The sequence below is a fragment of the Flavobacterium bizetiae genome (assembly GCF_024271895.1).
GTDB classification, from domain to species: domain Bacteria; phylum Bacteroidota; class Bacteroidia; order Flavobacteriales; family Flavobacteriaceae; genus Flavobacterium; species Flavobacterium bizetiae.
The window spans coordinates 4,057,472-4,115,142 of record NZ_CP091861.1; the positions used below are offsets into that span (position 1 = coordinate 4,057,472).

At 34.3% G+C, this 57,671-nt stretch carries 44 protein-coding genes, 4 tRNA genes and 3 rRNA genes (2 of these 51 running past the window's edge); 19 read left to right on the forward strand and 32 right to left on the reverse strand.

Annotated elements, in window-relative coordinates:
- Positions 1 to 303 carry the 3' end of an EamA family transporter gene (locus tag L0669_RS17280; protein WP_263759030.1) on the forward strand. It extends 543 nt beyond the left edge of the window, so 303 of the gene's 846 nt are visible here — the last part of the coding sequence; its start codon lies beyond the left edge, outside the window; it ends in the stop codon at positions 301 to 303.
- A 93-nt stretch (positions 304 to 396) separates the two neighbouring features.
- On the opposite strand, the gene L0669_RS17285 is transcribed toward L0669_RS17280, so the two are convergent.
- On the reverse strand, positions 397 to 951 hold the full coding sequence (locus L0669_RS17285; protein ID WP_173973127.1) for a fasciclin domain-containing protein: 555 nt from the start codon (positions 949 to 951) through the stop codon (positions 397 to 399).
- A 211-nt stretch (positions 952 to 1,162) separates the two neighbouring features.
- Here L0669_RS17285 and L0669_RS17290 point away from each other — a divergent pair, with 211 nt between their 5' ends.
- Both L0669_RS17290 and L0669_RS17295 read left to right on the forward strand, forming a co-directional pair.
- Positions 1,163 to 1,696, forward strand: coding sequence for an ExbD/TolR family protein (locus L0669_RS17290; RefSeq protein ID WP_263759031.1), 534 nt, complete (start codon positions 1,163 to 1,165; stop codon positions 1,694 to 1,696).
- A gap of 16 nt (positions 1,697 to 1,712) precedes the next feature.
- On the forward strand, positions 1,713 to 2,243 hold the full coding sequence (locus tag L0669_RS17295) for an ExbD/TolR family protein (protein ID WP_263759032.1): 531 nt from the start codon (positions 1,713 to 1,715) through the stop codon (positions 2,241 to 2,243).
- Between the two features lie 353 nt (positions 2,244 to 2,596).
- On the opposite strand, the gene L0669_RS17300 is transcribed toward L0669_RS17295, so the two are convergent.
- From L0669_RS17300 to L0669_RS17310, 3 genes are all read right to left on the reverse strand, one after another.
- Positions 2,597 to 4,933, reverse strand: a complete 2,337-nt coding sequence (locus L0669_RS17300) for a DUF7619 domain-containing protein (RefSeq protein WP_263759033.1) — start codon at positions 4,931 to 4,933, stop codon at positions 2,597 to 2,599.
- A gap of 139 nt (positions 4,934 to 5,072) precedes the next feature.
- The gene (gene rpsA, locus L0669_RS17305; RefSeq protein ID WP_056253708.1) at positions 5,073 to 6,851 is read right to left on the reverse strand and encodes a 30S ribosomal protein S1; all 1,779 of its coding nucleotides are present in this window, start codon (positions 6,849 to 6,851) and stop codon (positions 5,073 to 5,075) included.
- Positions 6,852 to 7,335: 484 nt separating this feature from the next.
- A complete protein-coding gene (locus tag L0669_RS17310) occupies positions 7,336 to 8,172 on the reverse strand; it encodes a hypothetical protein (protein ID WP_263759035.1) in 837 nt (278 codons plus the stop codon).
- A 124-nt stretch (positions 8,173 to 8,296) separates the two neighbouring features.
- Between L0669_RS17310 and L0669_RS17315 the strand changes: the two genes are divergently transcribed.
- Positions 8,297 to 8,806, forward strand: coding sequence for a hypothetical protein (locus L0669_RS17315; RefSeq protein WP_263759037.1), 510 nt, complete (start codon positions 8,297 to 8,299; stop codon positions 8,804 to 8,806).
- A gap of 81 nt (positions 8,807 to 8,887) precedes the next feature.
- Here the strand turns inward: L0669_RS17315 and L0669_RS17320 are convergent, their stop codons facing one another.
- From L0669_RS17320 to L0669_RS17345, 6 genes are all read right to left on the reverse strand, one after another.
- Positions 8,888 to 10,264: a nucleoside permease gene (locus L0669_RS17320; protein ID WP_263759038.1), complete on the reverse strand. Its 1,377-nt coding sequence runs from the start codon at positions 10,262 to 10,264 to the stop codon at positions 8,888 to 8,890.
- Positions 10,265 to 10,333: 69 nt separating this feature from the next.
- Entirely contained in the window at positions 10,334 to 11,026 is a 693-nt protein-coding gene (gene cmk, locus L0669_RS17325) for a (d)CMP kinase (RefSeq protein ID WP_173973134.1), read from the reverse strand.
- A gap of 261 nt (positions 11,027 to 11,287) precedes the next feature.
- Positions 11,288 to 11,887 carry a murein L,D-transpeptidase catalytic domain-containing protein gene (locus L0669_RS17330; protein WP_173973135.1) on the reverse strand — a complete coding sequence of 200 codons (600 nt, stop codon included), beginning with the start codon at positions 11,885 to 11,887 and terminating at the stop codon, positions 11,288 to 11,290.
- Positions 11,888 to 11,891: 4 nt separating this feature from the next.
- Complete coding sequence (gene porQ / locus L0669_RS17335; RefSeq protein ID WP_263759040.1) at positions 11,892 to 12,911, reverse strand: type IX secretion system protein PorQ; 1,020 nt, start codon at positions 12,909 to 12,911, stop codon at positions 11,892 to 11,894.
- 279 nt (positions 12,912 to 13,190) lie between these two features.
- On the reverse strand, positions 13,191 to 15,644 hold the full coding sequence (lon, locus tag L0669_RS17340) for an endopeptidase La (protein WP_263759041.1): 2,454 nt from the start codon (positions 15,642 to 15,644) through the stop codon (positions 13,191 to 13,193).
- A gap of 247 nt (positions 15,645 to 15,891) precedes the next feature.
- The gene (locus tag L0669_RS17345; RefSeq protein ID WP_263759042.1) at positions 15,892 to 16,893 is read right to left on the reverse strand and encodes a DUF6252 domain-containing protein; all 1,002 of its coding nucleotides are present in this window, start codon (positions 16,891 to 16,893) and stop codon (positions 15,892 to 15,894) included.
- Positions 16,894 to 17,082: 189 nt separating this feature from the next.
- Here L0669_RS17345 and L0669_RS17350 point away from each other — a divergent pair, with 189 nt between their 5' ends.
- From L0669_RS17350 to L0669_RS17365, 4 genes are all read left to right on the forward strand, one after another.
- The gene (locus L0669_RS17350; protein WP_263759043.1) at positions 17,083 to 17,637 is read left to right on the forward strand and encodes an RNA polymerase sigma factor; all 555 of its coding nucleotides are present in this window, start codon (positions 17,083 to 17,085) and stop codon (positions 17,635 to 17,637) included.
- 78 nt (positions 17,638 to 17,715) lie between these two features.
- Positions 17,716 to 18,252: an anti-sigma factor gene (locus L0669_RS17355; RefSeq protein ID WP_173973140.1), complete on the forward strand. Its 537-nt coding sequence runs from the start codon at positions 17,716 to 17,718 to the stop codon at positions 18,250 to 18,252.
- Complete coding sequence (locus tag L0669_RS17360; RefSeq protein WP_263759044.1) at positions 18,236 to 19,294, forward strand: DUF4097 family beta strand repeat-containing protein; 1,059 nt, start codon at positions 18,236 to 18,238, stop codon at positions 19,292 to 19,294. The genes L0669_RS17355 and L0669_RS17360 overlap by 17 nt, the downstream gene beginning before the upstream one ends.
- A 45-nt stretch (positions 19,295 to 19,339) precedes the next feature.
- Positions 19,340 to 20,071, forward strand: a complete 732-nt coding sequence (locus L0669_RS17365; RefSeq protein WP_263759046.1) for a head GIN domain-containing protein — start codon at positions 19,340 to 19,342, stop codon at positions 20,069 to 20,071.
- Between the two features lie 93 nt (positions 20,072 to 20,164).
- On the opposite strand, the gene L0669_RS17370 is transcribed toward L0669_RS17365, so the two are convergent.
- From L0669_RS17370 to L0669_RS17395, 6 genes are all read right to left on the reverse strand, one after another.
- Positions 20,165 to 21,484: an MFS transporter gene (locus L0669_RS17370; RefSeq protein WP_263759047.1), complete on the reverse strand. Its 1,320-nt coding sequence runs from the start codon at positions 21,482 to 21,484 to the stop codon at positions 20,165 to 20,167.
- A 173-nt stretch (positions 21,485 to 21,657) separates the two neighbouring features.
- Positions 21,658 to 22,470 carry a M48 family metallopeptidase gene (locus tag L0669_RS17375; RefSeq protein WP_263759049.1) on the reverse strand — a complete coding sequence of 271 codons (813 nt, stop codon included), beginning with the start codon at positions 22,468 to 22,470 and terminating at the stop codon, positions 21,658 to 21,660.
- A gap of 86 nt (positions 22,471 to 22,556) precedes the next feature.
- Positions 22,557 to 24,956 (reverse strand): glycoside hydrolase family 31 protein, encoded by a 2,400-nt coding sequence (locus L0669_RS17380; RefSeq protein WP_263759050.1) that lies wholly within the window; start codon positions 24,954 to 24,956, stop codon positions 22,557 to 22,559.
- Positions 24,957 to 25,159: 203 nt separating this feature from the next.
- On the reverse strand, positions 25,160 to 27,064 hold the full coding sequence (gene glgB / locus L0669_RS17385; RefSeq protein WP_263759051.1) for a 1,4-alpha-glucan branching protein GlgB: 1,905 nt from the start codon (positions 27,062 to 27,064) through the stop codon (positions 25,160 to 25,162).
- 85 nt (positions 27,065 to 27,149) lie between these two features.
- Positions 27,150 to 28,430 (reverse strand): glucose-1-phosphate adenylyltransferase, encoded by a 1,281-nt coding sequence (locus L0669_RS17390; protein WP_173973147.1) that lies wholly within the window; start codon positions 28,428 to 28,430, stop codon positions 27,150 to 27,152.
- A complete protein-coding gene (locus L0669_RS17395; protein WP_263759052.1) occupies positions 28,420 to 29,847 on the reverse strand; it encodes a glycogen synthase in 1,428 nt (475 codons plus the stop codon). The genes L0669_RS17390 and L0669_RS17395 overlap by 11 nt, the downstream gene beginning before the upstream one ends.
- A gap of 124 nt (positions 29,848 to 29,971) precedes the next feature.
- On the opposite strand from L0669_RS17395, the gene L0669_RS17400 reads away from it, so the two are divergent.
- Positions 29,972 to 30,838, forward strand: coding sequence for an alpha/beta hydrolase (locus L0669_RS17400; protein WP_263759053.1), 867 nt, complete (start codon positions 29,972 to 29,974; stop codon positions 30,836 to 30,838).
- Positions 30,839 to 30,885: 47 nt separating this feature from the next.
- A complete protein-coding gene (locus L0669_RS17405) occupies positions 30,886 to 31,530 on the forward strand; it encodes an endonuclease III domain-containing protein (RefSeq protein ID WP_263759054.1) in 645 nt (214 codons plus the stop codon).
- Between the two features lie 6 nt (positions 31,531 to 31,536).
- Here L0669_RS17405 and L0669_RS17410 read toward each other — a convergent pair whose 3' ends face one another.
- From L0669_RS17410 to L0669_RS17455, 10 genes are all read right to left on the reverse strand, one after another.
- Positions 31,537 to 31,971, reverse strand: coding sequence for a nuclear transport factor 2 family protein (locus L0669_RS17410; protein WP_263759056.1), 435 nt, complete (start codon positions 31,969 to 31,971; stop codon positions 31,537 to 31,539).
- Between the two features lie 455 nt (positions 31,972 to 32,426).
- Positions 32,427 to 32,512 (reverse strand) — tRNA-Leu (locus L0669_RS17415).
- Between the two features lie 6 nt (positions 32,513 to 32,518).
- Positions 32,519 to 32,591: transfer RNA gene (locus tag L0669_RS17420), tRNA-Phe, on the reverse strand.
- A 72-nt stretch (positions 32,592 to 32,663) separates the two neighbouring features.
- A 5S ribosomal RNA gene (gene rrf, locus L0669_RS17425) occupies positions 32,664 to 32,773 on the reverse strand.
- 156 nt (positions 32,774 to 32,929) lie between these two features.
- Positions 32,930 to 35,813, reverse strand: a 23S ribosomal RNA gene (locus tag L0669_RS17430).
- A gap of 134 nt (positions 35,814 to 35,947) precedes the next feature.
- Positions 35,948 to 36,021 (reverse strand) — tRNA-Ala (locus L0669_RS17435).
- A 181-nt stretch (positions 36,022 to 36,202) separates the two neighbouring features.
- A tRNA-Ile gene (locus L0669_RS17440) sits at positions 36,203 to 36,276 on the reverse strand.
- A gap of 128 nt (positions 36,277 to 36,404) precedes the next feature.
- A 16S ribosomal RNA gene (locus L0669_RS17445) occupies positions 36,405 to 37,918 on the reverse strand.
- The 16S, 23S and 5S rRNA genes sit together here with 4 tRNA genes alongside, the layout of an rRNA operon.
- Positions 37,919 to 38,326: 408 nt before the next feature.
- Complete coding sequence (locus tag L0669_RS17450) at positions 38,327 to 38,647, reverse strand: hypothetical protein (protein ID WP_263759058.1); 321 nt, start codon at positions 38,645 to 38,647, stop codon at positions 38,327 to 38,329.
- A gap of 198 nt (positions 38,648 to 38,845) precedes the next feature.
- Positions 38,846 to 39,526 (reverse strand): DUF4294 domain-containing protein, encoded by a 681-nt coding sequence (locus tag L0669_RS17455; protein ID WP_173972982.1) that lies wholly within the window; start codon positions 39,524 to 39,526, stop codon positions 38,846 to 38,848.
- A gap of 81 nt (positions 39,527 to 39,607) precedes the next feature.
- Between L0669_RS17455 and L0669_RS17460 the strand changes: the two genes are divergently transcribed.
- From L0669_RS17460 to L0669_RS17495, 8 genes are all read left to right on the forward strand, one after another.
- A complete protein-coding gene (locus tag L0669_RS17460; RefSeq protein ID WP_263759059.1) occupies positions 39,608 to 40,696 on the forward strand; it encodes a M42 family metallopeptidase in 1,089 nt (362 codons plus the stop codon).
- 64 nt (positions 40,697 to 40,760) lie between these two features.
- The gene (locus L0669_RS17465) at positions 40,761 to 41,441 is read left to right on the forward strand and encodes a response regulator transcription factor (RefSeq protein WP_263759060.1); all 681 of its coding nucleotides are present in this window, start codon (positions 40,761 to 40,763) and stop codon (positions 41,439 to 41,441) included.
- Positions 41,438 to 42,799 carry a HAMP domain-containing sensor histidine kinase gene (locus L0669_RS17470; RefSeq protein ID WP_263759062.1) on the forward strand — a complete coding sequence of 454 codons (1,362 nt, stop codon included), beginning with the start codon at positions 41,438 to 41,440 and terminating at the stop codon, positions 42,797 to 42,799. The genes L0669_RS17465 and L0669_RS17470 overlap by 4 nt, the downstream gene beginning before the upstream one ends.
- Before the next feature lie 83 nt (positions 42,800 to 42,882).
- Positions 42,883 to 44,127 (forward strand): TolC family protein, encoded by a 1,245-nt coding sequence (locus tag L0669_RS17475; RefSeq protein WP_263759064.1) that lies wholly within the window; start codon positions 42,883 to 42,885, stop codon positions 44,125 to 44,127.
- An 11-nt stretch (positions 44,128 to 44,138) separates the two neighbouring features.
- Positions 44,139 to 45,224: an efflux RND transporter periplasmic adaptor subunit gene (locus L0669_RS17480; RefSeq protein ID WP_263759065.1), complete on the forward strand. Its 1,086-nt coding sequence runs from the start codon at positions 44,139 to 44,141 to the stop codon at positions 45,222 to 45,224.
- A gap of 4 nt (positions 45,225 to 45,228) precedes the next feature.
- Positions 45,229 to 46,494 (forward strand): carbohydrate porin, encoded by a 1,266-nt coding sequence (locus tag L0669_RS17485; protein WP_263759067.1) that lies wholly within the window; start codon positions 45,229 to 45,231, stop codon positions 46,492 to 46,494.
- Between the two features lie 59 nt (positions 46,495 to 46,553).
- Positions 46,554 to 49,652, forward strand: coding sequence for an efflux RND transporter permease subunit (locus tag L0669_RS17490; RefSeq protein ID WP_263759069.1), 3,099 nt, complete (start codon positions 46,554 to 46,556; stop codon positions 49,650 to 49,652).
- Positions 49,653 to 49,798: 146 nt separating this feature from the next.
- Positions 49,799 to 50,401 (forward strand): DUF2238 domain-containing protein, encoded by a 603-nt coding sequence (locus tag L0669_RS17495; RefSeq protein WP_263759070.1) that lies wholly within the window; start codon positions 49,799 to 49,801, stop codon positions 50,399 to 50,401.
- A gap of 177 nt (positions 50,402 to 50,578) precedes the next feature.
- Here the strand turns inward: L0669_RS17495 and L0669_RS17500 are convergent, their stop codons facing one another.
- Positions 50,579 to 50,959 (reverse strand): ankyrin repeat domain-containing protein, encoded by a 381-nt coding sequence (locus L0669_RS17500; RefSeq protein ID WP_173972991.1) that lies wholly within the window; start codon positions 50,957 to 50,959, stop codon positions 50,579 to 50,581.
- Between the two features lie 361 nt (positions 50,960 to 51,320).
- On the opposite strand from L0669_RS17500, the gene L0669_RS17505 reads away from it, so the two are divergent.
- Positions 51,321 to 51,860, forward strand: a complete 540-nt coding sequence (locus tag L0669_RS17505) for an SRPBCC family protein (RefSeq protein WP_173972992.1) — start codon at positions 51,321 to 51,323, stop codon at positions 51,858 to 51,860.
- A gap of 58 nt (positions 51,861 to 51,918) precedes the next feature.
- On the opposite strand, the gene L0669_RS17510 is transcribed toward L0669_RS17505, so the two are convergent.
- The 5 genes from L0669_RS17510 to L0669_RS17530 all read right to left on the reverse strand — a co-directional run.
- Complete coding sequence (locus tag L0669_RS17510) at positions 51,919 to 52,299, reverse strand: ankyrin repeat domain-containing protein (RefSeq protein WP_263759072.1); 381 nt, start codon at positions 52,297 to 52,299, stop codon at positions 51,919 to 51,921.
- 295 nt (positions 52,300 to 52,594) lie between these two features.
- The gene (locus L0669_RS17515; RefSeq protein WP_263759074.1) at positions 52,595 to 53,551 is read right to left on the reverse strand and encodes a phosphoribosylaminoimidazolesuccinocarboxamide synthase; all 957 of its coding nucleotides are present in this window, start codon (positions 53,549 to 53,551) and stop codon (positions 52,595 to 52,597) included.
- 313 nt (positions 53,552 to 53,864) lie between these two features.
- Positions 53,865 to 56,210 (reverse strand): S9 family peptidase, encoded by a 2,346-nt coding sequence (locus tag L0669_RS17520; RefSeq protein ID WP_263759075.1) that lies wholly within the window; start codon positions 56,208 to 56,210, stop codon positions 53,865 to 53,867.
- A gap of 207 nt (positions 56,211 to 56,417) precedes the next feature.
- Positions 56,418 to 57,248, reverse strand: coding sequence for a Cof-type HAD-IIB family hydrolase (locus L0669_RS17525; RefSeq protein WP_173972996.1), 831 nt, complete (start codon positions 57,246 to 57,248; stop codon positions 56,418 to 56,420).
- 138 nt (positions 57,249 to 57,386) lie between these two features.
- Positions 57,387 to 57,671, reverse strand: partial view of a DUF1801 domain-containing protein gene (locus L0669_RS17530; RefSeq protein WP_263759076.1) — the 3' portion only. It continues 78 nt past the right edge of the window; 285 of the gene's 363 nt are visible here — the last part of the coding sequence; its start codon lies beyond the right edge, outside the window; it ends in the stop codon at positions 57,387 to 57,389.

A 57,671-nucleotide genomic window follows, 5' to 3' on the forward strand; every position in this document is an offset into this window, starting at 1 on the left:
GCTGCTATTTTAATTTTGCCTTTCGGTTTCTACGAAAACGGTCTGGCAAATCTTACTCCTAAACTTTTTGGTATGGGTGTTGCCTTGGCTCTTTTATCAAGCGCGATTCCGTTTACACTCGAAATGAAAGCTTTAGGTCAGCTTCCTCCGCGAACATTTAGTATTTTAATGAGTTTAGAGCCAGCAGCGGCTTCTATATGTGCCTTTATATTCTTGCAGGAAAAACTCAATTTATATGAAATTCTGGCGGTATTTTGTGTTGTTATTGCTTCAGCCGGATCAACCTTGACAGCGAAAAGATAAACTGTAAAAATTATAAAATTAAAAATTCCAAATCCCAACATATAAAGTGGAATTTGGAATTTTTAATTTAATCTCCTTTTATTGAAACAGTGATTATTGTTTAGGTAATAATACTGTATCTACAACGTGAATTACACCATTAGATTGGTTTACATCTGCAATTGTAACTTTAGCTTTGTTTCCGCTTTCGTCACTGATGTATAAATCTTTTCCTTTCATCCATGCAGTTAGAGTACCACCGCTAACAGTTTTAAGAGTCGCTTTTCCTTTTCCTGCTTTAATTGCTTTAGCGATATCAGAAGCATTCATTTTTCCTGCAACAACATGATAGGTCAAGATCGTTTGCAACATTTTTTTGTTTTCTGGTTTCAATAAAGTTTCAACAGTTCCTTTTGGTAACTTATCAAACGCGGCATTTGTTGGGGCAAAAACGGTGAATGGTCCTTTACCTTCTAGTGTTTCAACTAATCCGGCAGCTTTTACAGCAGCTACTAATGTCGTATGATCTTTTGAGTTTACGGCATTTTCAATAATATTTTTGTTTGGGTACATTGCAGCTCCTCCAACCATTACAGTTTTTTGTGCAAATGATGTAAATCCAAATCCTAATGCTAAGATTGCTACGGCTAAAAATTTTCTAGTTTTCATAATTAATATTTTAAGTTATAAGCTCATTTACGCGGTAATAATTGTTTTGGTTTTATTAAATCTTTAAAAAAGTTTAAAAAACATTGAAACATCCTCAAAGATGACTGTAAAACAAGCGTTTAATACTTAAATTTATTTTTGATTATTTTTAAAAGCACATTGATCAATATGTTAAATTTATTGTTAACTTTAGTAAATCAATTTATCATTTATGGAAAATTTACCCAAAAAAGTTAGAAGTAAAAAGTTAAGTACAAGAGTTGATTTGACCGCAATGGTAAGTGTTTCTTTCTTGTTGATTATTTTTTTTATGGTTACGATTGAATTGGCGAAACCTAAAGCTATCGATTTTAATTTGCCTGATAATGAATGGACTTATAGGGGGACTTACATTAGCTGTGGTCCGGATGTAACTCGTATTGTAACCATTTTACTGGACGATAATAATAAAATCATTACGTATTCAGGACTTTTATTTACTCCTATAGTAGATCCAAAAGTATTAAATTATGGAAAAAATGGAATTCGTCAGGAACTTTTTGATAGAAGAAAAAATATAACAGAATATTCTACAGCAATTGGAAAGCCAAAAAACGGCCCTATTGTAATTATAAAACCAAGTAAAAAGTCAAATTTTAAAAACCTTGTAGATATTCTTGACGAAATGGCTATTGCTAATATTGACACTTATGCGATTATCAATGATTTTACTCCAGAGGAATCAAAATTATTAGCTTTAAAATAATTAATTCATAAAATCTATGCAAAACCTACCTAAAAAAATTAGAAGTAAAAAGTTAAGTGCAAGAGTTGATTTGACCGCAATGGTAAGTGTTTCTTTCTTGTTGATTATCTTTTTTATGGTTACGATTGAGTTGGCGAAACCAAAAGTTTTAGAATATGGAATGTCGGGTTGTGATGATTGCGGTGAGTATTTTGGCTGTAGACACATAGATGAAAACCGTATATTGACAATATTACTAGACGATAATGACGAAATGATTATTTATTCGGGACTAATTGATTATCCTACTGAAACTCCTAAAAAAATCAATTACAGTAAAAACGGAATTCGAAAAGAATTAATTCAAAAAAGTAAAATTGTGCTTGAATATTCTAAAAATATTGGAAAACCTAAAAATGGAATAATTGTAATTATTAAACCCTCTCAAAAATCTAATTACGGAAATCTAGTTAATATTTTAGATGAAATGAAGATACTAAACATTCAGAATTACAGCATTCTAAATGAATTTACTGCTGAAGAAGAAAAATTATTGGCAGTAAGATAAATATCTTTTAAAAACGACTGCCCTAGCCCTGATTGAAGTGGAAATCCTTTTTATTTTTTTCTTTAAAAAATAAAAAGATTGAAGCGGAAAGCAGGAAATAGCTCCTGAGAAAAAATAAAATTCAATGGTGAAATTCCAAATTTCAATTCATGAAAAGTTCTCGACTTCGCTCGAACTGACAACTGAGTAAAATCATTCCTCCTCGTAGCTACAAAATTAAAAAATCCGTTTTATATGCTTGTTTTCGCTTGCGAATCTGCATCATCCGCTTATTATATATCGCAAAGAGTAAAAAATACAAAGCAAAAAAAAGTCCCGCATTGCTGTGGGACTTCCTATTTAGAATTAAATTGTTATTTCTTGATAAATTTCATATTTGAACTTCCTTTATCCGATTTTACTTTTATAAAGTAATTACCTGTTCTAAGCTTTGAAACATCGATATTTGAGACTGTTTTTGCATTTGGAACCGCGATGACCAATTGCCCTAAAATGTCATAAATAGCAAACGATTGTATTTCTATATCTTGTTTAATAGTAATATTTAAAATGTCATTTGCAGGGTTTGGATATAACGTAAAATAATTAGAGAAATCAAAATCCTGAGTTGTTAATGATTTAAAAGTCGAAGTTGCTTTATTGGTTAAGATTGGAAAATTGTAATCGAAATAGATATTCGCATCATTTGTAAAAGAATCTCCGACTTTTAATGTTGGTTTTGTTTTAATTTTAAAAGCGACATAACCGTCATTATTGGCATCATCATAGGGAAGATTAATGTTTTCGAAAATAAATTCCACCTTATTCGTTTCTGAAATTTTAGTAATAAAAGAGTGGCTTGAACTTGTGGGAATTAAGGTAGAAATATCAAATTTAGATAAATCGATCATATCTTTTACTACAATATTTTGAGCCTTGTAAGTTCCTGTATTTTCAAAACGAATCATATAATGAACGTATTCTCCAATTAAACCAGGGGTAATTACTTCACCTTCAAGACAGGTTTTGTCGTTCGGATCATAAGATCCTACAGCGATTTGGCTTAAATTAAATATGTTATCTATTGGAGTTTCATCTGTATTCTCGGATGTTATTACAGCTATAAATTTCAAACCGTCACCATTCTTGACTGGTGGAGTTTCCATAGGTGAGTTTACATTTAAAGTAAATATAATTTCACGCGTTTCGAATGGTTTTAAATTAGAAAAATTCCATGATAAATTGTTTTCGGCTCTTGTAGTAGTTGCAGGATTTGCTGAAACAAAGTCTATAACTGCATCATCAAAAGTTAGATTTACTGAACCTGATTGTGTATTGTTTCCTTTATTTCTATAAACTATTTTATATACTACATCGAAACCTGGTCTTGTAGGTTGCAATGGCAGTAAAGAGATTTCTAAATCTGAATGAATACCATTGGCTTTGATACAAAAATCTTGTTGAATCGGACTAGTTTGCGCTGGGAAAGTGACAGTTGTATTTGCTGGAGATATATTAAAATACGTTTCATTCTCCAAAATTGGTGTAATAGTATAAGATCCTTTTTGTACTGAAATTGAATAATTTCCCAAATTATTAGATATTAAACTTCCTGTGGTCGCCCCGTTGGTAGTTTTAAATTTTACATTTGGAACACTTATATCTAAAGCGTCACAGCCATCATTGTTATTGTCTAATTTTAGATTTCCCTGAATCGAATAGAAAGTTCCGCCAGGTGAAAATGAACAATAAGCGTTTACATGACAATTGGTATAACCATATAACTCGATTGAACCTTGAAGACTGCTAAGTTGTAATTCATCTGCGCAAATGTATTTTAAGTTGGGATTGTCATAAAATGTGAAGCTTTTTTCATCGCTTCCATTTTTTACAAACAAACTTGTTAATTCATTTTTTTCACACCATAACGTGGTTAATACACTATTTTTACTCACATCCAGACTTGTAAGCTTATTGTCTTCGCAAAACAACTTTGTTAATTTGACATTATTACTAACATCTATACTCGTTAATTTATTTGAACTAATATCTAATTCCTGTAACAATACATTTTTACTTACATTTAAGTTTGTCAAATAATTACCATCACAAGATAAAACGGTTAATGCAGTATTTTTATTAACGTTTAAGCTCGTCAATTGAATCATATCACAACGTAAAGTAGTTAATGAGGTATTATTACTTATATCTAAACTTTTTAAAGGATTGCTTCCGCATAATAAAGTAATTAAAGCTTTATTATTAGTTAAATTCAGAATTGCTAATTTATTGTTACCACAAGATAATCGTTCAAGTGCAATGTTGTTAATTACATTTAAACTAGTCAATTTATTTTGAATACAATTCAGATAGGTTAAAGCAACATTCTTGGTGATATTTAAATTAGTTATTTCATTATAGTAGCAATTTAAATATGTTAGATTGATAAAAAACTCAATTCCACTTAAATTAGCAATTTTTGAAAGTGAAACATCCAATTCTTTAACGGCTAGAACTTCATTTTCCTCAATTTCACCATTGTTATTATTGTCAATCTTAAAATAATTACCCTCTAAATTTTTGGCAATTTTGTTAGCATCACTAGCCTCTAGTAACTTAGTTTTAAAATTCGCGTCAGCAAAATTAATAACCTGCCCATTCAAACCATTAAAAAAAAATAAAGCCGAAACTAAAAAGTAGATTTTTTTCATAAAGTGGTATTTTGAAACAAAAATAACTTTTTATGATTATAACACAACTTTATTTGTTAAAATATCTTAAAATCAAAACTATAAAGCAAAAAAAAGTCCCACATTGCTGTGGGACTTTCTATTTAGAGGAAACTAAGAATTATTTTTTCTCAGTTTTTTCCATTTTAGCTTTTAATGCAGCTAATACATCATTGTTATCTCCTAAAGTTGCAGCTGGTGCATTTGTAGAAGAGTTAGATGAAGTATTTTCAGTTGCAGCTTTCACGTTTTTCTCTTCTTCTTCACGGAAGATAGCGGTGTGAGAAGCAACTACTCTTTTGAATTCTTTGTTGAATTCGATTACTTTGAAATCAGCAGTATCACCTTTTTTCAATTTCTTTCCGTCTTCTTTTTCAAGGTGACGAGTAGGAATGAAAGCAACGATATCATCTCCGAATTCTACAGTAGCTCCTTTGTCAACTATTTCAGAAATCTCACCATTGTGGATAGTTCCTACAGCGAAAGAATCTTCGTATTGATCCCAAGGATTAGCAGTAGTTTGTTTGTGACCTAAAGATAATTTACGTCCTTCAACATCTAATTCTAATACAACTACATCAAGTTTTTCACCAACATTTACAAATTCAGATGGGTGTTTGATTTTCTTAGTCCAAGAAAGGTCAGAAATATAGATTAATCCATCAATTCCTTCTTCTAATTCTACGAAAATACCAAAGTTTGTAAAGTTTCTAACGATACCTGTATGTTTAGAACCTACTGGGTATTTAGAAGTAATATCAGTCCATGGATCTTGAGTCAATTGTTTGATACCTAATGACATCTTACGATCGTCTCTATCTAAAGTTAAGATAACAGCTTCAACAACATCTCCAACTTTTACGAAATCTTGTGCAGAACGTAAGTGAGTTGACCATGACATTTCAGAAACGTGGATTAAACCTTCAACACCTTCTGCAACTTCGATAAATGCACCGTAATCAGCGATTACAACTACTTTACCTTTTACTTTATCACCAATAGTTAAATTAGCATCTAAAGCATCCCATGGGTGAGCGTTTAATTGTTTCAATCCTAATTGAATTCTTGTTTTCTCATCATCGAAATCAAGGATTACAACGTTTAATTTTTGGTCTAATTCAAGAACTTCACTTGGGTGGTTGATTCTACTCCAAGAAAGGTCAGTAATGTGAATTAATCCGTCAACACCACCTAAGTCAATAAACACACCATAAGAAGTAATGTTTTTAACAACACCTTCTAATACTTGTCCTTTTTGTAATTGACCGATGATTTCTTTTTTCTGTACTTCAATATCAGCCTCGATAAGAGCTTTGTGAGATACAACAACGTTTTTGAATTCGTGGTTAATTTTTACCACTTTGAATTCCATCATTTTGTTTACGTATACATCGTAGTCTCTAATTGGCTTAACGTCAATTTGAGATCCTGGTAAGAAAGCTTCAATTCCGAAAACGTCAACGATCATACCGCCTTTAGTTCTGCATTTTACAAAACCATTAACGATTTCTCCAGTTTCGTTTGCAGAAATAACTCTATCCCATGATTTAATAGTACGTGCTTTTCTGTGAGATAATACTAATTGACCTGTTTTGTCCTCACGGATGTCGATTAATACTTCTACTTTGTCACCAACTTTTAAGTTTGGGTTGTAACGGAATTCGTTTAAAGAAATAACACCTTCCGATTTTGCATTGATATCAACGATAACGTCTCTATCTGTAATTCTAACAACTACACCTTCAACTACTTCTTCTTGATCTGTAGCGATGAAAGTTTTTGATACTAAGTCTTCGAATTCTTGTAAGTTTTTCTCATCTACTGCATCGATACCTTCTTCGAAGTTATGCCAGTTAAAATTTGCTAAAAACTCTTCTTGTGATTTTAATTGTTCAGACATGCTGATAAAAAATTTGTATTCTGCTTTTCTCGAGTTTCATAAAGCGATAGAAAAAACAGAAGTTGTTTTACATAAATAGTTGATACCTAATGGAAACTCTTCTCTGCCAAAAGGTTTGCAAAATTACTACATTTATTTGTAATAGCAAAACAATTCTATATGATAATCAGCTTATTGATCAGGAGCAGCAAATTTAAGGGTTTTCAGTGCGTAATGTCCCGCTTTCGCTCCTATCTTTTATGGCGAACACCGCCATAAAAGGATAACCACTCTATCGGGGCTAGATTAGAAGTTTTACCGTTTTCAACAACCCTACTTGTCAGGCTGAGCGAAGTCGAAGCCCTTTGCTGCTAAAGTTTACGATGCTCAGCTATCTTTGTCAAAGTTTCAAACTTTGACAAAGATTTGATCCGTAATCAGAACAAACCCGACAGGTTTTAAAAACCTGTCGGGTTTAACCTTAGATTTCCAACACTTATAATCTTTAAAAACCTATTAAACTTTTAAGTTTTACAAATAAATCATGAATCATTCTCCGCACATTTTCTTGTTCTAACGGAGTTGAACTTTCGTATAACAAAAACGTAATAAACAACACCAACAATACATAAAACAGTACTAAAAGCACGTCAAAAAATACTGACTTAGGATAAAAAGTATAATCCTTATTATTGATTGAGTTTGCAATAAAGATCCAGGGATTTATGGTGAGATCAGGCCTGTAATGCGCTAAACCCAATAAAAATGCTCGAATCAACTCTCCTCTATTAGTATAAATACCACCAAAAAGATGACTCGAAGTAAAATATTCGCTATGGATAATTTCCTTTTCATTTACTTTAATCCTCCAAAAAAGTTTCGTTATACTACCTCCTTCTGACCTTACTCCTCTTGAATTATAGCTCAAACAATCAATATCAAATTTTGCAATATAAATTCCTTTTTGTTTCCCTAAAGGCCTTTCTGTAAATTGACTCCACAGCAACTCATTAACAATCGTATTATTGAATCTGTTAAAATAATGAACTCCTTTTTCATCTATTATAGTAGTGGTATATCGTTTCCCTCTTTCGTAGACTACCTTATATATAAAAAAGCCTATTGCGCCGGCAATGGATAGCACCAAAATAATTATACCTAAAATCTCTTTTCCGGACATTAAAGGTTCTGTAAATAATTCCACTATCAAGTAAGCGATAAGACAAGCCCCTGCTAATGCAAGCGCCAGAACAAAAACACCAGTAGTAAAGTCCCAAAATGTATTAGAAACCGAACGAACATTACGAAACGGAGGAAGAGAATTCTTGTATTGAGATAGCATATTGCAATTTTACAGGCAAATGTACAACCTTTAAATTGTAAATAAAAACCTATAAAAAATATCAATTTAAAATATAAATGTAAATTTATATAGAACTTTAATCCCTTATTATAATCTTACGACCATGACACTTGATGAAATAAAACTAAAAATAAACACTTTCCATAAAAACGGACAAGTTATCAATGCTATTTATTGGTTATTAAAAAAGTACAATCTCAAAAATGCTAAATTAAAAGGATTTGAGTTTAGAGAAATTGCTAAACCCGATTTTATCCTCATGACAACTGAAGGTGATTTTGGCGAACCTCAAATCATTCGTATTCCTGAAAACACTTTCGAATTTCCGCTAGAATTAATGCTTGTTTTAATCGCTCACGAATTGGTTCACGTCAATCAGAAAACAATAAAACCTTATGTTTTAGATAAAAATGAACGAGAATGGCAGGCTTATTACGAAATAAACTTTCATGTTCAGTTTCCGCAAATTCCCGAAATATCCAACTTTCACAAAAAATTCTTCGCTAATAAAGGTCTTGAATACTACAACCGAATGGGAGAAGGCTCTGAACTTCAGCAAAAATACGCCCAACAAAAAAAACAAGTAGAAGATTTGATTGCTTCTCTAAAATAAATTTTCCACATTCATCATTAAAAAAGAAAATCCCGTTTTCAATACATCGAAAACGGGATTTTATATATAATTATAGAGATCTTAATGACTTAAATTCTCTATTTCTTTAGGATCGTGTTTGTGTTTAAATAAAATCGCAAAAGCAATTGCAATAACCAATGCATAAGCTGCAAATGACAACCAGATCGTATGCCAGTCTTTCATTAAAATCGGATTTGCAAAAATTCCGTCTGTAGAAACTGAATTTCCCTGACTTTTTACAAAATCTAACATTTTAGAATTAGTAGTATCTGTTTGTAAAAATCCTGCCAATTCAGTTGTATTGCTGAACGTTTTTGTAAAGAAACGATCAATTGCCCAACCTGAAGTTAAACTTCCTAAAACTGCTCCTACTCCATTAGTCATCATCATGAATAAACCCTGAGCTGATGAACGTATTTTAGAATCGGTATTGCTTTCTACGAATAAAGAACCTGAGATATTAAAGAAATCAAATGCCATTCCGTATACAATACAAGATAAAATGATCATCCATAAACCTCCTACAGGATCTCCAAAAGCAAACAAACCAAAACGCAATACCCAAGCCAGCATACTGATTAACATTACTTGTTTGATTCCAAAACGTCTTAAGAAAAACGGAATCGCTAAAATGAATAACGTTTCTGATACCTGAGAAATCGACATAATAATAGTCGAATATTGAATTACGAATGAATCTGCATATTTAGGAAAATGTTTAAATTCATCTAAAAATACATCTCCGTAAGCATTTGTTAACTGCAAAGCTCCTCCTAAAAACATAGAAAACACAAAGAACAATGCCATTTTATAATTTCCAAACAACTTAAAAGCTTCTAAACCTAAAGTTTCTGTTATTGTAGCGTCTTCTTTAGTTAAACGCTGTGGTTTACATTTTGGTAATGTAAAAGCATAAATTCCAAGAACTAAAGCTCCAACTCCCGCAATATAAAACTGATATTCCGTTGCTTTACTTCCACTTAAATTAGTAATCCACATTGCGGCAATAAAACCGATAGTTCCCCACACACGAATAGGTGGAAAATCTTTTACAATGTTTTTATTATTTAATTTTAGCGAAGTGTAGGATATCGAATTGCTTAAAGCAATTGTAGGCATATAGCAACACATTGCAGCAAACATTACATAAATAAAATTATCCGGTGTAGTTACTTGTGCGATACCAAATAAAACTAAAGCATAAATTATATGAAGAAAACCATATAATTTTTCGGCATTTACCCATCTGTCAGCAATAATTCCGGTAAGAGTAGGCATGAATAAAGATGCAATTCCCATGGTTCCGAAAACGAGACCAAACTGGGTTCCTTCCCAATTTTTTGTTCCAAACCAATAATTTCCAATTGTTATAAGCCAGGCTCCCCAAACAAAAAATTGAAGAAAGCTCATTATAATCAACCTGTTTTTAATTCCCATATGATGAAATTGTCTTTAAAATATAAATGAAGCGGTAAAACTACCATTAAAATAAATAATCTACAAAATTTAATTCGTTTTTACAACATCATTTACCAATTCTAAAACAGCGGAGAACTGCTCTTCCCTGCTTAAGTAAGAATTATCTATTTCTATCGCATCATCGGCAATCACTAAAGGAGAATCTTCGCGATGTGTATCGATATGATCTCTCTCTACTACATTTTTTAAAACATCTTCATACGATACATTATCCCCTTTTTGCTGTAATTCATCAAAACGTCTTTGCGCACGGGTTTCGGCGCTTGCTGTCATGAAAATTTTAAGTTCGGCGTTCGGAAAAACTACTGTTCCTATATCTCTTCCGTCCATCACAATAGCAGCATTTTTTCCCATTTCCTGTTGTTGTTCTACCAATTTAGAACGCACTTCAGAAACTTCTGCTACTTTACTTACAAAATTTGAAACCTCGATAGTTCTGATTTGTTTTTCTACATTTTCACCGTTCAGATACATTTCTCCAAAACCTAAATCTGTATTAAACTTAAATTCTAACAGAATTTTAGGTAATGCTTCTTTTAAGGCATTTTTATCAAAAAAGTCACTTCCTATAAACTGATTTTGCATTGCGAAATAAGCAACGGCACGATACATCGCTCCGGTATCTACATAAACATATTCAAGCTCTTTTGCTAGTTGTTTTGCTAAAGTGCTTTTTCCTGTTGATGAGAATCCATCAATAGCAATGGTAATTTTTTTCATTTTTGTTTTAATTTAATTCATTATGCTTTTGCCATACAAATTCAATCCTTTTCAGCCGTATCTTCATTGTACTTTCTAAATCATTCTGCGAATATAAAACAGTATTGAACAGAAGTAAAAATAAAATACAGGATTTAATTAACTTTTATTAAAGGAAGATTTTAAAATGAACGCAAAAAAAATTATCAGTAAAAAAAATATTTACTGATAATAGTATTATTCAACGTAAAGTTTATTTATTTTTTTGTTATTGAGTCACAATTAATAGTAAACATCAAGAATAATCTTAGACTTTGAACTGTCGATTATTTTTTCGATTCTTTTAAAAAATTGTTCGTTTACCATTGGACATCCATGACTATTGCTAATATAATAGTCCTGCTCTTCATAAGGAACTGCAGAGTAATAATGCAAAACGATAGCTCTTTTTAAAGCATTATTATTTGTTTCGTCCAGACCGTTTAATTTATAAGATTTTCCAAATCCGCCTTTGTAACAGCTTTCTATAACATATCTGCCCAATGCAGTGCAGTTTGAATTTGGTGTATTGCTAAATCTTAAGCTTCCCTTTACTCCGGTTTCAGATCCCGAACCATGAGCTACCAATCCCTGATCTAAAATTTTATTGTTTACAAGGTCGTAAACAAAAAAACGATTTTTACCTGATGGTATTCTCATATCAACAAAAAAAGCGATTTTAGTATTGTATTTAGGATCAATACTAATCATATTTTTTATCTCGCTAATTCTGGTATTCATTCTTTCTACTTCAAGAGTAGACATAACTTCTTTTTTATAGTAGTGTTTTGTACCCGTAAAAAACCCCACAGTCATGAACAAAAACAAACTGAATATTTTCATATAACTATTGAAAATTTAAAATTAGACCAAAAAGACTTGTATTAGCTGCCAATGTATATCTTGAATATGAATAATTAAATTTTAACTTATTCATTTTTAAACCAAACCCTAATGAAATTCCTGAAAAATTACGCTGTTCATCAATTCTTAATTCTTCACCTCTTCTAAAATTGTAACCTAAACGAAAATTAAATACTCTTTGAGGAAAAAGCTCTACCCCTGCAATAACATGCCTCAGGGCATTATTAAAAAACGAAACTTTTTCATTACTTGTTGATCCGTCAATGTTGGTTTCGCCGCGAACGGGATTCGAAAAAGAAACATTCCATTGTTGCAAATTGTCTAAAGTAAGATGCCAACGAATGGGTACGTGTTCTAATTCTTGCGAAACACCGGCAATGATTTCAAACGGTATATTTTCGCGTATTCCGGAATAAGTGGTAAACTGTGTTCCTATATTTCGAAATACTAGGGCCAAATTTACATTATTTTTTTGAATTTCATACATAATTCCCACATCAATTGCTCCACCAATAGAATTATAAGTTTCTAGAGTTGAAGTTATTAGCTTAGCATTTGCTCCAACATGAATATCTGTGAAAGGAATATTATAAGCATATCCTAAGGATAATGCGCCTTCGCTCCCAGTAAAATCTGATGTAGCCTGACCATTTTCGTCATAACCATCAAACGAGCCGTAGTTTACATAACTTATTCCGGCATAGAAGGTTTGCACGTGTCTATCGTAAGTATAGGCGTATGAAGCTGTTCCGTAAGAAGCTTCTCCGTAATAATTACCATAATTCATTGCAAGGTGATTGTCCATATCTTCGTTTAAAGCTGCTGGATTAGACATCGCCTGATTGACATCTTCATCATAAATCGTTATATTTTTTCCTCCTAACGCTGCCTGCCTTGGTGACGTCGTTAAATTAAGAAACTGATAAGTGTAACGCCCTCCTATTTGCCCGAAAGAAACGGAACAAATTAACATAAATAAAAGTAAAACGAATCGTTTCAACATGCTTTTGGGGCGAATCCTATATGGGAATAACGCAACTGCGAAGATAAAATTATATAACTGATAAAAAATAAATAAATTTAAATTACAATAAAAAAAATCTAAGCTCCAAATTTAAGGGCAATTTCAATCTTTTTAAAATTCCAAATACCAATACTCTACGGGAAAATTTCAATATTAAAATTCCAAATACCAATTAAATAAAAAATTCCAAACCCCAAAACTGACTTATCAGATTGGAATTTGGAATTTAAAAAATATTGGAATTTAACTTTTAAAATTTTATTTTAAAGTCTTTGCGTTCTTAACGTTTTGATCTGTCAAAGCTAAAGCCAGAACTTCGCTCATTTCTTTTACATAGTGAAAAGTCAGACCTTCTAAATATTCTGATTTTATTTCATCAATATCACTTTTGTTTTCGTGACATAAAATGATCTCTTTAATATTAGCTCTTTTTGCTGCTAAGATTTTTTCTTTAATTCCGCCTACTGGTAAAACTTTTCCGCGAAGTGTAATTTCACCTGTCATAGCTAAGCTTTTCTTAACTTTCTTTTGAGTCAGTAAAGAAACCAAAGAAGTTAACATCGCTATACCGGCACTTGGACCATCTTTAGGCGTTGCTCCTTCCGGAACGTGTAAGTGAATGTTATATTTTTGAAATAAAGAAACATCTAAACCTAATTTCTTCGCGTTTGCTTTAATGTATTCTAACGCAATTGTAGCAGACTCTTTCATTACTGTACCTAAATTTCCTGTAATGGTCAATGAACCTTTACCTTCGGAAATTAAGGACTCAATAAATAAAATATCTCCACCAACACTTGTCCAGGCTAAACCTGTCACAACTCCTGCGATATCATTATTTTCGTATTTATCACGTTCTAATCTTGGCACGCCCAAAACTTTAATGATATCCTCGTCAGTCACTTTTTTATTGTACTCCTCTTCCATCGCTACAGATTTTGCAGCATTACGAATGACCTGAGCAATTTTAGTTTCTAAGTTACGAACACCCGATTCACGTGTATATCCTTCAACGATTTTTTCTAATTGTTTTTTACCAATTGTTAAATCCTTAGCCGTTAAACCGTGTGCTTCTAATTGTTTAGGAAAAAGGTGTCTTTTTGCAATTTCTACTTTTTCTTCAATTGTATAACCTGACATTTTGATTACTTCCATTCTGTCACGCAACGCTGGCTGAATACTTGCCATATTGTTTGAAGTCGCAATAAACATTACTTTCGATAAGTCGTAACCCATTTCAAGGAAATTGTCATAGAAAGCATTGTTTTGCTCCGGATCTAAAACTTCTAATAAAGCTGAAGATGGATCTCCGCTATTTCCGCTTGACAATTTATCGATTTCATCTAAAATAAAGACAGGATTTGATGTTCCGGCTTTCTTTAAACTCTGAATAATTCTTCCTGGCATTGCACCAATATAAGTCTTTCTGTGTCCGCGAATCTCCGCTTCATCACGTAAACCACCTAATGAAATACGCACATATTCACGTCCTAAAGCTTCTGCAACAGAGCGTCCAATAGATGTTTTACCAACTCCCGGAGGTCCTGTTAAACATATAATTGGAGACTTCATATCGTTACGAAGTTTTAATACCGCCAAATGCTCGATCATTCTTTTCTTAACTTCTTCAAGTCCAAAATGATCTTTATCTAATATTTTCTGAGCGTGTTTTAAGTCGAATTTATCTTTAGAATATTCACCCCAAGGCAATTCTAAAAATAACTCTAAATAGTTACGCTGAATTCCAAAATCAGGAGATTGTGGGTTCATTCTACGCATTTTAGACAATTCTTTTTCGAAATGTTTCTGCGTTTTTTCGTCCCATTTTTTGGTTTTCGCTTTCAATCCCATTTCGTCCATTTCTTCTTCCTGCGAAACACCACCCAATTCTTCCTGAATGGTTTTCATTTGCTGATGAAGAAAATATTCACGTTGTTGCTGATCTAAATCAAAACGAACTTTTGACTGAATGTCATTTTTTAGTTCTAATTTTTGCAACTCTACGTTCATATAACGTAAGGTTTCAAGCGCTCTTTCTTTTAATCCGTTTATCGATAATAAACCTTGTTTTTCTTTTACAGAAAGATTCATATTCGAAGAAACGAAATTGATTAAAAACGATTGGCTTTCAATGTTTTTAATCGCAAAAGTAGCTTCTGAAGGAATGTTTGGACTTTCTTTTATAATCTGGATAGCCAATTCTTTAACAGAATCTAAAATCGCCGTAAATTCAGTATCGTTTTCTTCCGGACGTTCTTCCGAAACTTCTTTTATTGTTGCAGTAATGTACGGATCTTCTGAAGTAACTTCATCAATCTCAAAACGTTTCTTTCCTTGCAAAATAACCGTAACGTTTCCGTCAGGCATCTTTAAAACGCGCAAAATTCTTGCAACGGTTCCTATTTTATGAATATCATCTTTCGATGGATCTTCGTCTTCTTCATTAATTTGAGAAACTACTCCAATGATTTTTCCGCCGGCATTAGCATCGTTTATTAATTTAATCGATTTGTCTCTTCCTGCAGAAATTGGAATAACCACTCCCGGAAATAAAACAGTATTACGTAAAGGCAAAATTGGCAACGAAAGCGGAAGCTCTTCATTGTTCATTTCCTCTTCGTCTTCCGGAGTTAATAATGGAATCAATTCTGCTTCTGAATCAAATTCTTGAAGTGACAGATTGTCAATAGTGAGTATTTTATGATTTGACATAATAATATATAAGTCGTTTTGTCATTAAAAGTTTAATTCTATCCGCAATTACACTCTTAGATCAATTAGTTTGTAATAAAAACATACTAAGCGCTTCATTTACAAGATAGATTGTTAAAATAGACAATCACTATGCCAAAATGGGCAATAGATTATCGATTTGATGAGCCAATCTAGTAAAATCAAATTGCATTACCAAAAAAAAATCCACCCAAAGGTGGATTTAATGTCTTTACTATTTTTATTATTACAAATCTTCTGTATTTATACCGAAAGAGCCTGAAATTGTTTTTTTCTTTCCAGTAGTAAAATTACTAACAACGAAATTAAAAGTACCTTCTATTTTAGTTGCTGTTTTTGAAGTAATCGTTAGCGAACCTGATTCGGTAGTATATATAAGATCATCTAATATACAAGATGCATTAGCGACATTTACAGGGCCGTCTCCTCCGCCATTTAATATAGCGCTAGAAGCCTGGTAAGTCCCGACAGCATACGATTGGCTAACTCCTATAAGTATACTATTATCTTTTTCTCCGTTCTTTACTCCTACTATACTGTAATATGGATAAGTACCACTTGAACTTACAGCAGCAACATCAATATTGTCCTGAACAAAGTCAGCTCCGTCAATTTTTGCTTTTAAAAAACCATCAGATTCTACTACAGGAGCATTTTCTGTATAAGGTATATTTGTAAAAGAACCATTTGTAATTACCTTTGTTTCAGTTTTATCATCACCTATATCTCTGAAACCTGTAAATTGAAATGTTCCTGAAATTGTTTTTTTAGTTTTATCTACTGCTGTAATGGTTACAATGGCAGTATCTGTATAATTTTTTACTCCAAAAAATTCTGCAACTTCGTTTGATGCACTTATAAACGGATTTTCAGTATCTACTGAACCATAAGACAGTACGAATTTATCGCCTTGATCTTTACTATTTGCCCAATTGTACGTTCCTACTTTGTTACTTGGTAAAGTGATTTGAATTAAATCTTTATTAGATGTTCTAATTCCTGCTATTAGTACAAAATTTTCTGTTACAATGGCACTCGAACTATTCGCTACAAAAGATTGGCCTCCAACTGTAGCTTTAAAAACACCTCCTTGTTCTACTCCGCCACTTCCTTCATTACCATTATTAAACCCATTATAGTTGAGTCCGTCCTCAAAATCTTTGGTACATGAACTAAATGATATCGCTACTGCCGAAAGCAAAAGAAATAAAATATTGATTTTTTTCATACTTGTTTATTTTTGAGTACAAATATATATTTTATAAAATAAAAATCTTACATAGAATATTATTTCAATCTATATTTTTTTGATACACCCGATTATTGTGGCTATTATCAAAAAAAATAAAATTATTTTTAGCAAAAGTGTAACAAACAAAAAAAAGCACCGTCCTTATAAAAAACTAGCAATCATTACTTGAGTATAACTAACCAAAATATCGAAGAATTAATCGCGCTTTGTAAAGAAAACAATCAAAAAGCACAATTCGAAGTTTACAATCGTTACAGTAAAGCCATGTATAATGTGGCCTACCGTATCGTAAAAGATGAACATTTTGCACAAGACGTCATGCAAGAAGGTTTCCTTAAGGCTTTTACAAAAATAAACGACTATAAACAAGAAGTAGCTTTTGGAGCATGGTTAAAGAAAATAATTGTCAATTATAGTATTGATTTTTATAAAAAGAATAATGCTTTTCAGGTCGAAGATTTGAGCAAGACATTGTATAAAACAGAAGATGGCGAAAGTTTTTTTTCTGAAAATATAGATTTGAATTCACTTAAAGTGAAACAGGTTTTAGATACAATTTTAAGCTTAAAAGATAACTACCGTATGGTTTTAACCCTTTTTTATATTGAAGGTTATGATCAGGAAGAGATTAGCGAAATTTTAAATATTAGTTATGCCAACTGCCGAACGACGTTAAGCAGAGCAAAAGAGAGTTTACGAAAAAAATTAGAGGAGATATGAAATCACTAACAACAAATTTGTGCGCACAGATCAGTAAGGTGATAACATACTCACCACTAAATAATAAATATTAGATATATGAAAAAGGAAAATGACGATTTAGATCAATTATTTGAAAAATTTGAGAATCAGTGGGATGTAAAAAGGATGAATGCTGATCATCAGGTTGATTTCTTAAACAAACTCAATAAAAAACAACCCAAGAAAAAGAATTACGCTGTTTGGGCAATCGCTGCATCTATTGTGGTATTGCTAGGTGTGTCTTTATTCTATAACAATAACGAAAAGCCTAAAGAATTTAAATTTGCTTCTAAAGAAACAAAACGAACCGATTCTATTTTTAGTATTTTAATTGACAATGAGTTAGTTAAATTAAAAGAGAAAAGTTCGCCTGAAAATGAGCAAATTATTAATGACGCTTTGAAGCAAATGAAAGTTTTTGATGCTGATTACACCAAAATCCTAAAGGAAGTTCAAAAAAATGGCGAAAACAAACAAATTATTTACGCCATGATCAGCAACCTGCAAACCCGAATCTCATTTTTGCAAACGGTTTTACAGAGAATTGAAGAAAACGAAAAATTTAAAAACACAACTGATGAAAAAACACTATAACATACTTATTTTATTCATTTTGATTCCTTTTTTAGGTTTTTCAAATGATGATACTTTTATTTCTAAAGAAAAAAACATTAAAAAAACCTTTATCGTAAATTCGAATGCCGGAATTGATATTGAAAATAAATATGGCAATATCACGGTAAGTACCTGGGACGAAAATAAAATTGATCTGGATATTACCATTAAAGTTTCCGGCGGAAACGAAAATTGGGTTAACGAAAGATTAAATAGTATTGACGTTGATATTAATGCGCTTAAATCTATGGTTACAGCCATTACCAATATTGGGAATTCTTCGCTAAAAAGTCGAGGAAGCAGCAATAGTTTTGAAATTAACTATGTGATAAAAATTCCAAAAAACGGAACCGTAAAACTGAATAATAAATACGGAAATATTACTACTCTGACGTTAGAGTCTACTACTGATATTGCGTGTAAATATGGCAAGATTATATTGGGCAAACTTAATGGTGACAGTAATAGAATAGAAATTGGATACAGTCAGAACTCAAGTATTGACTACATTAAAAATGGAAACATTGAAGCACGTTATTCCGGAATAAAAATAAATGAGTCAGGAAACTTGAATTTAGATGCAAATTATACAGATGTATCACTACTGGAAGGTCAGAACATTAAATGCAAGGGCAATTACGGCAGTTTTAAATTTCAAAAAATAAATTCACTTATTAGCAGCAGTAATTATGTAACAATATCTGTCGCAGAAATATTAAATAGCCTAAGTGTTGATGCTACCTACTCTAAAATAAACGTAGAATCAATGAGTGAAAAATCAAAGAACGTTAATATCAATACCGGATACACCAATATTTCCCTAGGTTATGACGCAAATTATTCTTTTGACTTTGATATTAATACAAGATACGGAAGTATCAAAAATGATAGCTCATTAGAAGTTTTAGTGAGCGAGATTAAAAGCAACACAAAAAGAATAAGTGGTTATAATAAGAAAAAAGGCCAAAATAAAGTCATCATTAACTCTAGTTACGGAAATGTAATTCTAACTAAAAGATAACAAAATCATAAATCAATCAAAAACAACAATTTAACAATCAAAACAATGAAAAACACTTTTAAAATATTCGTTTTTAGTGCATTATTAATAAGTTCTATTGCAAATGCACAGTGGTCTAATAATAAAATTAAAGGAAACGGAAATGTTATTTCTGAAACCAGAACTACAGCAGATTACGACGCTGTAAAAGTTGCCGGATCATTTAACGTAGATTTGGTAGCCGGAAAAGAAGGCAAAATAATTATTAAAGGAGAAGAAAACCTAGTAGCGGCTATAAAAGTTGAAGTTGAAAACAATGTACTAAAGATTTATGTTGAAAGAGGCAGCAATATCAGACCTAGTTTGGGTAAAAAAATTGAAGTTACAGTTCCTTTCGAAAAAATATCAGAAGTAAGTTTGTCAGGTTCAGGAAATGTTCAGTCTAAAAATGCAATTAAAACGGATAAGTTCGTAGCAAAACTTGCAGGTTCAGGAAACTTTGATCTAGACGTAAATTCAAATGATTTAGAATTGAATTTAAGTGGTTCGGGAAATATACGTTTAAAAGGGAGCTCAGATAGTTTAACTACCAAACTTGCAGGATCAGGAAATATCGAAGCTTCAAATTTAAAAGCAAAAAATGTTGATGCAAATGTTTCAGGATCTGGCAACAGTCGTGTTAACTGCGCAGAAAGCTTAACAGCAAGAATTGCAGGTTCTGGCGATATTAAATACACTGGAAATCCTGAAAAAAGAGATGTAAAAGTTTCGGGTTCAGGAAGTATATCAAAAGCGTAACTAAAACAACTTAGAGAAAATACGATCATCAATCAAATCAATTTGTTCTGTTTTAGGACAAATTAAAAATCCCCCGAAAGGCACTTTATTAATTTAAAGTGCCTTTTTTGGTATTCTTCTCAATAGGAAAATAGCTATTACAAAGAAAACTCCTAAAATTACGATTGCTGCACGAGGACTTCCGGTGATCTGATCGATAATACCGTAAACACACATCCCGATTACAATTCCTATTTTTTCTGCTACATCATAAAAACTAAAAAATGAAGCTGTATCTTCTGTTTCCGGTAATAATTTTGAATAGGTTGAACGTGACAAAGCCTGAATTCCACCCATTACAAATCCTGCAACAGTCGCCATTACATAAAAATGCATTGGTAAAGTTATAAAGAAAGCGAGAGCGCAAAACACTGCCCAAATGATATTAATAACTATTAAAGTGGGAATATTTCCGAATTTCGCAGAAGCTCTTGAGGTTAAAACAGCCCCAACAACAGCTACCAATTGTATTATTAAAATGCAAATAATTAATCCAATAGTTCCTTCTTCTTTTGTTGTCCATTGAATTTCCTGAGCTCCAAAATATGTTGCTACAAGCATAACTGTTTGCACTGCCATACTTGAGACAAAAAATCCGCCTAAATATCTTTTTAACGGAATATTTTCTTTTAATAATAACCAAACCTTCTTAAGTTCTTTAAAACCATTAAAAACAACAGATTTTGTTAATTTCTCACCCCTTTCTTTTCTTCCTTTTGGTAAATAATAATAGGTATACTGGCTAAATAAAATCCACCAAACTCCCACCATTACAAATGAATATCGCATTGCTTTCATTGCAGCTTCTCCATCTGTTCCCGTGATTCCAAAAAGTTTTGGTTTCATAATCATCGCCAGATTGATAATCAATAAGATTACACTTCCAATATAACCTAAAGAATATCCTTTGGCACTAATTCTGTCTTGTTGTTCTTCAAATGCAATATCCGGTAAATAGGAGTTGTAGAAAACCAAACTTCCCCAATATCCTAATAAACCAAGAAAATAAAATAATAAACCTACATAAATATTATCAAGATCAAACCAGTATAAACCCATACACGATAAAGCTCCCAAATAACAGAAAAACTTCATGAATGCTTTTTTGTTTCCTACATAATCCGCAATTCCCGATAATAGAGGAGATATAAAAGAAACGACTAAAAATGCCGTAGCTGTAATAAAACTAATCAAAGCCGAATTTTTTAAGTGCATGCCAAAAACATCTATATAATGATCACGTTCAGAAAATAAAGCTTCATAAAAAATAGGAAATACTGCTGATGCGATGGTAAGTGTGTAAACCGAATTTGCCCAATCATAAAAAGCCCAGGCGTTTAATAGTTTTTTATCTCCTTTTTGTAAATCTTTCATAGAAATGGTTTTGTTAACAGGTTACGAATTTATCTATTTTTTATCATAATCAAATAGAAATTCGACAAATCGTGTATTAATAAATTATGAACAATTTAAAGTAGTAATTTTTCATAAAAAAAGCCATTCACCGCGATGAATAGCTTTTAATTATCTTTTTAAGTAATTTGTTTTTATCTAATGATACCCACTTTTAATGCGGTAGCTTTTGCCTCAGGAATCAATGACTTCAAATTCGCAATTCTTGTTGCGTCAGATGGGTGTGTACTCATAAATTCCGGTTGAGATGCCCCTCCTGATTTTGCCGACATTCTTGTCCAGAATGCAATGGCATCATCTGGGTTATAACCCGCAATTGCCATAAGTGTCAGGCCTATTTTATCTGCTTCAGTTTCATTACTTCTGCTAAACGGAAGCATTACTCCTACTTCTGATCCAAGACCGTAAGCCTGAGCAAAAATTTGTTGAGTCGATTCAGATTTTCCGCTAGTTGCAGCACCTAAAGCAGCTCCTCCAATTTGTTGCAATTGTGCAGCGCTCATTCGTTGTGCACCGTGATTCGCCAATGCGTGAGAAACTTCATGTCCCATAACGGTAGCAAGACCAGATTCATTTTGTGTTACCGGCAAGATTCCCGAGTAAACTACAATTTTACCTCCGGGCATACACCAGGCATTCACTTCTTTATTGTCTACCAGTTTGTATTCCCAACGGTAATCTGCTAAATATTGACCTTGTCCCAAATAAGTTAAATATTTTTCTGCCGCTTTTTTAATTTTTCCACCAACAGTTTCTACCAATCTAGCATCTGCAGTTCCTGTTATAACTTTATTCTCTGCTATAAAAGTACTATATTGTTGAAAAGACGACGGAAACAATTCTGCATTCGAAACGAAGTTTAAATTTTTCTTTCCTGTAACAGGGTTAGTTGCGCAGCCGACAACTAATACAGCCGTAATAATCCCCGATAATAAATGTTTTTTCATGATATTTAAATTTTTAACACACACAAAAATACAATTATAATTATTTTTTGTTTTATATAATTACTTAAATTTTTATCAGAATTTACTTATTCACCACTAATATGAAGCTCACTGAACTCTTTATCAACAATTAAGAAATGATTTTCTTCAAAAGCAATTTTATCAAAAGCTATTTTTTCATTATCAATTTCAATTTCTGTTACTTTAAAAGGAAGTCCGATTAAGTTAATTTTATATTTTGAATAAGGAGTATCGTACTTTCCTTCTTTATGAAGCTGAACAATTAGTTCTTTTTCTTTTCCAATAGTTCTAAAAGATAAGAAACTGTAACGTCCTTTTTTATAATCATAACCATCCTGAGCATCTTCATAAACAACCGATTTTTCTTTTCCGTTTTTAAAATACAAATCAAGTGTCAATTCATCAAATTCAAGTTCACCTACATATTGCTGAACCGGATATTTTGGAATTATAGCCCCTGCTTTAACAAACACCGGAATTTCATCAAACTTTGTGTCAATCCACACTTCTCTTCCTCCTGTTGAAAATTCATTTGTCCAATAGTTATACCACTCACCTCTTGGAATATACATACGTCTACCTACAGCATTAGGTTCAAGTATCGGACATACTAATATTTGATTTCCGAAGATGAATTCATCGTTTCTGTAATGCGTTTGAGTATCTTCCTGATCATAATAAACCAATGGTTTCAGCATCGGAATTCCTTCCTCAATATATTGCCAAAACATGGTGTATAAATAAGGCAATAACTGATAACGCAAGCTCACAAATTTTCGGGTGATATTGATTACTTCTTCATCAAAAGCCCAAGGTTCCTGATTGCCGTGATCTCCGGAAGAATGCGTTCTGCAAAACGGATGAAAAACACCTAATTGTATCCAACGTGCGTAAAGCTCGCCTGTTGGTTGTTCTGCAAAACCACCAATATCAGATCCAGTAAAGCCCATTCCGGAAATGCTCATTCTTTGTACCTGAATATTAGCAATCCATAAGTGTTCCCAAGTCGCTACGTTATCTCCCGTCCATGACGATGTATAACGTTGTGCTCCTGAATATGCTGATCTGGTAATGACAAACGGACGTTTAGGATAAGTAAATCTTTTGACACCGTGATAGGTTGCACGCGCCATTTGTGTGCCATAAATATTATGTGCTTTTCTATGGCTGCAAGGATTTCCGTCGTAAACGTGACGAACATCCATTGGGAATGTTTTATTCGGAACCTCCATTACTGCTGGTTCATTCATATCATTCCAAACACCTTTTACACCAATATCTGAAATTAATTCTTTAAATAATCCCGCCCACCATTCTCTAACTACGGGATTTGTGTAATCCGGAAAATTACATTCTCCCGGCCAAACTTTACCTTTCATATAAGGTCCGTCGGCTCTTTTGCAGAAATAATCTTTTTCTAAAGCTTCCTGATAAACCCAGTAATCTTTGTCTATTTTAATTCCCGGATCGATGATTACAATAGTTTTAAAACCATCTTCAGCTAATTCCGCAACCATTCGTTTTGGATCTGGAAAATAGTTTTTATTCCATGTAAAACATCGAAATCCTTCCATATAATCAATATCCAGATAAATGGCATCGCACGGAATTTTTAGTTCCCTGAATTTTGATGTTATTTCTTTGACTTTACTTTCCGGATAATAACTCCATTTACATTGATGGTATCCTAAAACCCAAAGTGGCGGTAATTCAGGCTTACCCGTTAAATCCGTATATGTTGTCACAACGTCCTGCATTTGAGGCCCGTAAATGAAATAATAATTCATTTCACCACCTTCTGCCCAAAAGCTTGAAACGTTTCGTCTTTCCTGACAAAAATCAAAGAAAGTTCTAAAAGTATTATCGAAGAAAATACCGTAAGATTGTTTATTGTGCAAACCAATATAAAACGGAACTACCTTATATAATGGTTCCTGATCTTTTTGATAAGCATATTGATCGGTAGCAAAATTTTCTAATCTTTTGCCTTTTAAGTTCATTTGAGTCGCTTTATCTCCAAGTCCGTAAAAACATTCTCCATCTTTTGAAGATTTACTCATTTTTACAATATTCCCGCCATATTCATAACTTTCTTCCCAATGAAAACCAAGTTCATCCTCAAGAATCAAGAGATCGTTTAAATCATAGATAGACAAACGTAAGTCTGCTTTCTGAATTTTACATTTTACTTTACTCGTTCTGATCTGGAAATAAGTTTCCTCTTCTGTAAGTTCTAAAAAATTATAACCGTGCAATTGCGTTTTATCAATTGCATACGAGAAATCATTACTAAAATAACCTTTTGTGGTAAAGCGAAACCGAATTAAACTGTCTCTAAGAATAGTGACTTTTAAGATTACTTTATTATCTGTATTAAAAAAAATCGAATCGCCTTCATGTTCAAATGAAACAATTTTTGACGGATATAAATCGCCTTTATATTCTAATGATGTATTTGTAATCATATCGCTAAATGAATTAATTATAATAACGTTAACTCTCTTTCAAACATACAAAAAAAGCATATAAACGACTATCAATATAAGGTTTATTCACGAAAACGTTTTTTCTGAACGAGTATCAAATTACAGCTGCAAAAACAAATAATTCGATAATTTAAAAACCTTAAAATGATAAATTAATATTGAAGAAAATGATCAATGCTTTTTTAAACAAAAGAATATACTGTTACACTTAAAGGTGGTAAAATTAATTCTACAGAAAAATCTCTGCCATCGTATGCTGAAGATTCAATTTTTAAAATACCGGAATTGCTTACTCCGCTTCCTCCATAAATACTGGCATCGCTATTAAAGATTTCTTCTAATTTACCTTTCCTCGGAATTCCTATTCTGTATTTTTCACGTATCACTTGCGTGAAATTACAAACGACAACCAGATCGTCCTTAGGATTATTCCCTTTTCGAATATAAGACAATACCGCATTTTGATGATCTGAATAATTAATCCACTCAAAACCTTCTCCTGTAAACTGCTTTTCATATAAGGCAGGACGTGTTTTATACAAATTATTCAAATCTGTAATTACTTTTTTAATGCCGGAATGATAATCGTATTGAAGTAAATGCCAATCCAGACTATTCTCGAAATTCCATTCGTTACTTTGTCCAAATTCAGAACCCATAAAAAGCAATTTAGTACCGGGATGTGTAAACATATAGCCATACAACAATCTTAAATTCGCAAATTTCTGCCATTCGTCGCCGGGCATTTTATTGGCAATAGATTTTTTTCCGTAAACTACTTCATCATGCGAAAACGGAAGCATAAAATTTTCCGTAAAAGCATACGTCATCGAAAACGTCAAATCATTCTGATGGTATTTTCGATATACCGTTTCTTTCTGGAAATATTTCAAGGTATCGTGCATCCATCCCATCATCCACTTCATTCCAAAACCTAAACCTCCTGTAAAAGTAGGTCTCGAAACCATCGGGAAGGAAGTGCTTTCTTCGGCAATAGTTTGAACTCCATCAAAATTAGCGTAGATTACTTCATTAAATTCTTTAAGAAAACTAATCGTGTCCAGATTTTCTCTTCCTCCATAAATATTAGGTTCCCACTCGCCTTCTTCTCTCGAATAATCAAGATACAACATCGAAGCTACAGCATCAACTCGTAAACCATCCGCATGATAATGTTGCAACCAAAAAACGGCATTACTTATTAAAAATGCACGAACTTCATTACGCCCGTAATTAAAAACGAGACTTTTCCAGTCCGGATGATATCCTTTTCTGCGATCCGGATGTTCGTATAAATGTGAACCATCAAAGAAACCTAAACCATGTGCATCATCAGGAAAATGTGACGGAACCCAGTCTAAAATAACTCCAATACCAGCCTGGTGTAATTTATCGACCAAAACCATAAAATCCTGCGGTTTCCCAAAACGGCAAGTTGGCGCAAAATATCCTGTTAACTGATATCCCCACGATGGATCATACGGATATTCCATCACAGGCATGAATTCTACGTGAGTAAAACCTGTTTCCTTTACATAATTAACCAAATCATCAGCAAGTTCGAGATAAGTAAGAAAGCGATTGTTTTCGCCGCGTTTCCATGAGCCTAAATGAACTTCATAAACAGAATAAGGTTTGTCTAAACCATTGTTATCCTCACGTGATTGCATCCATTTTTCGTCCTTCCAATTATAATCGAGATCCCAAACGACGGATGCTGTATGAGGTGGTTTTTCGCAATACAAAGAAAAAGGATCTGCTTTTTCAGTTACGATTCCGTTTATATTCGATTGAATTTTATACTTATAAAGTGCTCCTTTGGTAACATCCGGAATAAAACCTTCCCATATTCCTGAAGAATCCCAGCGAACCTGCAATAAATGCTCTCCTTGTGTCCAGTAATTAAAATCACCAACAACAGAAACAGATTGAGCCGTTGGTGCCCAAACTGCAAAGTAAACGCCTTTTACTCCGTTAACTTCAACTAAATGTGCTCCTAATTTTTCATATAATTTGAAGTGTTTTCCTGCTTTGAATAAATCAATATCAAAATCAGTAAAAAGAGAATGCGTGATAACTTTAGTCATATTTGGCTTTTATAATTGAGTTTTGAACCCGAGCGTTAGCGAACGGGCGAAGCAATTTGGAATTTGGAATTTAAAAATTTCCAGTTTATTCTATTCTAAAATTATCAGAAAGAACAACTCCTTTTTTGATTACCACAATACCGTCTTTTATACTGTATAATTCGTTTGTAAAATTATCTAAATGCTTGCCACCATTAATGTGAACATTGTTTCCTATACGAACATTTTTATCTACCAAAACATTCTTTATAAAGCAATTTTCACCTATTCCTACGTGAATCTTATTGATACTGCTTTCGTGATTCATCTCATCAAGATCCTGATAAAAATCATTCCCCATTACATAGCAATTCTCAAGTACAGTACCAACACCTATTCTGGAGCGAATACCAATTACAGAACTTTTAATTTCTTTAGCATTAATAATACAACCTTCAGAAATTAAGGATTGATTGATATTCGAATTTCTAAATTTTGATGGCGGTAATAACCTTGGTCGCGTAAAAATTTTATTATCATTATCAAATAAATTAAATTCAGGAATATCTGCCGTTAAACCAATATTGGCTTCAAAAAAGGATTCAATATTTCCAATATCGGTCCAATATCCTTCGTATTGATAACTCAAAATTTTATGTTTACCAACAGCTTGCGGAATAATTTCTTTACCAAAATCCTTTGTTTCAGGATCTGCCATTAAATCTTCTAACAATTGACGGTTAAAAATATAGATTCCCATTGAGGCCAGATATTTTTTACCTTTTTCCTGCATGTGTTCACTTACTTCAGATTCCCATTCCGGTAAAAGTGATGCGTCAGGCTTCTCAATAAAAGCTTCTACAAAACTTTCATGACATGTTTTTAAGATCCCAAATTCAGGTGCATCTTTAGCGTTTACAGGTAAAGTAGCTATCGAAATTTCTGCTTCGGCTGCGATATGAGCTTCCAGCATTTCGTTAAAATCCATTTGATACAACTGATCGCCTGAAAGAATTAAGGCATGATCAAAATCGTGTTTTAAAAAATGCGACATACACTGGCGAACAGCATCTGCTGTTCCCTGAAACCAGGTTGGATTATCCGGAGTTTGCTCTGCCGCTAAAATATCTACAAATGACTGACTGAAAATACTAAAATTGAAAGTGTTTTTGATATGCGCATTTAAAGAAGCTGAGTTAAACTGCGTCAAGACAAATATTTTAAAAATATCGGAATTGATGCAATTTGAAATAGGAATATCTACTAATCGGTATTTTCCACCAATTGGCACTGCTGGTTTTGATCTGGTTTCTGTTAACGGAAACAAACGTGATCCTTGTCCTCCTCCTAAAATAATAGCAACTACATTTTTCTTTTTAAACTTCATTTTTCTCAATTATTAGGTTGTATACTTCAATATATTCTTGACAAACTCTTTCCCAGGAATGATCAATTGCCATTCCTGTCTTTCTTATTGCATTAAAACTTATTTTATCATCGTACAATTTCACGGCACGATTTATAGAATAACAAATATCTCCTACAGATGCCTGATCATGACAGATTCCGTTTCCGTTATCTCCAAAATCAATTACTGTATCACGTAAGCCTCCAGTTCTCCTCACGATAGGCACCGTACCATATCGAAGAGCATACATTTGGTTCAATCCACAAGGTTCAACTCGTGAAGGCATTAAAATATAATCTGAGCCGGCATAAATTAAATGCGCCAATTCTTCATTATAACCAATAAACACATTGTAATTACCATTATAATCATTTCGTAATTGAAGCAATTGTTCTTCTATTTGTACATTTCCTGATCCTAAAATCAGGATATTGATATTTTCAAAATTCTCAGATAAGGCTAAAGCTGAAGCCTGAGGCAATAAGTCCCCTCCTTTTTCTTCAAACAAACGACCAATAAAACTAAATAATGGTTTTGCAGGATCTAAATCAAATTGCTCACAGAGCTTTTCTTTATTTTTTTGTTTACCAATTTCTAAAGTATCTATTGCGTAATTCTCTGAAATCATTTGATCCTTTGCCGGATTCCATACTTCAAAATCAATCCCGTTCAAAATACCCCTTGATTTATCCCTAACAGAATTAAACAAAGATTCCAGACCATTTGCTGCAATATTAATTTCATTTAAATAACTTGGTGAAACGGTTGTTACAGCATGTGCGCATTTTATACCCACAGCCAAAGAATTAAGAGAATTGTTCCATTCTAAAAAGCCAACATGCATTAAATCAAATTCTGGTAAATAATGCAACTGATCAAAACCAAACCAGCCCTGATACAATCCGTTATGAATCGTAATTACTGTTCTTACAGATCTTAATTTCTCGTACTTATAAGCGTATTTTACCAAAAACGGAATTAATCCTGTATGATGGTCATGACAATTAATAACATCGGGAATCGTTTGGCGTGATGTAATCCAATCCAGAGTGGCTATCTGAAAAGAGAAGAAACGTTCTATATCATCCTCATATCCGTAAATATTTGGTCGGTCAAATAATTCCTTAATTTCAATCAGATACAATTCATAGCCCAGTTTATCTGTTGTTTCTTTTAAGACACTAAACGGAAAATCAAAATTTCCAAGTTTTACCGTCCCCCAGTGAACACATTCAAAATTATTTTCATTTTTAAACTTCGTATCGTAACAAGGAACAACAACACGAACCTGATGACCTGCATTCGTCTGATATTTTGGCAAAGCGCCTACAACGTCAGCCAAACCACCAACTTTTGCCATAGGATAACACTCTGCACTGATATGAAATATTTCCATATAGAAATTTATAAACTATTGTGAATTATTTTTTTTATTAAGCATATATTAAAATGCTACTTTTATGTTTCCTAAATTTAGGAAAAAATAAGTAAAATTAAGGCTTCAGAAAAAATTTATTGATATGGCAAAAAAGGCGACAAATCCTACTCAATCTTTAAAAATTCCACAGGTTATCATATTATCCAGCAAATTACTCGCTTTTATCTCACCCAAATTGGTAACTTCATTTGCAGCAAAGCTTTTTACAACACCTGTAAAACACAAAGTTCCAAAACGCGAACTTGAGATGGATCAAAAAAGCACTAAGAAAACGTTATTCGTACCTGCGATTCATAAAAACATAACTACTTACGAATACGGAAAAAGTGAGCGTAAAATACTATTGGTTCATGGTTGGTCTGGCCGCGGAACTCAGTTATTTAAAATAGCCGACGAACTTTTACAAAATGGATATTCAACGGTAAGTTTCGATGCGCCGGCACACGGAAAATCTGAAGGTAAAACAACTATAATGTCTGAATTTATCGCTTCGATTTTAGAAATAGAAAAACAATACGGCCCTTTCGAAATTGCTATCGGGCATTCATTGGGCGGTATGTCGGTTTTAAACGCAATTAAAGACGGTTTACAAGTAAAAAAAGCCATTATTATTGGAAGCGGAGATATCGTTCATGATATCCTCGAAGAGTTTGTTTCGAAATTAGGTTTAAAAAGTGAAATCAGTAATAGATTGCGTGAGCATTTCGAAGATCAATATCAGGTAAAGATGGATGATTTTTCAGCTTACAGAGCGGCTCAAAAAGTTCAAATTCCTGTTTTGGTAATTCATGATAAAGATGATCCTGAAGTTTCTGTAGAAGCAGGAATTCATATTCATAAACATTTACAAAACGGTAATTTATTTTTAACTGAAGGTTTAGGTCATAGAAAAATACTTGGAAATCAAAATGTTATAAAAAAAATAATACATTTCATTAAAACTACTTAATTTTGTGAGAGTTGTATTTTTAAAGTTTTAATTTAAAAGGGAAAGAAATGGATTTATTTGGAGAAACATCAGATTGGGAAACTAAATTAAAGCCCATTTTAGAGAAATACAAAGGAAAAAAGCATCCGTTGGAATATCATAATACCTATCAATTATTAGTTATGGTCGTTTTGTCGGCTCAGGATTCTGATGCTAATATCAATAAAATTGCACCAAATTTGTTTGAAAAATTTCCAACTTTAAAAAGTTTATCCAAAACTGATGCCGAAGATTTTATCCCCTATATTAGTAAAGTTCGAAATTATCCCACAAAAGCCAATTGGCTATTGGAAATAGCTAAGACCATTAAAAATGATGAAGATATCCCTTTAACCATGCAAGGATTAACAGCATTAAAAGGAATTGGCAGAAAATCGGCAAATGTTATTTTAAGAGAAACTGGCCAGCCTGCAGAAGGTATTATTGCCGATTTGCATGTGATACGTGTAGCGCCAAGAATTGGTATCATCAAAGAAAGTAAAGACGGAAATAAAGTCGAAAAAGATCTCATGCAGGTATTACCCAAATCTATTTGGTCTGAAATCGGAATGGCAATTTCCTTTTTAGGAAGAGAAATTTGCAGGCCAAAGCCAAAATGCGAAGAATGTTTATTAGCCGATATTTGTCATTATTACCTGATAGAGGTTATTTAGCAACCATTACTTCTTTCTAGTATCGATTATATAAATAATCTTCCAAATATCCTTCTCCTTAAATAAAGTAAACATATTTACTCCTGAGTGACTTAATTTATCATTCAAATAAAACTCATAAGGTGCCCAAACATGAGCCATACTTCCATCTATTTGAATATTGTAGCTTAGTATTTTCTCTTGAAATTTAATAGACGAAGGAATCGATGCAATAGATTTATAAAATTCCTTTGCTGTTTCATCAGATAATTTATTCCCCTTAGCTACACTTTCACTAATCGATTGTAAAATAATGGTAGCAGAACAAACCGATTGTATTTTTATCGTATCTTTTTGATGAAATCCTTCAAAAAAAATCTCAATAGTTTTTTGCACGTCTTGTTTTTGTGCATTACAAATCGAAACACAGAATAAAAAAACAAATAGACTTACTTTTCTCATGATTAAAATAGATTTAGGATTAAAAATAAGCCTTTATTTCAAAATTAAAATAATTTATTTTCAAATATGAGATTTTTGGGCGTTTCCCTCCGGGCCGGGCTGTCCGCTAAATCTTTTGCGAGAGAGGGTTTTAGGGTTTGGCTCCGCCAGAAGTTTAGTGTATCGCAAAAGGATACCGCTTCCATCCCTAACGCAATCGAGTGCTTCAATAAATTCCAATCTAGGTTTGGGGATAAAAAACCAAATTCCAGGTAAAAACTAATAAAAGAAACCACAAAGTAATCATGCAGCTTTGAGAACTTTAGAATTCAGAAAAACGATACAAAAAAGAACCTTTGTGATCTTTGCGGTAAAAACAGTTCAATCTGATTGTTTAAAAATAAAGTGAGATCAAAATCTTTCACTATAGTGCAAAAAAAAACTCCAATTAGCAATTAGCCAATTGAAGTTTTTAGTACTCAGAGCGGGACTTGAACCCGCACGAACATTGCTGTTCACTGGATTTTAAGTCCAGCGTGTCTACCAATTTCACCATCCGAGCATGATGTGGTACCTCCAGGGATCGAACCAGGGACACATGGATTTTCAGTCCATTGCTCTACCATCTGAGCTAAGGTACCTTATTTACTTAAACCAGTAAGCAAAAAGTTAGAATAAAAAACCCCGTTTGGTTAGAAACAGGGTTTTCAAAAGAAAGGCGACGACATACTCTCCCACATAACTGCAGTACCATCTGCGCAGGCGGGCTTAACTACTCTGTTCGGGATGGGAAGAGGTGAGCCCCGCCGCAATAACCACCTTAAGGTCGTTGTTACTTGAGGTAACTTTTTTAATTAACAATTGATAATTTACAATTCATAATTAAAAACAATATCTTAACATACTGAGATAAAGAAAAGTACTTTTATTTACTATTTTAGAAAGTTTCTTCCTCCAAGTTGCCCTGGAGGAAAAGGGTGTACATAAGCTTACGGATTATTAGTACTACTCGACTATGACATTACTGCCTTTACATCTATAGCCTATCAACGTGGTCATCTTCCACGATCCTTAAAAGAAATCTCATCTTGTGGTGGGTTTCGCGCTTATATGCTTTCAGCGCTTATCCCTTCCAAACGTAGCTACTCTGCGGTGCCCCTGGCGGGACAACAGATACACTAGAGGTTTGTCCAATTCGGTCCTCTCGTACTAGAATCAGATCCACTCAAATTTCTAACGCCCACAGTAGATAGAGACCGAACTGTCTCACGACGTTCTGAACCCAGCTCGCGTGCCACTTTAATGGGCGAACAGCCCAACCCTTGGGACCTTCTCCAGCCCCAGGATGTGACGAGCCGACATCGAGGTGCCAAACCCCCCCGTCGATATGAGCTCTTGGGGGAGATCAGCCTGTTATCCCCGGCGTACCTTTTATCCTTTGAGCGATGGCCCTTCCATGCGGAACCACCGGATCACTATGCTCTACTTTCGTACCTGATCGACCTGTATGTCTCTCAGTCAAGCTCCCTTATGCCATTGCACTCTACGCACGGTTACCAAGCGTACTGAGGGAACCTTTAGAAGCCTCCGTTACTCTTTTGGAGGCGACCACCCCAGTCAAACTACCCACCAAGCAATGTCCCCCGCAAAACGGGGTTAGGCCTCAGATAAACAAAGGGTTGTATTTCAACAATGACTCCACAACGCCTGGCGACGCCACTTCACAGTCTCCAACCTATCCTACACATCATTTATCCAAGGTCAATACTAAGCTATAGTAAAGGTGCACAGGGTCTTTTCGTCCCACTGCGGGTAAACGGCATCTTCACCGTTACTACAATTTCACCGAGCTCATGGCTGAGACAGTGTCCAGATCGTTACACCATTCGTGCAGGTCGGAACTTACCCGACAAGGAATTTCGCTACCTTAGGACCGTTATAGTTACGGCCGCCGTTTACTGGGGCTTCAATTCAATGCTTCTCCGAAGATAACATCTCCTCTTAACCTTCCAGCACCGGGCAGGTGTCAGGCCCTATACTTCATCTTACGATTTTGCAGAGCCCTGTGTTTTTGATAAACAGTCGCCTGGACCTCTTCACTGCGGCCCTGATTGCTCAGGGCGACCTTTCTCCCGAAGTTACAGGTCTATTTTGCCTAATTCCTTAGCCATGAATCTCTCGAGCACCTTAGGATTCTCTCCTCAACTACCTGTGTCGGTTTACGGTACTGGTACTAATTACCTGAAGTTTAGAGGTTTTTCTTGGAAGCCCTTAGGCGCACTATCTCTTTGTCCGAAGACTCCGAGTACTATCGTATTTCCCCAAGACGCGTGGATTTGCCTGCGCATCTTATAGGTAGGTACTTCAACGAACTATTCCGTCAGTTCGCGGCGCTTTCATCACTCCGTCACCCCATCACAGTAATTAGTAGTACGGGAATATTAACCCGTTAGCCATCGACTGTCCCTTTCGGGTTCGCCTTAGGACCAGACTAACCCACAGCTGATTAGCATAGCTGTGGAAACCTTAGTTTTTCGGTGTGCGGGTTTCTCGCCCGCATTATCGTTACTTATGCCTACATTTTCTTTTCTAACCAGTCCAGCATACCTTACGATACACCTTCAACCCTGTTAGAATGCTCCCCTACCACTTACAGTAAACTGCAAATCCATAGCTTCGGTAATATACTTATGCCCGATTATTATCCATGCTCGTCCGCTCGACTAGTGAGCTGTTACGCACTCTTTAAATGAATGGCTGCTTCCAAGCCAACATCCTAGCTGTCTGGGCAGACAAACCTCGTTCTTTCAACTTAGTATATATTTGGGGACCTTAGCTGATGGTCTGGGTTCTTTCCCTCTCGGACTTGGACCTTAGCACCCAAGCCCTCACTGCTGTGAAACATTATATAGCATTCGGAGTTTGTCAGGAATTGGTAGGCGGTGAAGCCCCCGCATCCAATCAGTAGCTCTACCTCTATATAACTTTATGCACAGCGCTGCACCTAAATGCATTTCGGGGAGTACGAGCTATTTCCGAGTTTGATTGGCCTTTCACCCCTACCCACAGGTCATCCGAAGACTTTTCAACGTCAACCGGTTCGGACCTCCACTGTGTGTTACCACAGCTTCATCCTGCCCATGGGTAGATCACACGGTTTCGCGTCTAACACTACTGACTAAAGCGCCCTATTCAGACTCGCTTTCGCTACGGATCCGTGGCTTAACCACTTAACCTTGCCAGCAACGTTAACTCGTAGGCTCATTATGCAAAAGGCACGCCGTCACCCCACGAAAGGGCTCCGACCGCTTGTAAGCGTATGGTTTCAGGATCTATTTCACTCCGTTATTCACGGTTCTTTTCACCTTTCCCTCACGGTACTGGTTCACTATCGGTCTCTCAGGAGTATTTAGCCTTAGCGGATGGTCCCGCCAAATTCAGACAGGGTTTCACGTGCCCCGCCCTACTCAGGATACCACTATCTATTATACTCGTTACCCATACGGGGCTATCACCCTCTATGGCGTCACTTTCCAGTAACTTCCGGTTCCTTGTACATAAAATGTCGTGGTCCTACAACCCCAACATTGCCGTAACAACATTGGTTTGGGCTAATCCGCGTTCGCTCGCCACTACTTACGGAATCACTTTTGTTTTCTTCTCCTCCGCCTACTTAGATGTTTCAGTTCAGCGGGTTTGCCCACCTATCGGTGTACTATGTCTTCAACATAGTGGGTTGCCCCATTCAGGTATCTACGGATCAATCGGTGTGTGCCCGTCCCCGTAGCTTTTCGCAGCTTATCACGCCTTTCATCGCCTCTGAGAGCCAAGGCATCCCCCATACGCCCTTATTTTGCTTATTGTACCAATCATAAATTAATATGACCGTTTTTTTTTGTTTTTTACAATAAATTGTAAAAAACGCTTTCTACTTTTTATTATTTTCTTATCTCAATATGTCAATGAACTTTTATTGCCTATCTTCATAAACAATCAGTGGAGAATAACGGAGTCGAACCGTTGACCTCCTGCGTGCAAGGCAGGCGCTCTAGCCAGCTGAGCTAATCCCCCATTTTTCAATCTTAGATTGTAGAATTCAGATTTTAGATTTCTTGAATTCTTCTCTAATTTCTTTTGGTGAATTCCAACTTCCAGAATTTCCTTTTTCTAAGCTTTTCAGTCTTCTTTAGTTTGTTTGTTTTTTTTATTATAACTTATAATTCATAATTTATAATTCAAAACTCTAAAAAAGTAGTCCCGGGCAGACTCGAACTGCCGACCCCTACATTATCAGTGTAGTACTCTAACCAGCTGAGCTACGAGACTCTGTTTTACTTAAAATTTATTATTTGAACTAACAGCAAGAGTAATTGAATCTATAGATTCAGAACTTTCTAAATGAACATCTTTTTTCCTCAGCGTGTTGATAAGTCAACTAACACTCGAGGCTCTAGAAAGGAGGTGTTCCAGCCGCACCTTCCGGTACGGCTACCTTGTTACGACTTAGCCCTAGTTACCAGTTTTACCCTAGGCAGCTCCTTGCGGTCACCGACTTCAGGCACCCCCAGCTTCCATGGCTTGACGGGCGGTGTGTACAAGGCCCGGGAACGTATTCACCGGATCATGGCTGATATCCGATTACTAGCGATTCCAGCTTCACGGAGTCGAGTTGCAGACTCCGATCCGAACTGTGACCGGTTTTATAGATTCGCTCCTGGTCACCCAGTGGCTGCTCTCTGTACCGGCCATTGTAGCACGTGTGTAGCCCAAGGCGTAAGGGCCGTGATGATTTGACGTCATCCCCACCTTCCTCACAGTTTGCACTGGCAGTCTTGTTAGAGTTCCCGACTTGACTCGCTGGCAACTAACAACAGGGGTTGCGCTCGTTATAGGACTTAACCTGACACCTCACGGCACGAGCTGACGACAACCATGCAGCACCTTGTAAATTGTCTTGCGAAAGATCTGTTTCCAAACCGGTCAATCTACATTTAAGCCTTGGTAAGGTTCCTCGCGTATCATCGAATTAAACCACATGCTCCACCGCTTGTGCGGGCCCCCGTCAATTCCTTTGAGTTTCATTCTTGCGAACGTACTCCCCAGGTGGGATACTTATCACTTTCGCTTAGCCACTGAAATTGCTTCCAACAGCTAGTATCCATCGTTTACGGCGTGGACTACCAGGGTATCTAATCCTGTTCGCTACCCACGCTTTCGTCCATCAGCGTCAATCCATTAGTAGTAACCTGCCTTCGCAATTGGTATTCCATGTAATCTCTAAGCATTTCACCGCTACACTACATATTCTAGTTACTTCCTAATAATTCAAGTCTAACAGTATCAATGGCCGTTCCACCGTTGAGCGATGGGCTTTCACCACTGACTTATTAAACCGCCTACGGACCCTTTAAACCCAATGATTCCGGATAACGCTTGGATCCTCCGTATTACCGCGGCTGCTGGCACGGAGTTAGCCGATCCTTATTCTTACGATACCGTCAAGCTCCGACACGTCGGAGTGTTTCTTCTCGTATAAAAGCAGTTTACAATCCATAGGACCGTCATCCTGCACGCGGCATGGCTGGATCAGGCTTGCGCCCATTGTCCAATATTCCTCACTGCTGCCTCCCGTAGGAGTCTGGTCCGTGTCTCAGTACCAGTGTGGGGGATCTCCCTCTCAGGACCCCTACCCATCGTAGCCTTGGTAAGCCGTTACCTTACCAACTAGCTAATGGGACGCATGCTCATCTTTTACCGTTGTGACTTTAATTATAAAATGATGCCATTCTATAATACTATGAGGTATTAATCCAAATTTCTCTGGGCTATCCCTCTGTAAAAGGTAGATTGCATACGCGTTACGCACCCGTGCGCCGGTCTCTTAGTCCGAAAACTAATACCCCTCGACTTGCATGTGTTAAGCCTGCCGCTAGCGTTCATCCTGAGCCAGGATCAAACTCTTCATCGTATATTTTTTATATTATATTGCGATGTTATCTATCGGTTCTTTTCAAATCTCTCGATTCTATTACTCTTATTCTTTTGTTTTAACATCTCTGTTAAAACGGCTGTCAATTCAATATGTCTACGAACGTGTGTTTCTTTTCTTTTCGCTTGTTTCTCAAAGCGGGTGCAAACTTAAAACTTTCTTTCTTTACTCACAAGCTTTTCTTGATCTTTTTTTTTGAAAATAAATTTTCGTTTTGATTTCGTTGGCTTGTCAGCATTTCAGTGAACGTCTATCGTTGTTGCGGGTGCAAAAGTAGGTAGTTTATTCAGTTAAACAATAGCTTTTTCAAACTATTTTCGATCTTTTTTATAAGTAACTGGTTTGGTGCTTTTTACAACATGAAGTTTTTTTGATCCTTGTGAGGTTTTAGGTAGTTTTGCTGATTTTTGGCTGTTTTGGGTGGTTTTGCCACGAAGACGCTAAGGCGCGAAGAATTGGTTTTGTTTGCTTTTTCTGGATTGAGACCAATCTCAATAAGACACAAAGCTGGGTTTTATTGGTCGTATGGGTTTCGCGCAAAGACGCGAAGGCGCTAAGTTTTGATTTTTTGGACGGTTTTTTCTTTTCTTTTATCTTGAATGCTTGTTTTGAAAGCTGCTCCCCTAGCCCCGATAGTAGTGGAAATCCTTTTGTGCCGGGGTTCGGCACAAAGGATTGGAGTGGATAGCGGGAAATAGCTCCTAACATTTAAATTCCAAATTTTTCAAAATCCAAAATCCAAATTCCAAAATCCAAAATCTAAAATCCAAAATCCAAAATCTAAAGGCTTCGACTTCGCTCAGCCGGACAATAGTTGCTCTTATATATAATGTATAAAAAATAAACCCGATAGCTTTTTAAAACTGTCGGGTTTGGGGGTTGAAATCTTACCTTATATATAGGAGGTTATTTTTTATTGAGTGTTTTTGCTTTTGCTTCCCAATGATTCATTAGATCGTCGTAGTTTACGGGATTTGCGGATTTTTGGTTGGCAAGGCGTCCGGATTCAAATGCTCTGAGAAGAATGGTTTCTATAAGATAATCTTCGTTGACTTCGTAGGGCTTGTATTCGGTTTTTAAACTAATGTCGAATAAATTGGCGGTGGTATTGGATACAAAGGCTTTGAAACCGCTTTTTAGGGTTTTGATTAATTCGTATGTTGTGATACCGGTTTGTCTGTGTATTAGCTTTACCAGAATTTGACCTTGTTTGCGGGAAAGTTTTTTAAGTCTTTCTTCGAATTCATTATTAAGGTAGTCTTCTACAATCTTGAAATACTTTTTCTTTTCACGGCTGGTTTTTAGACGTGCCATTCCGCTATTTAGTGCTGTTAACCTGTCTGCGGCTAATTTTGCATAGGGATAAACTTTATACACCCTGTTTTGAAGGATCAGAAATTGCTTTTGCGCTTCGGGATCTAGTTTTTCTTTCGAAATAATAATCTCAGGCAATTGGATCGTATCGTTTAAAATAGAGTCCTGCTCGGTTAATATATAACCCATTTGTTGGTTTTCTTTTGTGGTAACCTGAGCCTGACCGGTTAACGAAATCAATATAAAGAATAAAATGCAGTAGGTAAATCTCATTGAATCATAATTTAAGTGTAAAATTATATATTTATATACAACTCTAATACCAAATTTATAAATTAGCAAAAAAATATTTTTATGAGCACAGAATCTATCTTAAAAGATACCTCGATTGCTTTCCTGGAAAGCTACCTAAATAACGCCTCTCCTACTGGCTACGAAAGCGAAGGGCAAAAACTTTGGATGAATTATTTGAAACCTTATGTAGACACTTTTATTACGGATACTTACGGAACGGCTGTGGGGGTTATAAATCCTGATGCGCCTTTTAAAGTGGTTATTGAGGGGCATGCAGATGAAATTTCATGGTATGTAAATTATATTACTGATGATGGTTTATTGTATGTAATTCGCAATGGTGGTTCTGATCATCAGATTGCGCCATCGAAAAGGGTTCATATTCATACTAAAAAAGGAATTGTAAAGGGTGTTTTTGGCTGGCCGGCGATTCATACTCGTTTGCGTGATAAGGAAGAGTCTCCAAAAATTAGCAATATTTTTATTGATTTAGGTTGCGAAACTAAAGAACAGGTTCTTGAAATGGGGGTTCATGTGGGTTGTGTAATTACATATCCGGATGAGTTTATGATTTTGAACGAGAATAAGTTTGTTTGCCGCGCTATTGATAACAGAATGGGTGGTTTTATGATTGCCGAAGTTGCTCGTTTATTAAAGGAAAACAACAAAACACTTCCGTTTGGTTTGTACATCGTGAATTCTGTTCAGGAGGAAATTGGTCTTCGTGGTGCTGAAATGATCGCACACACTATTAAGCCTAATGTGGCTATTGTTACTGATGTTTGCCATGATACGACTACGCCTATGATCGATAAAAAAGTTGAAGGTGATCTTAAAATGGGTAAAGGTCCCGTTATTGCTTATGCTCCGGCGGTACAAAATAAATTACGTGATTTAATTGTAGATACTGCTGAAGAGAATAAAATTCCGTTTCAGCGTCATGCTACTTCGCGTGCTACAGGAACTGATACTGACGCTTTTGCTTACAGTAACGGCGGTGTAGCATCGGCATTGATTTCTTTACCTTTGCGATACATGCATACAACAGTAGAAATGGTTCATAGAGAAGATGTTGAAAATGTGATTCAGCTGATTTATGAATCGTTACTGAAAATTGAAAACAACGAAACTTTTTCTTATTTTAAATAAGAACTGATTGAAAACGCAAATTCGGTTATTGCTTAAATGACCGAATTTGCAAATATAAAACTGAATGAAGATACTATTACTCGAAGATGATTTTACTTTATCTAAAGAAATCTCCGCATTTTTTACCACAAAAGGATTCGAGTGTTTCCCTTATTATGATGGTTCTTTGTTGTTGAAAAAGTATTTTCCGTACGAATATGATTTAATTGTTCTTGATATCAATGTTCCCGGAGCTAACGGAATTGATGTTTGCAAGGGTATTCGTGAGGTTGATAAAAAAACTCCCATTATTATGCTGACGGCTTTTAGCGAAATAGACGATAAATTATCTTCTTTTGATAGCGGCGCCGATGATTACCTGGTAAAGCCTTTTCATTTTAAGGAATTGTATGCCCGAATCTCTTCTTTGTTACGACGAAAAGATATTCCGCAGCAGATGGAGAAAAAGATCACGATTCAGGATTTAGAAATTTTAGAAGATGATATGAAGGTTTTTCGTTCAGGCGAAGAAATCAAACTTACTCCTAAGGAATTTAAACTGATTTTGATTTTGGCTCATGCCAAAGGAAAAGTGCTGTCGAAACAGTTTATAGCCGAAAAACTTTGGGATTATCATATCGAAACGAATCAGAATACGATTGAGGTTTATATTAATTTTTTGAGGAAAAAAATTGATAAAGACCACGAAACAAAACTTATCCGAACCAAAGTAGGTTACGGATATTATTTGAGCGATCAGGAATGACATTAAAAAACCGGATATCACTTTTAGTAAGTTTATTATTTACAATCCTTTTTGGGTTGGCTTCTACTTTGATATTTGTTTTGTATTCTAATTTTAGAAAGGATGAGTTTAGGGATCGTCTTGAAATTAAGGCGCTTTCTAACATTAAACTTCTTGTAAATGTAAAAGAAATCGACAATCAGCTTTTGAAAATGATTGATCAAAACTCGATTAATAAATTGTATGATGAGAAAACGCTGGTTTTTGATTCTAATTACAAACTGATTTATAGTAGTATTGATGATGCAAAAATTAAATGGTCGATTGATGATTTAAAGTATTTAAAAAAGAATAAGACTTTTTTTAAAAAACAAGGAAATTACGAGGTTTACGGTGTTTTTTATGATACCAAAGACAGGGATTTTTATGCTTTAATTTCGGCAACGGATAATTTTGGTCAGCGAAGATTGCTGTTTTTAAGATATACTCTAATAGTATCTTATATTTTTTTTACATGTATTTGCTGGGTAGTTACTTCTATTACTGTAAAAAAGTTGATGAGTCCGCTGAATACTTTTCATCAAAAAATAAAAAACATCAACGAAAATAATCTTGATACTCGTGTAGAGTCTAAAAGAAATAAGGATGAAATTGACTTGATTGCCAATGAATTCAATTTTATGATGGATAGAATTGAAATCTCTTATCAAAGACAAAAGGAATTTACCGCAAATGCTTCTCACGAACTTAGAACTCCTTTGTCGAGAATTACTTCTCAGATAGAAAACGTAATTGCTGATACTAAAACAAGTGATGAACGAAAAAGTTTTTTAAAGAACATTTTATCTGATGTAAATCAATTGACAGAATTAATTAATTCGTTGTTGATTTTATCTAAAATAGACAACAAAAATCATGAAAACAACGAAGTTCATCGTATGGATGAGATATTGTTTTCGGCGATTGAGAATCTGAATAAAACATATCCAGAATTTGTTATTTTATTTGACATAGAAGAAAATGATAATTTAGATGTTGCTTTAGAAATAAAAGGCAATAAAAATTTGTTGGAGATTGCTTTAAGCAATGTGCTAAAAAATGCTTGTGTTTACTCAGACAACAAACAAGCTAAAGTTGTTATTAGTACTCAGGATAACAACCTTATTATTTCCGTTTCTAATACGGGAGAAACTTTAAACGAAGAGGAACAAAAAAATCTTTTTCAACCTTTTATGCGTGGCAAAAATTCTAAAGGAACTTCAGGTTTTGGCCTTGGACTACGTATAGTTCAGCGTATTTTAACACTTCATAATGCATCTATAACCTACAGTGTTCCAAAGATTAACACGAATTTATTTCAATTATTTTTTCATTTATAAATTATTTTAAGGTATTTTTAAGGTAGATTTTAAGGTGTCTTAAAGTCTGGTGATAGCATATTTGTATAATTAAAAATAATACAATGAGAAAACTCTGTGCATTCCTACTTGTACTTCTCGGTCCTGTAGTTTTGGCTCAAAAAACAGTCACCCTTCAAGACTGTGAAAGCCAATTTCTTAAAAACAACCTCTTTTTGCTGGCATCACAATACAATATCGATGCTTCGAAAGCGCTAACAATTCAGGCGAAAATTTGGGACAATCCATCGCTTACAGCAGAATTGAATGCTTACAATCCTGAAAGGAATCAATACTTTGATATTGGAAAACAGGGACAAAAAGCTTTTGGAATCGAGCAGCTAATTTATCTTGGCGGAAAAAAGCGCAACGAAATTAAGCTAGCGCAAACCAATGAACAATTGGCCGAGTTACAGTTTAATGATTTACTGAGAACTTTAAAACTACAACTGCGAAAAAGCTTTTTTACGGTTTACTACAACAAAAAAAGTCTTGAAACCACAGACAATCAGCTTACTCATATCGAGGACTTGATCAACTCCTATTCTGTTCAGGTTCAAAAAGGTAATATTCCTTTAAGAGACCTTGTTCGTTTGCAATCGCTCTACCTGAATTTTAAAAACGAGCGTATGGAAGTTGTGAATGAAAATATTGAGGAACAAGCGAATTTAAAGCTATTGCTAAATTCAGCTGAAAATGTTACCCCAGAAGTTTCTAAAGAAGAGTTTAATAAATATCTCGTGACAATTCCTTTTGATCTTAAATTATTTCAGGATGATGCGATTGCCAATCGTCCGGATTATTTAGCCAAGCAAAAGGATATCGAAGCGAATGAAATCAATGTAAAATGGCAAAAAGCACTTGCTGTTCCTGATATTACTGTTGGTGCGAATTACGATCAACGTAGTGGAGCATTTAACAGGGAAGCCAATTTAACGCTTGGAATTCCGCTACCACTTTGGAACAAAAACAAAGGGAATATAAAATATGCGAAAACCATTTTAGAACAATCAAAAGTTGAAAAACAAAATTTTGACTTGCAATTGCAAACCGAAATTACTTCGGCATGGAATAAATGGGATGAATCCCGTAAAAACTATGTGGTGATAAAACCTACTGTTAATTCTGACTTCGAAGCGGTTTATAACGGAATTCTGACCAACTTTCAGAAACGAAATATCAGTTTATTAGAATTTACTGATTTTATGGAAAGCTACAATCAGGCTTCGATTCAGGTTAATGAATTAAAGAAAAAAGTAGTGCTTTCAGGCGAAGAACTAAATAGTACCATCAACAAAGACTTATTCTAAAACTAAACAAAATGAAATATAAACTAATTATAGGAATTGCACTCGTGAGTTTATCAATCGCAAGCTGCAAAAAGGAAGTCGAAAATCCTGATACTAACACCTCTTTTGCTTTAAGCGATGCCATGCTAAAGACAACTACAACGGCAGAAGCGCAAACTCAACCGGTAAAAAATGTATTGAGTTTTTACGGAAAAATCACGGCCGATAATAATAAAATGATCGACGTTTACCCACTTGTTGGCGGAAACGTAATTAAAGTAAATGTAGAGCTTGGAGATTATGTTAAAAAAGGACAGGTTCTGGCAACTATAAAAAGTACTGATATTGCTGATTTTGAAAAACAATCTATCGATGCGAAAAATGATTTATTGGTAGCAAAAAATCAATTGAAAGTAGCTCAGGAATTATTTGACGGAAAATTAAATTCTGAAAGTGATGTTCTTCAGGCAAAATCTGAAGTAAACAAAGCACAATCTCAATTAAGTAAAGTTCAGGAAACCTATAAAATCTATAATATCAAGGCAGGTTCTATTTATGAAGTAACAGCTCCTATTAGCGGTTTTATCATTCAAAAAAGTATCAATCAGGATATGCTTTTAAGAAACGATCGTTCTGAAAACATCTTTGATATTGCTGAAATCAGCGAAGTTTGGGCATTGGCCAACATTAATGAAATTGACATTAATAAAGTAAAATTAGGTATCGATGCTGATGTTACTACGCTGAGTTATCCTGAAAAAGTTTTTAAAGGAAAAGTCGATAAAATCTTCAACGTTATCGATCCGGAAACCAAAGCAATGCAGGCACGTATAAAATTAGACAATCCCGGTTATATGCTAAAACCTGATATGAATGCTAATATTAAGCTTTCTTACAGCGAAGGAGAGTCTATGATAGCCGTACCTAGTAAAGCAATTGTTTTTGATAAAAGTAAAAACTTTGTTATGATTTTTAAAGATCGTAATAACATTGAGACTAGACAAGTAGACGTATACAGAGTGGTTGGCGAAACAACTTATATCTCTAAAGGATTAAAAGAAAATGAAAAAGTAATTACCAATAATCAGTTATTTATTTATCGCGCACTAAACGAATAATTAAATGGGGAAATCTGTAAAAATATTGAGTTTTGCAACGTTATTTATTTCAATACTATCCTTTTCGCAAGAAACAGATTCGATACGAAAATATAGTCTGAAATTTCAAATGACCTCTATCTACCAATATCACCCAGCTTTTCATGCCGATTATTCAGGAACAAATAGTATGTCTCCGGAAGACGAAGGCGCTTTATCATTAACATCAACTTTATATCTTGATGTTCCGCTGTGGAAAGGTGCAACCATAACTTTTAATCCTGAAATGTCAGGAGGAGAAGGTTTGTCTCAGGCCAAAGGACTAGGTGGTTTTCCTAACGGAGAAACTTTTAGAATTGGAGATTCCAAGCCAGTAGTTTACGTAGCCAGAATGCTTTTAGAACAAAAGTTTCAATTTAAAAATAATAGATCGTTACAATTGGTTTTCGGGAAATTTGGACTCTCAGACTATTTCGATAACAATACTTATTCTCACGATCCTAGAACACAATTTTTAAACTGGGCATTAATGACATACGGAGCTTGGGATTATGCGGCAAACACACGAGGATATACAGATGGTTTATATGCTAACTATCAATTTGACAGCTGGCAGGTTCGGGCTTCTTTAAGTGCTTTACCTACTTATGCCAATGGTCCAAATGTTGAGTTTAGCTTTAAAGATTCTAATGCTATAAATCTCGAAATTGAGAAAAAGATAGTATTTAAAAACAATGATACCAGTACAATTAAACTATTAGGATATCGAAATGTGGCTGGAATGGGAAATTATGACGAAGCTAATTCAAATTTTGTAACTACTCCTGATATCAAAAGTACAAGGCAAAACGGTCGTACTAAATATGGTATTGGTTTAAATATGGATTATACACATGGAGATAACTGGGGTCTTTTTGCAAGAATGAGTTACAATGATGGTAAAAACGAAACCTGGGCATTTACAGAAATTGACAGATCGGCGCAATTAGGTGCTAGTTTACAAGGAAAAATGTGGAACCGTCCGGATGATTTTGCCGGCATTGCTGTAGTAGCAAACGGATTATCAAACCCACATGAAAAATACCAAAAATTAGGAGGAAATGGTTTTATGATTGGTGACGGAAATTTAAATTATGGAGTAGAACAAATCGTAGAAGTTTTCTATTCGTTTTTAGTGCCTAACACACATATCACGCTTTCGCCAGATTATCAGTTTGCCATGAATCCCGGATATAATAAAGATCGCGGGCCGATTCAGTTTTTTGCATTACGATTCCATACAGAGTTCTAAGCTTAAAATGAAAATATAATTTAAAAAATAAAAAATCATCATTTAAAATACTTTTTAAAATGAACAAATTCATAAGAAATATTATTGCTTTTTCGCTTAAGAACAAAGCGTTTACCTTTTTCTGGGTAGGATTATTGGCAGTCGCCGGGTTTATTTCTTTCAAAAATATGCCTATCGATGCCTTTCCTGATGTAACCAACACTCAAATTATTATCATCACACAATGGAACGGAAAAAGTGCCGAAGAAGTTGAACGTTTTGTAACCTCTCCTATCGAGATCTCCATGAACTCGGTACAAAAAAAGACCAGCGTTCGTAGTATTACGATGTTTGGTTTATCGGTTATTAAAATTATTTTTGATGATGGTGTCGATGATACTTTTGCGCGTCTTCAGGTCAATAATTTATTAAAAAATGTCTCCCTTCCGGATGATGTCGAACCAGATGTTCAGCCTCCTTATGGTCCTACGGGCGAAATTTTCAGATATATTGTAAAAAGCGATAGCAGAGACAGTAGAGAATTGCTAACCTATCAAAACTGGGTTATCGACAAACAACTCCGTTCTGTTCCCGGTGTTGCCGATTTAAATGTTTTTGGAGGTCAAACTAAAACCTACGAAGTAGGTGTTGATCCTATAAAATTAGCAAAATACAACATTACACCGCTTCAGGTTTATAATGCCGTAAACGGAGGAAACCTGAATGTTGGTGGAGATATTATCGAAAAAAACGGTCAGGCTTTCGTGGTTCGCGGGGTTGGACTTTTAAAATCAATTCAGGATATCGAAAATATTATCGTAGACGATGCTAACGGAAACCCAATTTTAGTCAAGAATTTAGCGACAGTTTATGAAAGTGCTATGCCACGAGTTGGTCAAACTGGTTTGGCTAAAAATGATGACGTTGTCGAAGGTATTATTGTAATGCGAAAAGGAGAAAATCCGCAGGAAACATTAGCCTTGATTAAAGCTAAAATAAAAGACCTGAACGATAATGTTCTTCCAAAAGACATCAAATTGGTGACTTTTTACGATCGTGATAATTTGATGAATTTTACGACCGAAACTGTAATGCACAATTTATTCGAAGGAATTATTCTGGTTACCTGCGTCGTGTTTCTTTTCATGGCCGACTGGAGAACTACTTTTACCGTTTCGATTGTTATACCGTTATCCTTATTATTCGCGTTTCTATGTCTAAAAATGATGGGAATGAGCGCCAACTTACTGAGTTTAGGTGCGGTCGATTTCGGGATTATAATTGATGGTGCCGTCGTTATGGTCGAAGGTTTATTTGTAGTATTAGATCATCGGGCGCATCAATTGGGTATGACGGCTTATAATAAAATTGCCAAAGGAAGTTTGATTAAGAAAACCGGAGCCGAAATGGGTAAAGCCATCTTTTTCTCTAAATTAATCATTATAACCGCCTTATTGCCAATATTCTCGTTCCAGAAAGTCGAAGGAAAAATGTTCTCTCCCCTGGCCTATACTTTAGGTTTTGCTTTAATGGGTGCGTTACTTTTTACCTTGACATTAGTTCCTGTTTTATCGCACATTCTTTTAAATAAAAATGTAAAAGAAAAAAACAATCCGTTTGTTAATTTCTGGAATCGAATTGTAAGCAAAAGTTTCGCCTGGACATTCAAACATAAAGTACAAACCCTTATTGGTTCGATTTCGCTTTTGGCAGTTGTGTTTTTCTCTGCTACATTTTTAGGAACAGAGTTTTTACCACAATTAAATGAAGGAGCTTTATGGGTAACCGCCGAATTACCAATGAGTACGTCATTGCCGGAAAGTGTCAAAACTGCGGCGATTATTAGAAAAGATCTCGAAAGTTTTCCTGAAGTAAAAAATGTTTTATCGCAAACCGGAAGAAGTAATGACGGAACGGATCCTAATGGTTTCGGATTTATACAGCTTCAGGTTGATTTAAAACCAAAATCAGAATGGAAACGAAAAATAAGTATGGATGATTTAATTAATCAAATGGATGAAAAGCTAAAAGTTCACCAGGGAATTACGTATAATTATTCGCAACCCGTAATTGATAACGTAGCCGAATCTGTAGCAGGATTTAAGGCTTCAAATGCCGTAAAAATTTATGGAGATGATCTTGATAAACTAGATGAATTGTCGAATGAAGTTTTAGCTCAGATAAAAAATATTCCAGGTATAAAAGATGCCGGAATTCTACGAAATGTTGGTCAGCCGGAAATTAGCGTTGTACTCGACAGAGATAAAATGGCGGCTTATGGCGTAACCTTAAGTGATGCGCAAGCCGTTTTGGAATTAGCTTTTGGAGGAAAAACAGCAACTGAAAAGTACGAAGATGACAAAAAATTCGATGTCAGAGTTCGTTTTTCTAAAGAATACCGTAAAGACGAAAATGATATTGCCGAACTTAAAGTTCCTACCATCAGCGGAATTAAAATTCCTTTAAAAGAAATTTGTGACTTAAAAACCATTACGGGGCCTGCATTCATTTACAGAGACAATACCAAACGTTTTATTGGAGTAAAATTCTCTGTTCGTGATCGAGATTTAGGTAGTACCATTGCCGAGGCACAAGCAAAAGTCGCTAAAATGAAATTGCCAACAGGATATACCGTAGGCTGGACTGGTGAATTTGAAAATCAGGTTCGTGCCAGCGCTCGTTTAGCTCAGGTTGTACCTATCAGTTTAATTGGGATATTTGTTCTCTTATTTATTCTATTCGGAAATATTAAAGATTCATTGTTGGTTTTAGCCAATGTTCCGTTTGCAATTATCGGAGGAATTATCGCTTTGCATCTTACCAGAATGAATTTCGGAATCTCGGCAGGTGTTGGTTTTATTGCCTTGCTAGGAATTTGTATTCAAAACGGAGTGATTCTGATATCCGAATTTCATCATAATTTAAAAGCAAAATTCACACTCGAAGAATCTATATTTATGGGCGTAAAAGCCAGAACAAGAGCCGTAGTAATGACTGCGCTTATGGCGTCTATAGGTTTAATGCCAGCAGCAATTTCAACCGGAATTGGTTCTGAATCTCAAAAACCATTAGCCATTGTGATTATCGGAGGATTAATTACAGCCACCGTGTTAACGCTTCTGGTATTCCCTATTATCTTCTGGGTGTTCAACAGAAAAAAAGATATTCCAATCGAATAACAATATTTAAGATAGATTAATTGGTTAAATTAATTTGATTAGGTTTGAAAGAAAAAAGCATCATTATTTTTAATGGTGCTTTTTTTAATTTCGATAACTATTAGTTCACTATATTGCGTACTATTTTTATTACATACAAAACCCTTATGAAATACGTTTATTTTCTAGTTGCCTTATTTTTTATCTCGTTTCTTGCTTCAGTAATTAATCCAAAAGAAGGATTTACTTGTTTTCTTGAAGTCATTCCGGCTATTATTGGTTTTCTGGTTTTAGCTTTTACTTTTAAAAAATTCCGATTTACCAATTTTACTTATACCCTGATCTTAATTCATTGTATCATTTTGTTCATTGGCGGACATTATACGTATGCCGAAGTTCCGTTTTTTGATTATATCAAAGAAGTTTTTCATCAAAGCAGAAATAACTATGATAAAGTAGGTCATTTTGCACAGGGTTTAGTGCCGGCAATGATCATAAGAGAATTATTTATTCGTAAAAAAGTAATCAGTAATCAAAGTTTTTTCAACTTTATTATAGTATCCATTTGTCTTGCTATAAGTGCAACGTACGAATTTATCGAATGGTTTGTATCGATCGCAACCGGAGATGGCGGCGATGCGTTTTTAGGAACTCAGGGTTATGTCTGGGACACACAATCTGATATGCTTTTTGCGACTATTGGTGCAATTACAGGATTGATTCTACTCTCTAAAATACAAAATAAAGGAATTCAAAAAATAGACTTTTAAGAATCATCTATTTTTTTAGGAGCTATTTCCCGCTGTCCTTCCAAATCTTTTGCTTTTTAAAGAAAAAAGCAAAAGGATTTTCCCTCCCATCGAGGCTAAAAATAATCCAATAAAAAAACGACCTACTGCTCAATGAAGGTCGTTTTTGTATACTAACTCAAAACTAGATTTAAACTTTTATTTTATGTCTTTCAAAAGAGCAATAGCCTCTGCTGCATTTGATAGTTGTGCATATTTTAAAGCTGTAAATCCTTTATCATTTCTAACAGATGCATTTGCTCCGTTTGCTAATAAAACTTTTATAATCTCTACTTTGTTGTAGCGTGCCGCTATCATTAATGGAGACAAATCCTCAGATAATTGGTTTACGTCAGCTCCGTATTCTATTAATTTTTTAACAAATTCAAGATCTCCTTTACTAACTGCCACATTTAGTGGAGTTGAAAAACTGTGTACGATTTCCATTTGTGGTTGTACAAATGATGTTTGATTTGATGCCATTGAAACATTTGCAAATGCTACTAAAGCTACTCCTAAATAAATGATTGAATTTTTCATAATGATTGATTGTTGATTGATTAATGATGATTTTTAATTTCTATGTAAATGTAATTCTATTTCTTGTATTATGCATAACAAAGTACCATGTTTTAACTAATTCTTAACTTTCGAGTAACAAACGCCGTATAAAGGTAAAATCTATGTTACTTCAAGTAAGCTTCTATACAATAGACGCCATAATATCAAAAATGTTACAGTGAAATAGAAATTAATTAAAAAAAACTTCAAAAAAATTTTAATATCATAAATCCAAGACTTTAGTTTTTTTTAACTTTACTTAATATAACGCCTCTAAAATGAGCTTGTTATATCACATCCAAAAACAAAAAAAAAATTAATAACCTTTAAATTATAAATTATGGGAATCATCAAAAAAATTCTGGTAATCCTGATCCTGATTCTGGCTATTGTTCTGGTTGCAGCTTATTTTATGCCTAAGAATTATGCTGTCGAAAGAGAAATAACCATAAACAAACCTGTTGATAGTGTTTTTAACTATGTAAAATATTTAAAAAACCAAAACGAATTTAGCGTTTGGGCTAACATTGATCCGAAAATGAAAGTAACCTATTCAGGAAATGACGGAGCTGTGGGTTCAAAATCAGCCTGGGAAAGTGACGTAAAAGAAGTTGGCGTTGGCGAACAGGAAATTACCAATATAACAGAAGGTAAACGCATTGATTTTGCTTTACGTTTCAAAAAACCAATGGAAGATACCGCTGTGGGATTCATGTCAACAGAAACTGTTGCGGGAAATCAAACTAAAGTAAAATGGGGAATTAGTGGCGTTATCCCCTACCCGATGAATATCATGCTGCCCATGATGAAAATGGATCAGATGATTGGTAACGATTTACAAAAAGGTCTTGAAAATCTAAAAGATAAACTAGAAGAATAATCTACACATTTTTAAAAATAAAAAAGCATCAGTTACAACTGATGCTTTTTTGTTATTCTTATTTTGCGTTTTTTAACATTGCGATAGATTCAGTTGCTTTTGCGTACTCTGCATAATGTATTGCTCGCAAACCTTTTTCATTCTCGATCCTTGGATTAGCGCCACTAGCCAATAAAATTTCAACAATTTCAAATTTATTAAAACGGGCTGCCAGCATTAACGGTGACATATCCCTAATCACCTTATTGAGATTGGCTCCGTATGCAATTAATTTTTTAACACTTTCAATGTCTCCCGCACATACGGCGTAATGTAGAGATGATACTTCATAGGCAGGAGAATCGATTGGATCTTTTACTACTTGCCTGATATTCGATGCATTTAATACGCTTGTAGACATAGCTAGCGCTACAGCTAAAATAATTACTGATTTTTTCATGTTGATTGATGATTATATGATTGATGATAAAATTAAATTAATGCTAAAATGACATTTTTAATTTTTTTGATTACTCTATTAGTCTCCCAAACAATCAAATAAGTTACACTCAAATGCAAAAAAAATAAAAATAAAAAAACGCAACCCGAATAAACTCCACATTGCATTTCTCTTTACTTCTTTTTTTTTAACTTTTCTATCAATTTACACAAAAAGAAAATGCCTTGCTATTAGTATAACAAGGCATTTTTATTTTAATAAACTTATGATTTAAATATTCACTTAAACCAAAAAATTATTCTTTATTCTTAAGATATTCAATTACATTTTTTTCGATACGCTGATCAATATTAGCGATATCTGCTTTTACGAATTTCTCTCCTAAAATATTTTCATATAATTCAATATATCTTTCAGAAACTGATTCTATATAAGCATCTGTCATATCAGGAATTTGTTGTCCGTCCTGACCCTGAAAACCATTTTCAATCAACCAACGACGTACAAATTCTTTTGATAATTGTTTTTGTTCTTCGCCTTTATCTTGTCTTTCCTGATATCCGTCAGCATAGAAATAACGAGAAGAATCTGGTGTGTGAATTTCATCAATTAAAACAATAACGCCATCTTTTGTTTTACCAAATTCGTATTTTGTATCTACTAAAATTAATCCGCGTTCAGCAGCAATTTCAGTTCCTCTCTGAAACAAATCGCGTGTATATTTTTCTAAAACAATATAATCTTCTTCAGTAACAATTCCTTTGGCCAAAATATCTTCACGAGAAATATCTTCGTCATGAGAACCATTATCCGCTTTTGTAGTTGGCGTAATAATTGGTTCAGGAAATTTATCATTTTCCTTCAATCCTTCAGCCATTGTTACACCGCAAATTTGTCTTTTTCCTGCAGCATATTCACGAGCAGCATGTCCTGAAACATAACCACGAATCACCATTTCTACTTTAAAAGGCTCACATAAATGTCCAACAGCAACATTAGGATCCGGAGTTGCAATCAACCAGTTTGGTACAATATCTTCAGTTAATTCCATAAATCTGGTCGCGATCTGATTTAAGATTTGCCCTTTATACGGAATACCTTTTGGTAAAACCACATCAAAAGCCGAAAGTCTGTCTGTTGCTACCATTACCAAAAGCTCGTCGTTTATGTTGTAAACTTCTCTCACCTTTCCGCGGTAAACTGATTTCTGATCTGGAAAATTAAAATTTGTAGTTGTGATTGTATTGCTCATTATTGTTAGTTGTCTTGTTTTTTATGAATGCAAATTTAAAACTAATTAAAAGAGCAAGCAAGTTTTTTAGTCGCAGTTTACAGGCGCAGTTTGCAGTCGCAGTTTTCAGTCTCAGTATTCAGTCGTGCTTAATATATAAGTATACATTTAAAGTGCTCGCTTGAACTTTGTCAAAGTTTTAAACTTTGACAAAGTTTCTGTGATGTTTCAAAAATATTCAATCAACTACGTTACGCCATGACTGAATACTGAGACTGTAAACTGTAAACTGAGACTGAGACTGAGACTGAATACTGCGACTGCGACTGTAAACTTATTTAACAAGCGTCGAATTAAACAAATTCAAAATTCTGCTGTATTCGTCAATCCAGGAATACGTTTCTTTAAAACCGTGTGATTCAACAGGGAAAGATGCTAAACTCCAGTTTTTCTTTTGTAACTCAATAAAACGTTGCGATAAACGAACGATGTCTTTATATTCTACGTTGTCGTCTACCATTCCGTGTAACATTACCAGATTTCCTTTTAAATTATCAGCATAATAAATAGGAGAGCTTTTTTTGTACGCTTCAGGATCAGTTTCCGGGAAATTCAAAATATTTCCTGTGTATCCGTGATTATAATGTGCCCAATCTGTAACAGAACGCAATGCTGCACCTGAAGCAAATTCACCAGGAGTCGTTAGCATTCCCATTAAAGTAATGAATCCACCATAAGAACCACCGTAGATGCCTACTCTATTAGCGTCGATTCCGTATTTTTCTACTAATACTTTTTTCCCGTCAAGATGATCAGACAAATCTTTTCCTCCCATAAAACGGTAAATACCAGTTCTAAAATCACGTCCGTAACCATCACTTCCTCTATAATCGATATCCAAAACAGTATAACCTAAATCGGTCAGCATGTTATGAAACATATATTCTCTATAATAGTTACTCCAATAATTGTGAGCATTCTGCAAATAACCCGCACCGTGAACAAAAATCACCGCTGCTTTATTGGCGTTTTCAGTTTTTGGAGTATATAATCTCGCATTTACAGGAGTTCCGTCTTGTGCTTTAAATGTAATAACCTCAGGTTCTCTCCATTTATAGCTTTTAAAACTTTCTGATTGAGATGAAGAAATTTGCTGTAAAGTGGTGTTCTTTTTATTATCAGCTATATAAAAATCCCAAGGAATATTTTTATACGAATAACGAACTAAAAGTGATTTTTCGTCAGGAGAAACTACTACTTCGTGTGCACCGTCTTTTGTTAAAATTGGTTCTAAAGCGCCGCCGGTAGAAGCTAATTTATAAAAGTTTCTATTTCCCGGATGTGTTGTATTTGTCGTCAAATAAAATGCTTTTTTATCCTTAGATAAAGTCACATCACGAACTTCCCAATTTCCGCTGGTTAATTGCGTTTTCTTACCTGATTTTAAATTATAAGTATACAAATGAGAATATCTCGTAGCTTCTGACTGAAAATAAAGGGTCTCATTATCTGCCAGAAAACCTAAAATTCCCGAATCAAAAGAATACGACGGGATTCCAGGACCAGCAATCCAGGCGTCGTCATGTTGATATTCTATTTCTTTAAACGTTCCATTGTCAAGATTTAAACTTACCAGCCATCTGTCTTTATTGTCCTGACTTCTGATTTCTACAATTGCCAAAGATCCGTCTTCGTTATAAACAGGTGCCTGACTTGTAATTAGCTTATCTTCTTTTGCTTTATTTTTTAAACTATCATACGACTCATAATACTTTGGAGCATCCTGAATATGACTTAAGCTCGAAAAATTCACATAGTAAACAGTATCTTTTGCAACAGAATAAATTCCGAATTTAGTTTTTACAAAATTTGACGTTGATACTTTTTCTTTGGTATCCGGAGTTTTATTATAACCATCATCTGTTATAAAAACTTCCATTTTTTCTTTTTTAACCTCTGGTTCTTCAACTAAACTAAAAGTCGCGAAATTTCCGTTTGGATTTGCTTTTAGATTGTAGAAATTATCTTTTCCATAAAAATATTCTTTAGCAAAATCAGATTTTACCGCTTTGGTTTTAGCAAGATTCCATTCTTTCTTGGCTGCTGCATCTCGAATAAACTGAAATAATTCTTTTTGCTGCGTCTTTAAAAAAGAATCTTTTTCCTCAGTTTTATCTTTTTTAGTTCCTTTATTAAAGTTGGTTATTTGCAGAACCGTTCCTTCTTTTGTATCATATTTGAAGATATTATCATTTTGCTCAAAAAATAATATTCCTGTCGTTGCTCCCAATTCAAGATTAGAAATTGGCGTACTTTGCTGAATGATTTTCTTGATCGCTTTTGTGCTGATTTTATATGAATACAAGCCTCCTTTGTCTACATAATAAACAACATCTGAATTTGTTTTTCTTTTAAAATCCTGTTTAGAAAATGCAGCTTCTTTTGGATCAACCAAAACCGGTTTTGCTGCTCCTTTTTGCCAGGAATAAGTACTTGCGCCTAATTCGTCTTTAGGATTCCATTCAAAATAAACTTTTTTACCATCCAGAGACCAGCGTCCGTTTGTGGGTTGATTTCCAATAAAAGATTCGCCTTTCATTATTTCTTCTAATTTCAATGTTTGGCTTTTGCCCGAAATTGAAAGAATTAAAAAGGCAAGGATAAAAATGTTTTTTGTCATGGTATTAGTTTTTTTGATCTAACAAAAATACACTTTGAGAATTATTAAAAAAATGTTTTTACTATTTGCTTGCGAAATTCTTTGCGTAATATTCAAATAACAAAAAAAATCCTTGAAGAATAATCTTCAAGGATCCTAATTTTATTAAAAGTTTAAAAATAGATTTTTAAACTGATACTCTGATTTATAAAAATTTGTTGCCTTTAATTAGCTGGCAACAGATTCTTTATTCAAAATTTTTGAAGCTAGATATTCCGCCACGCCATCTTCTGCATTGGTTTTAATCACTTCCAGATTAGGCAGGGTTTCTTTTAATAATGCCGGAGCATTTCCCATGATTAAACCTTTTCCTGAAGCCGATAACATTTGCACATCATTAAAACCATCTCCAAAAGAAATTGCCTGATCCAGCGTAAATCCTTTTTTCTCCAGCACTCTCTCGATCGCCACTGCTTTATCAATAGATTTATCCATGAATTCTAAGCAAGTTGGCAAACTAAAAGCATGATGCAAATGTTCTGACGAATGAGCCAAAATATCGTCTTTTAGTTTGACTAATTTTTCGTGATCATCACATGAAAAGAAAATTTTAATGGCACCAAAATCTTCCAGGTTTTTATAATCTACCAATTCAGGATGGTATTTTAAATCTGCCTGAAAAGCATTTAGTTTTTCGCTCCATTTATTGGTTTGCCAAACATTTTCTTTAAATAAAACTACCGTGATTTCTGGATCAATTTCTACATTTAAGGCTGCTTTTACAACGTCGCTGTCTAAATTAAAAGCAAATAATTCTTCTTTTTCAGGTGAATGTATTCTCGCTCCGTTTGAGCTTACCAAATAAACCGGAACTTCAAGAGTTTCGATAATCGCCATCGCGTCAAGATGATGACGTCCTGTAGCGACTACAATAAGATAATTTTGATTGTGAAGTTCCTGAAAAATTGATTTAGTATAATCTGAAATTCTATGCTGTGGGTTGAGTAAAGTTCCGTCCAGGTCACTTACTACAACTTTTATATTTTTTAATTTTGTCATATTAAAGGTCAAATATTTTTGATGCACAAATTTACGGCTTTACCGCTAGAAGAGCAAAGATAAAAAGGCTTTAAAGCTTAAATTGTAATAAGTTTATTATTTATTTAACTATTTGCTTAACTATTGCTTTTTTATAAATTAAATTTTGACAATGCCCGTTTTATATAAATTTATAGCTTTCTGTATTATGCTTTCAATTTGTTGCAACGGCAAATCTTCATCAGTATTTAGTAACATAATTTTCATTCTTGAACGGTTTTCCTGAATCAAAAAAACTTCATCAAAATGCTTTCCTTCAACAATTGCTAAATAAGGTTGTTTGATTTTTTTGTGCATCCATAAATAGCAGAACATTTTGCCTTTATAACAAAAAAAAGGCATTCCGTATTTTAAAGTATTGGTAATATCAGGATCTTGTTTTAG

Coding starts and splice junctions, on each gene's coding strand:
- L0669_RS17285 (WP_173973127.1), bottom strand. CDS start 951: ATGAAAACTAGAAAATTTTTAGCCGTAGCAATCTTAGCATTAGGATTT.
- L0669_RS17290 (WP_263759031.1), top strand. CDS start 1,163: ATGGAAAATTTACCCAAAAAAGTTAGAAGTAAAAAGTTAAGTACAAGA.
- L0669_RS17295 (WP_263759032.1), top strand. CDS start 1,713: ATGCAAAACCTACCTAAAAAAATTAGAAGTAAAAAGTTAAGTGCAAGA.
- L0669_RS17300 (WP_263759033.1), bottom strand. CDS start 4,933: ATGAAAAAAATCTACTTTTTAGTTTCGGCTTTATTTTTTTTTAATGGT.
- rpsA (WP_056253708.1), bottom strand. CDS start 6,851: ATGTCTGAACAATTAAAATCACAAGAAGAGTTTTTAGCAAATTTTAAC.
- L0669_RS17310 (WP_263759035.1), bottom strand. CDS start 8,172: ATGCTATCTCAATACAAGAATTCTCTTCCTCCGTTTCGTAATGTTCGT.
- L0669_RS17315 (WP_263759037.1), top strand. CDS start 8,297: ATGACACTTGATGAAATAAAACTAAAAATAAACACTTTCCATAAAAAC.
- L0669_RS17320 (WP_263759038.1), bottom strand. CDS start 10,264: ATGGGAATTAAAAACAGGTTGATTATAATGAGCTTTCTTCAATTTTTT.
- cmk (WP_173973134.1), bottom strand. CDS start 11,026: ATGAAAAAAATTACCATTGCTATTGATGGATTCTCATCAACAGGAAAA.
- L0669_RS17330 (WP_173973135.1), bottom strand. CDS start 11,887: ATGAAAATATTCAGTTTGTTTTTGTTCATGACTGTGGGGTTTTTTACG.
- porQ (WP_263759040.1), bottom strand. CDS start 12,911: ATGTTGAAACGATTCGTTTTACTTTTATTTATGTTAATTTGTTCCGTT.
- lon (WP_263759041.1), bottom strand. CDS start 15,644: ATGTCAAATCATAAAATACTCACTATTGACAATCTGTCACTTCAAGAA.
- L0669_RS17345 (WP_263759042.1), bottom strand. CDS start 16,893: ATGAAAAAAATCAATATTTTATTTCTTTTGCTTTCGGCAGTAGCGATA.
- L0669_RS17355 (WP_173973140.1), top strand. CDS start 17,716: ATGAAAAAGGAAAATGACGATTTAGATCAATTATTTGAAAAATTTGAG.
- L0669_RS17360 (WP_263759044.1), top strand. CDS start 18,236: ATGAAAAAACACTATAACATACTTATTTTATTCATTTTGATTCCTTTT.
- L0669_RS17365 (WP_263759046.1), top strand. CDS start 19,340: ATGAAAAACACTTTTAAAATATTCGTTTTTAGTGCATTATTAATAAGT.
- L0669_RS17370 (WP_263759047.1), bottom strand. CDS start 21,484: ATGAAAGATTTACAAAAAGGAGATAAAAAACTATTAAACGCCTGGGCT.
- L0669_RS17375 (WP_263759049.1), bottom strand. CDS start 22,470: ATGAAAAAACATTTATTATCGGGGATTATTACGGCTGTATTAGTTGTC.
- L0669_RS17380 (WP_263759050.1), bottom strand. CDS start 24,956: ATGATTACAAATACATCATTAGAATATAAAGGCGATTTATATCCGTCA.
- glgB (WP_263759051.1), bottom strand. CDS start 27,064: ATGACTAAAGTTATCACGCATTCTCTTTTTACTGATTTTGATATTGAT.
- L0669_RS17390 (WP_173973147.1), bottom strand. CDS start 28,430: ATGAAGTTTAAAAAGAAAAATGTAGTTGCTATTATTTTAGGAGGAGGA.
- L0669_RS17395 (WP_263759052.1), bottom strand. CDS start 29,847: ATGGAAATATTTCATATCAGTGCAGAGTGTTATCCTATGGCAAAAGTT.
- L0669_RS17400 (WP_263759053.1), top strand. CDS start 29,972: ATGGCAAAAAAGGCGACAAATCCTACTCAATCTTTAAAAATTCCACAG.
- L0669_RS17405 (WP_263759054.1), top strand. CDS start 30,886: ATGGATTTATTTGGAGAAACATCAGATTGGGAAACTAAATTAAAGCCC.
- L0669_RS17410 (WP_263759056.1), bottom strand. CDS start 31,971: ATGAGAAAAGTAAGTCTATTTGTTTTTTTATTCTGTGTTTCGATTTGT.
- L0669_RS17450 (WP_263759058.1), bottom strand. CDS start 38,647: ATGTTAGGAGCTATTTCCCGCTATCCACTCCAATCCTTTGTGCCGAAC.
- L0669_RS17455 (WP_173972982.1), bottom strand. CDS start 39,526: ATGAGATTTACCTACTGCATTTTATTCTTTATATTGATTTCGTTAACC.
- L0669_RS17460 (WP_263759059.1), top strand. CDS start 39,608: ATGAGCACAGAATCTATCTTAAAAGATACCTCGATTGCTTTCCTGGAA.
- L0669_RS17465 (WP_263759060.1), top strand. CDS start 40,761: ATGAAGATACTATTACTCGAAGATGATTTTACTTTATCTAAAGAAATC.
- L0669_RS17470 (WP_263759062.1), top strand. CDS start 41,438: ATGACATTAAAAAACCGGATATCACTTTTAGTAAGTTTATTATTTACA.
- L0669_RS17475 (WP_263759064.1), top strand. CDS start 42,883: ATGAGAAAACTCTGTGCATTCCTACTTGTACTTCTCGGTCCTGTAGTT.
- L0669_RS17480 (WP_263759065.1), top strand. CDS start 44,139: ATGAAATATAAACTAATTATAGGAATTGCACTCGTGAGTTTATCAATC.
- L0669_RS17485 (WP_263759067.1), top strand. CDS start 45,229: ATGGGGAAATCTGTAAAAATATTGAGTTTTGCAACGTTATTTATTTCA.
- L0669_RS17490 (WP_263759069.1), top strand. CDS start 46,554: ATGAACAAATTCATAAGAAATATTATTGCTTTTTCGCTTAAGAACAAA.
- L0669_RS17495 (WP_263759070.1), top strand. CDS start 49,799: ATGAAATACGTTTATTTTCTAGTTGCCTTATTTTTTATCTCGTTTCTT.
- L0669_RS17500 (WP_173972991.1), bottom strand. CDS start 50,959: ATGAAAAATTCAATCATTTATTTAGGAGTAGCTTTAGTAGCATTTGCA.
- L0669_RS17505 (WP_173972992.1), top strand. CDS start 51,321: ATGGGAATCATCAAAAAAATTCTGGTAATCCTGATCCTGATTCTGGCT.
- L0669_RS17510 (WP_263759072.1), bottom strand. CDS start 52,299: ATGAAAAAATCAGTAATTATTTTAGCTGTAGCGCTAGCTATGTCTACA.
- L0669_RS17515 (WP_263759074.1), bottom strand. CDS start 53,551: ATGAGCAATACAATCACAACTACAAATTTTAATTTTCCAGATCAGAAA.
- L0669_RS17520 (WP_263759075.1), bottom strand. CDS start 56,210: ATGACAAAAAACATTTTTATCCTTGCCTTTTTAATTCTTTCAATTTCG.
- L0669_RS17525 (WP_173972996.1), bottom strand. CDS start 57,248: ATGACAAAATTAAAAAATATAAAAGTTGTAGTAAGTGACCTGGACGGA.